We start from the raw sequence: 46,713 nt of genomic DNA, 5'->3' as shown, positions 1-46,713 counted from the left end.
ATCGGGGCGACCCTCCGCCTTGCGATCGCACGCACCAGACGCCGCCAGGCCTGCCCTTCGGGCAGACGACGCTACTTTCGAAACACGCCCTAGTGGGACGTGCCCGCGGTCGCCGGGGGCAGTTCCACGGCCACGCCCGGGTCGCCCGCGTCCGCCGTGTAGTCCCGCGGGCTGGTCTCGTCCACGCCCTCGGGGGCCTTGGCCGCCCGCAGGGCGAAGGTGAGGACCACGGTCACGACGACGTTCAGGACGAACGCCGTCAGGCCGATGTAGCCGATCTCCCCGATGCCGGGGATCTCCTTCGACGAGCCGCCGAAGTGCTTCTGCGTCGGCGAGGCCACGCCGTACGCGGCGACCGTGCCGTAGACCATGCCGACCGCCCAGCCGGCCAGCAGCGCCCAGCGGTGGAACCAGCGGGTGAACAGGCCGCCGACCAGGGCCGGGAAGGTCTGCAGGATCCAGATGCCGCCCAGCAGCTGGAAGTTGATGGCGACCGTCTTGTCCATGGTGAGGACGAAGACCAGCGCGCCCACCTTCACCAGGAGCGACACCAGCTTGGAGACCTTGGTCTCCTGCTCCGGGGTGGCGTCCGGTTTGATGAAGTCCTTGTAGACGTTGCGGGTGAAGAGATTCGCGGCCGCGATCGACATGATCGCCGCCGGGACGAGCGCGCCGATGCCGATCGCCGCGAAGGCCACGCCCGCGAACCAGTCCGGGAACATGTTCTCGAACAGCTGGGGGATCGCCAGCTGTCCGTTGGTGACCTTCACCCCGGCCGCGATCGCCATGAAGCCCAGCAGGGCCAGCAGACCGAGCATCAGGGAGTACAGCGGCAGGATCGTGGTGTTGCGGCGGATCACCTCTCGGCTCTTGGAGGAGAGCGTCGCGGTGATCGAGTGCGGGTACATGAAGAGGGCCAGCGCGGAGCCGAGGGCCAGCGTGGCGTACGTCCACTGCCCGGCCGGGGCCGGGACCAGACCGCCCGCTCCCGCGTCGGCGTACTTCGCGCTCGCCTTGGTGAAGATCTCGTCGAACCCGCCGAGCTTGATGGGGATGTAGATGATCGCCACCGCGATGACGATGTAGATCAGCGTGTCCTTCACGAACGCGATCAGCGCGGGGGCGCGCAGGCCGGACGAGTAGGTGTACGCGGCCAGCACGCCGAACGCGATCAGCAGCGGCAGGTCCTTCACGAACCAGTTGGTGTTCTCGCCGCCGCCCACACCCATGACGTCGAGGACCGCCTGGATACCGACCAGCTGGAGCGCGATGTACGGCATCGTCGCGAGGATCCCGGTGAGCGCCACCGCCAGCGACAGGCCCTTCGAGCCCCAGCGCCCGCGCACGAAGTCCGAGGTCGTCACGTACCCGTGCTTGTGGGAGACCGACCACAGGCGGGGCAGGAACGTGAAGATCAGTGGGTACACCAGGATCGTGTAGGGCACCGCGAAGAAGCCGGCCGCGCCCGCCGCGTAGACCGCCGCGGGTACGGCGACGAAGGTGTACGCCGTGTAGAGGTCGCCGCCGAGCAGGAACCAGGTGATCCAGGTGCCGAACGACCGGCCGCCCAGGCCCCATTCGTCGAGGCTGTGTTCGTTCTCGGCCTTGCGCCAGCGCGCCGCCAGGAAGCCCACGGCCGTCACGGCCAGGAAGAAGAAGATGAAGACGGCGAGGGCCACGCCGTTCACGCCGTCCTTCACTTCGCCGCACCGCCCTTCGCGGTGCCGCGGGCGCGCTGGTCACGCTGCCACAGTTGGTACGCCACCATCGTGAGCGCGGTCGACAGCAGCACCCACAGCATCTGGTACCAGTAGAAGAAGGGGATCCCGATGAACGCCGGATCCACCTTCGCGTACGAACCCACCCACAGCATCGCCACGAAGGGCGCGAGCAGGCACAGGGCGATGACGACGCGCACAGGCGTCACCATCGGCTCCCCGGTCACTTCCGGGGTGTCGGGGGTGTCTGACATCGGCGGCTCCGTCCCCTCACTGATCGCCTTGATCTTTTGTTGTAATGCGCAGGCAATGTAAGTGACGGGTAAGCGCAGCGGAAGACCCTCCGCAGACTCTCTACTCGGGTCCCTCTACTCGGTGGGCCGCTTCAGCCGTGCCACGAACTTGTAGCGGTCGCCCCGGTACACCGACCGCACCCACTCCACCGGCTGGCCGTCCTTGTCCAGCGAGTGCCGGGAGAGCATCAGCATCGGCAGACCGACGTCGGTGCCGAGCAGGCCGGCCTCGCGCGGGGTGGCGAGCGAGGTCTCGATGGTCTCCTCGGCCTCGGCGAGATGGACGTCGTACACCTCGGCGAGGGCGGTGTAGAGGGACGTGTACTTGACCAGCGACCGGCGCAGGGCCGGGAAGCGCTTGGCGCTCAGATGGGTCGTCTCGATCGCCATCGGCTCGGCGTTGGCCATCCGCAGGCGCTCGATGCGCAGTACGCGTCCGCCGGCGGTGATGTCGAGCAGGCCGGCGAGGGTGTCGTCGGCGGTGATGTAGCCGACGTCCAGGAGTTGCGAGGTGGGTTCGAGGCCCTGGGCGCGCATGTCCTCGGTGTACGAGGTGAGCTGGAGCGCCTGGGAGACCTTCGGCTTGGCGACGAACGTGCCCTTGCCCTGGATGCGTTCCAGCCGGCCTTCGACGACGAGTTCCTGGAGGGCCTGGCGGACGGTCGTGCGCGAGGTGTCGAACTCGGCGGCGAGCGTGCGTTCCGGCGGTACCGGCGTGCCCGGCGCCTGAGTCTCCGTCATGTCGAGCAGGTGCTTCTTCAGGCGGTAGTACTTGGGCACGCGCGCGGTACGGACGGTCGCCCCACCCTCGTTCTCCGCACTGCTGACGTCGGTGCTCATGGCCTGCCTTCCCGGCTCGGATGCGGGTCACATCGTGGCACGGAGACGTCGCTCGGTGCCCCGGTGTTCCGTGATCCCCTCTGTATACCGTCGCAACTGTTGCTGGTCTAGTCCAACCTGGCAAGTGGTCTACCGGACCCGCGGCTTCCGGCATTGATGTTTTCGACGGTTTCTTACTTAAAGGTTCCTGCATATATAGGTCACATAACGGCTGGTCAAAGCGGTTTCAACCACTCTTGACAGGCTTATTGGTCTGAGCCAAGCTCTGCGCACTGGTCTACACCATTGGTCCAGGCCCGGCCCCACGTGCACCGCGGGGAGGCAGGGGGGTTTGTGGCATCCCTGAGGAGGGTGGCGTGAAGCGCAAGCTGATAGCCGCGATCGGTATCGCGGGCATCATGGTGTCCATCGCGGCGTGCGGAGACAACAAGGGCAGCGGGGACTCGAAGGGTTCCGAGGCGAAGGAACTGACGGTCTGGCTGACCGTCGACGCCCAGAACAACTGGCCCCAGCTGGTGAAGGCGGCCGACGCCGCACTGGTGAAGAAGCACCCCGGTCTGAAGATCACCCACGAGTACTACGGCTGGCCGGACAAGAACGCCAAGCTCGACGCCGTCCTCGCCACCGACAAGGTGCCGGACGTGGTCGAGATGGGCAACACCGAGATGCTCGGCTACATGGTCAAGGGCGCCTTCGCCCCCTTGGACGCCTCGAAGTTCACCAACTCCTCCGCCTGGCTCGACGGCCTCAAGGCCTCGGTGACCTACGACGGCAAGACCTACGGCGTCCCGTACTACGCCGGCGGCCGCGTGGGCAACTGGCGCAAGGACCTGTTCGCCTCGGTCGGCGTGAAGTCCACCCCCAAGACCTACGCCGAGCTGACCGCGGCCCTCGACAAGGTCCAGAAGAAGGAGGGCGACAAGTTCTCCGCCTGGTACCAGCCCACCCGTGACTGGTACGCGGCCATGTCCTTCGTCTACGACGCCGGCGGCTCGATCGCCGTCGAGTCCGGCGGTCAGTGGAAGGGCAACCTCTCCTCGCCCGAGTCCATCAAGGGCCTGAACGAGTTCAAGACCGTCATCGGCAAGTACATGCACGGCGACAAGACCAAGGACGAGTCCGACCGGTACATCGTCTACGGCCAGGGCAAGTCCGGCATGATCTTCGGCGCGGCCTGGGAGGGCGCGACCGCCGCGGCGAAGGAGAACGACAAGACCGGCAAGCTCGCCGACAACCTCGAGAACTTCGTGATGCCCGGCCCGTCCGGCAAGAACATGCCGGTCTTCCTGGGCGGATCCGACCTCGCCGTCCCGGTGAAGTCGGACGCGCAGGACCTCGCCGCCGAGTGGATCAACGCGTTCACCGGCCCCTCCGGTCAGAAGGGCCTGATGGCCAAGGGCAACCTGCCGAACAACAAGACCGACCTCGCGACCCTCAAGAGCGACCCGGCGACGGCCGTCCCGGCCACCGCGGCCGAGTCCAACTGGTTCGTCCCGATGGCGCCCGGCTGGGGCCAGGTCGAGAAGGCCCAGGTCCTGCAGAACATGCTGCAGAGCATCGGCACCGGCAAGAAGTCGGTCGAGGACGCCGCGAAGGAAGCGGACGCCGCGATCGACAAGGTCATCAACACCAAGTGACCTGAAGGCGGGGCCCCGCCCACCGGCTTTGCCACAGGGCGGGGCCCCGCCTCCCGTACGACCCGAGGGACCGCTGAGGAGCGCGCGGATGAGTGCCGCAGACACGACCACCCCTGCCAAGACGCCGCCCACGCGGCCGGCACCCCCACCGCCGCCCGCCGCACCCGGCGGCCGGCCACGCGCGAGACGTTCGTCCGCCGGAACCCCCTGGCTGCTGCTCGCGCCCTGCCTGCTGATCCTCGGCCTGGTCATGGGCTATCCGCTGGTCCGCCTGGTCACCCTCTCCTTCCAGAAGTTCGGCCAGTCCCAGCTGTGGGGCTTCCAGCCGGCCGAGTCCGTCGGCTTCGACAACTTCTCGGGAGTGCTGGGGGACGGGGAGTTCTGGCAGGTCGTCGTCCGCACCATCGTCTTCGCGGCCGGCTGCGTGATCCTCACCATGGTCCTCGGCATGCTGGTCGCCCTGCTGCTCCAGCGGGTCTCCGGCTGGGTGAAGATCCTCATCAACATCGCGCTCGTGGCCAGCTGGGGCATGCCGGTCGTCGTCGCCACCACCGTCTTCAAGTGGCTGTTCGACTCCGACTACGGCATCCTCAACGCGGTCCTGAGCAAGCTGCCCGGCGTCGAACTGGTCGGCCACAACTGGTTCGCGAGCGGACCGCAGGGCCTGGCCGTCATCATGCTGCTGGTGATCTGGGGCGCGGTCCCCTTCGTGGTCATCACCCTCAGCGCCGGCCTCACCCAGGTCCCGGCCGAACTGGAGGAGGCCGCCCGCCTCGACGGCGCCGGCTCCTGGGGCGTCTTCCGGTACGTCACCCTGCCCATCCTCAAGCCGATCATCGTGATGCTCACGACCCTTTCGGTGATCTGGGACATGGGCGTCTTCCCGCAGGTCTTCGTGATGCGGGGCGGCCACCCGGAGCCCGAGTTCCAGCTGCTGACGACGTACTCCTACGACCGCGCCTTCGTCGTCAACGACTACGGGCAGGGCTCGGCGATCGCCCTGATCACCGTGCTGCTGCTGCTCGGTGTGGTCGCCGTCTACATGCGTCAGATGCTGAAGATCGGAGAGGTCGAATGAGCAGCGTGAGTACGGTTTCCGCTCCGAGGCGGACGAAGCTCGGCTGGAACCTCCTCGGTCTCCTCGTCTTCCTCGTCGTCGGCTTCCCCGTCTACTGGATGCTCAACACGGCGTTCAAGCCGGCGAAGGACGCGATCGACCCGGACCCGAGCCTGCTGCCGACCGGTTTCACCCTCGCCAACTTCAGCCGCGCGCTGGACATCGCCGACTTCTGGGGTCCGGTCGGCCGCAGCCTGATCGTCTCCCTCGCGGTCGTCGTGATCGGCATCGTCGTCGGCATGCTGGCCGCCCTCGCCATCTCCCGGTTCGTCTTCCGCGGCCGCAAGATCGTGATCGTGGGCATCCTCGCGGTCCAGATGGTCCCGCTGGTCGCCATGATCATCCCGGTCTTCCTGCTCCTGAACGACCTGGACCAGTACGACAAGCTCTCCGGCCTGATCATCACCTACCTGACTTTCATCCTCCCGTTCACGGTGTGGACCCTGCGCGGCTTCATCGTCAACATCCCGAGGGAGCTGGAGGAGGCGGCGATGGTCGACGGCTGTTCCCGCACCGGGGCCTTCGTCCGGGTCGTCTTCCCGCTCCTCGCTCCGGGGATGGTCGCCACCTCGGTCTACGGCTTCATCCAGGCCTGGAACGAGTACCTGTACGCCCTGATGCTGATGAGCCAGAAGAACCAGACCGCGACCGTCTGGCTCGGCAACTTCACCACCAAGCACGGCACCGAGTACGCCCCGATGATGGCCGGCGCCACGATGATGGCCGTGCCGATCGTCGCCCTGTTCCTCCTCGTCCAGCGCAAGATGGCCGCGGGTCTGACCGCGGGCGCCGTGAAGGGATGACGCCCCCGATGACGACAATCGCCCCCAGCACGGACACGCTCACGCGTGACGCGCTCACGGTCCTCCAGCCCGGCTTCCCCGGCACCACCGCCCCCGACTGGCTGCTGCGCCGCCTCGGCGAGGGCCTGGCCTCGGTCGGCCTGTTCGGCCGCAACATCACCTCCGCAGCGCAACTCTCCTCCCTCACCGCGCAGTTGCGCGCCGAGCGGGACGACGTCCTGGTCGCGATCGACGAGGAGGGCGGAGACGTCACCCGCCTGGAGGTGCGCACCGGCTCCAGCTTCCCCGGCAACCACGCCCTCGGCGCGGTGGACGACGCGGACCTCACCCGGGACGTGGCGTACGAGCTCGGCCGCCGCCTGCGCGAGTGCGGGGTGAACCTCAACTGGGCACCGTCGGCGGACGTGAACTCCAACCCGGCGAACCCGGTCATCGGCGTCCGCTCCTTCGGCGCCGACCCCGGCCTGGTCGCCCGGCACACCGCCGCCTACGTCACCGGTATGCAGGCGGCGGGCGTGGCGGCCTGCACCAAGCACTTCCCGGGCCACGGCGACACCGCCGTCGACTCCCACCACGCGCTCCCGCGCATCGACGCCCCGGCCGCGGTCCTGGCGGAGCGCGAGCTGATCCCCTTCCGCGCGGCCATCGGCGCCGGCAGCAGGGCGATCATGAGTGCGCACATCCTGGTCCCGGCCCTGGACGCGGCCCATCCGGCGACGCTCTCCCGCCCCATCCTCACGGACCTTCTCCGCCGAGACCTCGGCTACGAGGGCCTGATCGTCACCGACGGCATCGAGATGCAGGCCGTCGCCGCGGTGTACGGCATCGAGCGGGGCAGTGTCCTCGCGATCGCCGCGGGCGCGGACGCCATCTGCGTGGGCGGCGGCCTCAACGATGACGAAACGATTCGCTCACTGCGCGACGCCCTGGTGACGGCCGTCCGCACCGGCGAACTCCCGGAGGAACGCCTCGCGGACGCGGCCCGGCGCGTACGGGAACTGGCCGCCTGGACGGCGACGGATCCCACCGGCACCGGCGAGCGGGTCGACCCGGACATCGGCCTGGCCGCCGCCCGCCGCGCCCTCCGGGTCACCGGCGCGGACACCTTCGCCCCGCTCACCGAGGCCCCCTACGTCGCGGCCTTCACGCCCGTCGCCAACATCGCCGTCGGCCCCGAGACCCCGTGGGGTGTGGCCGCCGAGCTGGCCCGGCTGCTGCCCGGAACGCAGACCGGCAGCTTCGCGGGCGCGGACGCGGGGCGGGCGGCGCTGGCCGCCGCGGGGGACCGGCGGATCGTCGCCGTGGTCCGTGACGAGCACCGGCATCCCTGGATGGCGGCGGCTCTTGACACCTTCCTGGCGGCCCGTCCGGACACGATCGTGGTCGAGATGGGCGTCCCCCAGGCGGTGTCCCGCGGAGCCCTGCACATCGCGACGCACGGCGCGGCCCGCGTCTGCGGCCGCGCGGCGGCGGAGATCATCGCGGGCAAGTAGCCCGCACGACGCGAAAGGCGCCGGTCCCTTCGGGGAGACCGGCGCCTTTGTCGTCGTACGGAGCCGTGGGCAGGGAGCCGTAGGCAGGTGGTCGTACGGAAAGGATCTGGTTTCTAGTGCCGCGGCACTAGATGCCCTGCCACTCCGGCTTGTTGGCGTACGTGTGCCGGAAGTACTCCGCGAGCTTCAGCTTGGACGCGGCGGCCTCGTCCACGACGACCGTGGCGTGCGGGTGGAGCTGGAGCGCGGAGGCGGGGCACACCGCGGCGACGGGCCCCTCGACGGTCGCCGCGACCGCGTCCGCCTTGCCCTCGCCGGTGGCGAGCAGCACCAGATGCCGCGCCTCCAGGATCGTGCCGATGCCCTGAGTGATGACGTGGTGCGGAACCTGCTCGATGTCCCCGTCGAAGAACCGCGCGTTGTCCACCCGGGTCTGCTCGGTCAACGTCTTGATGCGGGTCCGCGAGCGCAGCGACGAGCACGGCTCGTTGAACCCGATGTGTCCGTCGGTGCCGATGCCGAGCAACTGGAGGTCCACTCCGCCGGCCGCGGCGAGTGCCGCGTCGTACGCCTCGGACGCCGCCCGTATGTCCTCTGCCGTGCCGTCGGGTCCGAGGAACGAATCCATGCCGATGCCCAGCGGCTCGAGCACCTCGCGCCGCAGCACCGAGCGATAGGACTCGGGGTGCGCCGCGGGCAGCCCCACGTATTCGTCGAGCTGGGCGATGCGGGCGCGCGAGGTGTCCACCTCACCGGCGCGCACCCTGGCCGCCAGTGCCTGGTAGATGGGCAGGGGAGTGGAGCCGGTGGCCACACCGATCAGGGCGTCGGGCTTGCTTCGCAGGAGCCCCGCCATGGCCTCGGCGATGAGCTCGCCACCCGATTTGGCGTCCGGAACGATGACAACTTCCACGCTGGCCTACCGTTCTGCGCTGTGTGACGTTCTGTGCTGTGTGGTTTAGACCAATCTAACAGAGCTCGGTGAAATTGCCCCCCGCATCTCACTCCGTGGAGGAACCCGCAGCGGCTAGGCTTCGTTATGAACGGTGGGGCATGGACACGCCTTGTGGTCTAGTCCACAATGGATCGTGCGAGAACACCGCGAGAAAACTTCCGTCTTCCCCGCACAGGAAGGCGGACCGAGGGTCCGGAGCTCTCTGCCCTGACTGCCCCGGCTCCTCACCGATCGGCCGACGGGACCGCACACCCCGCGGCCGAGATTGCTCCGGGCTGCGGTGCCGGGAGGGTTGAGGGTCCCTCCCAGGCGCCGCGGCCCGCGGGTGTTTTTCGGACACCTCCCCCTGCCCGGGTACGCTCGCAGCGTGCCCTCCATGAACGAACTCGTACGCCAGCACACCGCACTCGACGACTCCGACCTCGAGTGGCTCCACCTGCTGGTCTCGGAGTGGCAGCTGCTCTCCGACCTCTCCTTCGCCGACCTGGTCCTGTGGGTCCCCACCAGCGACGGCACCCGCTACGTCTCCGTGGCCCAGATGCGCCCCAACACCGGCCCGACCTCCTACCAGGACGACATGGTCGGCCACCTCGTCCCGCGCGGCCGCCGCCCGCTCCTCGACGCCGCCCTCGACGAGGGCCGGATCGTGCGCGAGGGCGACCCGGAGTGGCGCGAAGAGGTCCCCGTCCGCGTGGAGTCCATCCCCGTACGGCGCGAGGGCCGCGTCCTCGGTGTCATCGCCCGCAACACCAACCTCCTCACCGTGCGCACCCCGAGCCGGCTGGAGCTGACCTACCTCCAGAGCGCCTCCGACCTCGCGCAGATGATCGCGGCCGGATCCTTTCCCTTCCCGAACCAGCAGATGGACATGGACGCCGCCCCGCGCGTCGGCGACGGCCTGATCCGCGTCGACGGCGACGGCATCGTCCAGTACGCCTCCCCGAACGCGCTCTCCGCCTACCATCGCCTCGGTCTCGCCTCCGACCTGGTCGGCCACCACCTCGGCCACACCACCGCCGAACTCGCCCCCACCCGGGGTCCGGTGGACGAGGCGCTCGCCAAGGTCGCCAGCGGCTGGGCGCCCCGCGAGTTCGAGATCGAGGCCAAGGACGGGGTCATCCAGTTCCGTACGATCCCGCTCAAGCCCAAGGGCACCCGGATCGGTTCACTCGTCCTGCTCCGGGACGTCACCGAACTGCGCCGCCGCGAGCGCGAGTTGATCACCAAGGACGCCACCATCCGGGAGATCCACCACCGGGTGAAGAACAACCTCCAGACGGTCGCCGCGCTGCTCCGCCTCCAGGCCCGCCGCATCGAGTCCGAGCGCGGCCGGGAGGCCCTGGAGGAGGCGGTCCGCCGGGTCGGCTCGATCGCCATCGTGCATGAGACGCTGTCTCAGAACCTGGACGAGCGCGTGGAGTTCGACGAGATCGCCGACCGCGTCCTCGCGATGGTCGCGGAGATCTCGCCGGGCAAGGTCGCCGGCCGGCGCAGCGGACGCTTCGGCATCCTGGACGCGGAGGTCGCCACCCCGCTCTCCATGGTCCTCACCGAGATCCTCCAGAACGCCCTGGAGCACGGCTTCCGGGAGGGCGACACCGGCACGGTCGAGGTCACGGCGGTGCGCGGTGGTACCACGAAGGAGGCGCGGCTGCTGGTCACCGTCCAGGACGACGGGGTGGGCCTGCCCGAGGGCTTCGACCCGCACACCTCGGGAAACCTCGGCCTGCAGATCGTGCGGACGCTGGTCGAGGGCGAGTTGGGCGGAACCTTCGACATGGTTCCGGCGCCGCAGCGCGGTACGCAGGTGATCCTGGACATCCCGGTGCCGGCGCAGAAGTAGCACCGCAGAAGTGGGAACGCCGAAGTAAGACCCGGGTGAGGCCCTGTCGGCACAGCAAGAAGCCCCGGACCGTTCAGGGGTCCGGGGCTCGAATGCTCGTTGCCAGCGATTAGCTGCGCATCGGGGGTACTGCGCGCTGCGGCTCGGGGGCGGGAGATGCGTACTCGCTGTACGCGCCGCCAAGCTCAGGCTGTTTGCGGGGCGGGTGTTGTCAGGCGGAGGCCTGACGGGCCCGGTTGCGGGCGGCGCGGCGCTTCATGGCACGGCGCTCGTCCTCGCTGAGACCACCCCAGACGCCGGAGTCCTGGCCGGACTCGAGCGCCCACTGCAGACACTGATCCATGACGGGGCAGCGACGGCAGACGGCCTTGGCTTCCTCGATCTGCAGCAGCGCAGGACCGGTGTTGCCGATGGGGAAGAAGAGCTCGGGGTCTTCCTCGCGGCAAACGGCGTTGTGACGCCAGTCCATGGCTGCTACCTCTCCTTGGTATTACATGCAGATTGCTTGTGAATGTGAACGCTTTCACGAATCCCTCAACAAGTGAAGGGCCAAGTCGCCAGACTCGCCGGCGTGGTCCTGTGGATTGAAGAGGGGTTCTGGTGATCAGTGGAGGCCGGTCTTGCGGGCCGTCCCGATCGCCACGTAGAGACTCGCAAACCTCAGCGACGGATACAACCCCTACCGGAAAGTTTTTTTTGATTCCTCGGTGTCGACTAGGTCACAGCCGTACTTCCATGGGGTGGATCCTGGCCTAAACGTTCGAGTGAAAGGACTTCAGCCCTTTCTGCTCACACAATCACACGCAGTGCACGGCGTACGCCTGTGAACGTCACGCTCGTACGCAGCCCGAGGTGGTCGCCGTCCATCTGGAGGGGCAGGGGGACCTTCGAATGCAAGGTGAACTGGTCCAGGTCATGGAAGGAGTGCACGTGCTTGCCGTGCGGGCCCCGCTCCGGGGACGAAGTGAGCAACTGGGTGCCATACCGGGCAACCGCGGCGGTGGACAGACGGCTGAGACCGAGTACGTCGAGGCCGGTATCGAACGAGGCCTTAGGCGACGCGTACACCGGGCGATTGCCCAGATAGGTCCACGGAGCCGTGTTGCAGACTATGGACAGCACCAAATCGGTCACCGGATCCTGGCCCGGCCGCTCCAGGGTGATCGATCCGTGCCGGCGGTCCGACTCGCCCAGCAACTGGCGCACGGCCTGCCGGAGATAGAGGGCGTGGGTGGACTTCCGGCCCCGCTCCCGGTGCTGTTCGACCCGGCCGACGACCCCCGCGTCGAAACCGAGCCCGGCGTTGAAGGTGAACCAGCGCGACCGCACCGATTCGTCCTCCGTGCCCGGGGTGCCGGCGGCGAGACCCAGGCCGACGGTGCGCTCGCGTCTCTCGCGCAGGGCGTCCAGGAGGGCGCCGGTGGCCTCCACGGGATCGTTGGGCAGACCGAGGGCGCGGGCGAAGACGTTGGTGGACCCGCCGGGAACCACCGCCAGACCGGGCAGCCGCTCCGGCTCGGGGCCGGCGTGCAACAGGCCGTTGACCACCTCGTTGACCGTGCCGTCCCCGCCGAGGGCCACCACCAGGTCCACGTTTCCGCTGTCCGCCGCCTGTCTGCCCAGGTCGCGCGCGTGCCCGCGGTACTCGGTGGTGACGGCCTCCAGCTTCATCTCGCTGGCGAGCGCGTGGATGAGGACGTCGCGCGTCCGTGCACTGGTGGTGGTTGCCGCCGGGTTGACCACAAGGAGTGCACGCATGGGTTGCAGCGTACCTACTGGGTGGTACCCGGGCACAGGCCGAGGTGGGGAACCGGTAAGAGATCGGACGTGAGCCTCGACACGGGCCCCGGGACGTGCGGAGCTACCCTTCAGGGGTGAGCAGTGAGCAGAGCCCCCTCGCCCCGGAAACCACCGCCCCGGACACCGCGGGCCCGCGGCCGCGAAGGCTGACGTACGCCGCCGCGCTCGTCGGCCTGGAGGGGCTGGCGCTGCTCGTCGGCGGGGTGTGGATCCTGCTCCTGGGGATCACCGGCGACCCGGACGACCGTCAGCAGGCCGTCACCGGAGGCGTGACCCTCATGGTGCTCGCGCTGCTGCCGCTGCTGGCCGCGCGCGGGCTGCTGGGGCAGCGCGGCTGGAGCCGGGGGCCCGCCGTCATCACCCAGCTCATGGCACTGCCGGTCGCCTACAACCTGCTCCAGGCCGACAGCATGGCGATCCCGGCGGGCATCGCCCTCGCGGCCGTCGCCGTCGCCGCGCTCGTCCTGCTCGTCAACGGGGAGACGACCCGGGCCCTCGGGATCCGGGGGCCCGGCAACGCGCAGAAGTAGTCCCGGGCGGGCTACTCCTCGACGAGGAGCTTCTCCCGCAGCTGGGCCAGTGTCCTGGCCAGCAGCCGGGACACGTGCATCTGGGAGATCCCGACCTCCTGCGCGATCTGCGACTGGGTCATGTTGCCGAAGAAGCGCAGCAGCAGGATCCGCTTCTCGCGCGGCGGGAGATCCTCCAGGAGCGGCTTGAGCGACTCCCGGTACTCGACGCCCTCCAGCGCCTCGTCCTCCGCACCCAGGGTGTCGGCGACCGCCGGCGATTCGTCGTCGGTGTCGGGGACGTCCAGGGACAGCGTGGAGTACGCGTTGGCCGACTCCAGGCCCTCCAGGACCTCTTCCTCCGAGATGGCCAGCTTCTCGGCCAGCTCGTGGACCGTGGGGGAGCGGCCGTGCTGCTGCGAGAGCTCCGCGGTCGCCGTGGTGAGCGCGAGGCGCAGCTCCTGGAGCCTGCGCGGGACGCGCACCGCCCAGCCCTTGTCCCGGAAGTGCCGCTTGATCTCGCCGACGACCGTCGGGGTCGCGTACGTCGAGAACTCGACGCCGCGGTCCGGGTCGAAGCGGTCGACCGACTTGATCAGGCCGATGGTGGCGACCTGTGTGAGGTCGTCCAGCGGCTCGCCGCGGTTGCGGAAGCGGCGCGCCAGGTGCTCGACGAGCGGCAGGTGCATCCGGACCAGCTTGTTGCGCAGCTCCGCGTACTCGGGGCTGCCGTCCCTCAGTCCGCGCAGCTCGACGAACATCGCCCGCGCCCCGCTACGGTCGCTGTGGTCCCGCACCTCGTGCTGATTCCGGGGTGCTGGCTGGGCCCGGAGTTCTTGCTGGTCACGGGGTTCGTGCTGCGTGCCGGGCACGCTGTGTTCGTCGTCTCGCTCGTGCTCGCTCATCGTCCCGCCCGTCGCCCTCTGTCGAGCCCTGTCCTCAGCCCGGCCGGGGGAGCCCCCGATCCGCCCCTCCCGGGGCGAGTCCTGCACGGCATCCAGGTCCCGCCGCCCGGTGTCATCCTCCGGATGCGGCCGGGCCTGCTCGGGAATGCCGTCGATACCGTCCGCCGTCATGCGTCGGGAACCGCCCGGAGAGACAGAGTTCTTCTCGGCCGGCAGCTCCCGTGTGCCGCGCTCTTCGTCCCGCACCGGCCCGTCCCCGTTCCTCACGCCGGCCCGGGTCCCGCGCCGCGCTGTTTGTAGAGGCTGATCGAAACGGTTTTGTCCTCGTCGACGGCGGAGGAGACCTTGCCCGCGAGGGCGGACAGCACGGTCCAGGCGAAGGTGTCCCGTGAAGGGGCGTGGCCGTCGGTGGTCGGCGCCGAGACGGTGACCTCGAGCGAGTCGTCGACGAGTCGGAAGACACAACTGAGCACCGAGCCGGGCACGGCCTGCTGAAGCAGGATCGCGCAGGCCTCGTCCACCGCGATGCGCAGGTCCTCGATCTCGTCCAGGGTGAAGTCCAAACGGGCTGCGAGGCCGGCCGTGGCCGTCCGCAGCACCGACAGGTAGGCACCCGCAGCCGGCAGCCGGACTTCCACGAAGTCCTGGGTCGCGGGCTCGCCTGCGATCTGGGACACCCTCACCTCCAAGGTGGTACAAGCTTTTCGGGGCCGAGGGTCGCCCCCCGGGGTAACGCGTCTGTGGTGCAGCGGTGACGCTATCGCGCTCTCGACTTTTCTGTCCCCGGGACCCCAACCCCTTGCGTCACTCACAGTAAAGCTGTGAACACGCTCCGTGTCTAGGGGTCTGCGGGCCCAAAAGGGAAGAGGGCGCGCCGGGTTGACGTACCCAGGCGTCAGATGGTCGAACCGTACCCGCAGGACGGCCGGACCGTCTCGGTAGTAGAACGTCCGTACCTCCTCAGAAGTTCACACCAGGACATGATCGACAAAGCACCAGCGCCAGTTCTCGCCCGGTTCGAAGGTCCGCATCACGGGATGACCGGTGTCCCGGTGGTGCGCCGCCGCGTGCCGGCTCGGCGAGGAGTCGCAGCAGCCCACGTGGCCACACGTCAGGCACAACCGCAGCTGCACCGGGTGGGTGCCGTCCCGCAGGCACTCCGGACACGTCTCGCCGAGCGGGACGGGTTCCGGATCTGGCAGCGCGTCGGCGTGCGTGCACTGTTTCATGATTGCCACATTACGACGGGTGTGCGGACGACCGCGCGGAAAAACGAGGCGACGAGACATGGACGTGATGCCACTGCTGTTGCTGGTGGCGGGCAGTGCGGCGATCGCGGCGGCGGCCCGGCGCACCCCGGTGCCGGCCCCCCTGCTGCTGGTCGCGGCCGGCCTGGCGGTGTCGTACGTGCCCGGGGTCCCGGACTACACCCTGGAACCGGACGTCGTCCTGCCGCTGCTGCTGCCCCCGCTGCTGTACACCTCGGCCACCGACAGCTCCTACCTGGACCTGCGCGCCCAGCTGCGGCCTGTGGCGCTGCTGTCGGTCGGGTACGTGCTGTTCTCGACGCTCGTCGTCGGCTGGGCGGCCTACCTGCTCGTGCCCGGGCTGCCGCTGACCGCGGCACTCGTGCTGGGCGCGGTGGTGGCGCCGCCGGACGCGGTCGCGGCGACCGCGGTGGCCCGCCGGGTCGGCCTGCCGTCGCGGATCACCACCATCCTCCAGGGCGAGTCCCTGCTGAACGACGCCACCGCGATCACCGCCTACAAGGTGGCCCTCGCGGTCGTCGTCGGCGAGGGCGCGTCCTGGGCGGGCGGCATCGAGGAGTTCCTGGTCGCGGCGGTCGGCGGGGTGGCCACGGGCCTGATCCTCATGGCCCCGCTGCACTGGCTGCGCACCCACCTGAAGGAGCCCCTCCTCCAGAACACGCTCTCCCTGCTGATCCCGTTCGTCGCGTACGCGACGGCCGAACAGTTCCACGCCTCCGGCGTCCTCGCCGTGGTCGTCGTCGCGCTCTACCTCGGCCACCGCGCCTGGGAGGTCGACTTCGCCACCCGTCTCCAGGAGGACGCGGTGTGGAAGATGGTCGCCTTCGTCCTGGAGTCCGCCGTCTTCGCCCTGATCGGCCTCCAGCTGCCGGTGGTCCTCAAGGGCCTCGGCGCGTACGAGGGTGTGGACGCCGCCTGGTACGCGCTCGCCGTCTTCCTCGTGGTCGTCGCGGCCCGCTTCCTCTGGGTGTACCCGGCGACCTTCCTGCCCCGGATCGTCTCGGCACGCATCCGCGCGCGTGAGGAGAACCCGACCTGGCGGGGCCCCTTCGTCGTCGCCTGGGCCGGGATGCGCGGTGTGGTCTCGCTGGCCATCGCCTTCTCCATCCCGCTCACCGTGGAGGGGCACGAGCCGTTCCCGCACCGCAACCTGATCCTCTTCCTGACCTTCACCACGGTCATCGGCACCCTGGTCGTCCAGGGCCTGACCCTGCCCCCGCTGATCCGCCTGCTGAAGTTCCCCGGCCCCGACGCGCAGGCCGCCACCCTCGCCGAGGCCAACGCCCAGGCGCAGGCCTCCCGGGTCGCCGAGGAACGCCTGGACGCCCTCCTCGCCGACGAACGCAACGCCCTGCCCCCACCGCTCGCCGACCGGCTGCGCCAGGTCCTGGAGCGTCGCCGCAACGCCGTCTGGGAACGCCTCGGCCAGGCCAACCCGGTCACCGGCGAGACCGTCGACGACACCTACCGCCGGCTCTCCCGCGAGATGATCGGCGAGGAGCGCGCGATGTTCGTGCGTCTGCGCGACGCCCGCCACATCGACGACGAGATGCTGCGCACACTGCTGCGCCGCCTGGACCTGGAGGAGGCGGCGGCCTACCGGGAGGCGGGCTGAGGCGGATCACGGGAAAGGACGTCCGGTGACCACGGCCGCGACCGTCGTCCCGCGCGGGAAGGCCCCCTCCTCGGCGAGGGCGACAAGTCCGTAGAGCAACTTGGCGACATAGAGACGCTCGACCGGCAGCCCGTGTCGGCGCTCGAAGTCCTCCGCGAACGCGTCGAGTTCGGGCGGGACCCGGGCGTACCCGCCGAAGTGGAAGCGTTCGTCGAGCCGCCACTCGCCCCGCCGGCCTCCGAACGCCTCCTCCTGCAGGGCCCGTATCTCCTCGCCCAGGAAGCCCCCCTTGAGGACCGGTATGCCCAGTGCCCGCTGCCCGGGGCCGAGCCCGGCGGCCAGGCCCGCGAGGGTGCCGCCGGTACCGCAGGCCAGGGCGGCCACGTCGACACCGCCGTGCCCGCGCAGCTCCTCGCCGAGCGACCGGCAGCCGCGGACGGCGAGCGTGTTGCTGCCGCCCTCGGGGACGACGTACGCGTTCTCGGCGGCCGCGCTCCGCAGGACGGCCGCGAGGGTGTCCGGGTCGGCCTTGCGGCGGTAGGTCGCGCGGTCGACGAAGTGCAGGCGCATGCCGTCGGCCGCGCACCGGGCCAGCGACGGGTTCAGGGGCCGGCCGGCCAGCTCGTCGCCGCGCACCACGCCCACCGTCGGCAGGTCCAGCAGCCGTCCGGCGGCCGCCGTGGCGCGCAGATGGTTGGAGTAGGCGCCGCCGAAGGTGAGGACCGTCCGGCCGCCCGCCGCCTCCAGGTTGGGCACCAGCTTGCGCCACTTGTTGCCCGTCAGCCGTGGATGGATCAGGTCGTCCCGCTTCAGCAGCAGCCGTATTCCGTGCCGCTCGAACCGGTCGTCGGCCGCTTCCCGGAGGGGGGAGGGCAGGCGGGGGCGCAGGTCGTTCATCGGATCATTGTCGAACGCCGGTCGCGGGAACGCCCCTCTGCCCAGCCCGCGATGATCCATTCCCGCTCTTTCGGGTAATAGCACGAGCACACACCGTGATGGAAGGCTTGCTCGCGTACCAGTGCACCGGCGCATGTCGGCGCCCGTGCATATTTCGGGAGGGCATCACTCATGTCGGTAGGCGAAGAGGTCCGCACGCAGTCGGGCAAGCCGCAGCAGAGTCTCGGCACCGCGGCCGCGCGGAACCTGGCCACCACGACCAAGTCCGCGCCCCAGATGCAGGAGATCAGCTCCCGCTGGCTGCTGCGAACCCTGCCCTGGGTGGACGTACAGGGCGGTACCTACCGGGTCAACAGGCGGCTGACGTACGCGGTCGGGGACGGTCGCATCACGTTCGTCAAGACCGGCGACAGCGTCGAGGTGATCCCGGCCGAGCTGGGCGAACTGCCCGCGCTGCGCTCCTACGAGGACGAGGAGGTGCTCGCCGAACTCGCCCGGCGCTGCCGGCAGCGCGAGTTCGCCGCGGGCGAGGTCATCGCCTCCTTCGGCAACCAGACCGACGAGGTCTATCTGCTGGCCCACGGCCGGGTCGAGAAGGTCGGCACCGGCCCCTACGGCGACGACCAGGTGCTCGGGGTCCTCGCCGACGGCGCCTACTTCGGCGACCAGGCGCTGCTCGACGCCGACGCCATCTGGGAGTACACCGCCCGCTCGGCCACGGCGGCGACCGTGCTGGTCCTGGCCCGCCAGGACCTCGAGCAGATCGCCGAGCGCTCCGACACCCTGCGCGAGCACCTCCAGCGGCTGCGCGCCGTCCCCGAGCAGCGCACCAACAAGTACGGCGAGAAGGCCGTCGACCTGGCCGCGGGCCACGCCGGCGAGCCGGACATCCCGCACACCTTCGTGGACTACGACGCGCGCCCGCGCGAGTACGAACTGAGCATCGCCCAGACCGTCCTGCGCATCCACTCGCGCGTGGCCGACCTCTACAACCAGCCCATGAACCAGACCGAGCAGCAGCTGCGGCTGACGGTCGAGGCGATCAAGGAGCGCCAGGAGCACGAGCTGGTCAACAACCGGGAGTTCGGGCTGCTCCACAACTGCGAGTACGACCAGCGGCTCCAGCCGCACGACGGCGTGCCCGGCCCCGACGACCTGGACGAGCTGCTCAGCAGGCGGCGCGGCACCAAGATGCTCCTCGCCCACCCGCGCGCGATCTCCGCGATCGGCCGCGAGCTGAACAAGCGCGGGCTGGTCCCCGAGAGCATCGAAGTCGGCGGCAACCGGATCCCCACCTGGCGCGGGGTGCCGATCTACCCGTGCAACAAGATCCCGGTCACCGAGGCCCGCACCAGCTCGATCATCGCGATGCGTCTCGGCGAGCAGGACCAGGGCGTCATCGGCCTGCGCCAGTCCGGCATCCCGGACGAGATCGAGCCGAGCCTGTCCGTGCGGTTCATGGGCATCAACGAACAGGCCGTCATCAACTACCTCGTGACCGCCTACTACTCGGCGGCGGTCCTGGTGCCGGACGCGCTGGGCGTGCTGGAGAACGTCGAGATCGGCCGCTGGCGGTGACCTCCGCCACCAGGCCGCAGGGGACGCGCGAAAGGCGGAGGCCGATTCCTGGCCGTACGGGGAGCGGGGCCGGGGCGCCCGACGGGCAGGAGGCGACGGTGATCCTGGAGCGCACCAGGGCCTGCGTCGACCCCGAACTGCGGGCCGCGGTCGACTCGTTGCCCGCCTCGATGCGCCGGATCGCGCGGTACCACTTCGGCTGGGAGCACGCGGACGGCACCCCGGCCGCGGGCAACGCGGGAAAGGCGATCCGTCCCGCGCTCGTCCTCGCCGCGGCCGCCGCGCTCGGCGGCCCGGCGGCGCGCGGGGCGGCCGTCCGGGCGGCCGCGGCGGTCGAACTGATCCACAACTTCACGCTGTTGCACGACGACGTGATGGACCGGGACACCACCCGCCGGCACCGCCCCACCGCCTGGACCGTGTTCGGCGACGCCGACGCGATCCTCGCCGGGGACGCCCTCCAGGCGCTGGCCCTCGGCATACTCGCCGCCGACCCGCACCCGGCGTCCGCGGCGGCCGCCGCCCGGGTCGCGGCCTGTGTGATCGAACTCTGTGAGGGACAGCAGGCCGACACCGCCCTGGAGAAACGCGGCCCCGCCGAGGTCACCCTCGACGAGGTGCTCGTGATGGCGGAGGCGAAGACCGGCGCCCTCATCGGGTGCGCGTGCGCGGTCGGCGGGCTGTACGCGGGCGCGGAGCGGGGACGGGTCGACGCGCTGGACGCGTTCGGCCGCGAGTCCGGGCTCGCCTTCCAGCTCATCGACGACGTCATCGGCATATGGGGCGATCCACGGCACACCGGCAAGCCGGCCGGCGCGGATCTCGCCGCCCGCAAGAAGTCGCTGCCGGTGGTCGCCGCCCTCTCCTCCGGCACCCCCGCCGCTGGGGAACTCGCCGAGCTGTACGGGAGGCCGTTCGCACCGGACGATCTGGACCGCACCGCGCTGGCCGTCGAGCGGGCCGGCGGCCGCGCCTGGGCCCAGGACCAGGCGGCCGACCGGATGTCCCGCGCGATGGACGAACTGGCCCGGGCGATCCCGGACCCCGAGTCGGCGGGCGGCCTGCTGTCCCTGGCGGAGTTCGTGACCCGGCGCAGCAACTGAGCGCCGCACCGGGAGGAACCGGCGGGCGGGTCCCGCGCATCCCCACGGTGCGCGGGGCCGGACCTTGTACACGTCCTCCGTACCGGGGGGAGCGCTCACGGCCCGGCCGCCCTACTCTGATGCCATGGACAGAGAACAGCGTGTCTGTCCCGTCTGTGGGCAGCCCGTACAGTCCGTCGTCCGGCGTCACAAGACCCTGGGCGCCTGGGTGCCGCGCTGGGGCCCGGGCCCCTGCCACAACCCCGACTGCGAGGCCCATGTCGAGGAGAGCACCCCCGTGCGGTCCAAGCCCAAGGAGAGCGCCCCCGCGCGGGCCGGGGAGGAGCCGGGCGCCCGATCGGAGCCCAGTGGCACCGGCTAGCGTGATCCCATGACCGAAGCCCTCCAGCACGTCCTGCACATCACCGAAGGCCCGCTCTGGGCGGCGGCCCGCGAAGAGGGCGCCTACGCGTGGTCCACCCGCGGCCGCACCCTCGAGCAGGAGGGCTTCATCCACTGCTCCACCCGCGCCCAGCTCCCCAGGATCGCCGCCTTCCTCTACGGCTCCTACGACGGGCCCGACGACCTGGTCGTCCTCGTCGTCGACCCCGCCCGCCTCGACGTACCGCTGAAGTACGAGGCCGTGGAGCCCGGTGGCGAGGAGTTCCCGCACGTGTACGGGCCGATCCCGGTGGACGCCGTGGTGGGGGTGGAGCCCTGGCGGCCGTGACCGCCGTCGGTCAGGACGCCGCCGGCAGTCCGCCGGTCTCCGGGTCGCGTGCGGTCAGGCAGTACAGGCCGCCCGCCGGGTCGCGCATGACCGTCCAGTGCGAGGCCTCGGCGACCGGCTCGGCGCCGAGCCGCTCGTGCCGGGCGCGCACGGAGCCGATGCCGGTGCCGCAGGCCAGATCGAGGTGGGCGCGGACCGTGTCTCCCTCGTCCAGCCGCTGGAGCAGGATCCGGACCGGCAGCCCGGGCGGGGGCGCGAGCACGTGGAACTCGGGCCGGGAGCCGGGCCGCGACGCCCAGTCGGGCAGCAGCCCGGTCCAGAACGCGACCTCCGCGTCGTAGGCGGACCGCGGGACGTCCACGCACACCTGGTCCAGACGGCTGCCCCCGGCCACCGGCGGCCGGACGGACTCGCCCTGCCACGGCACCGCGCAGAACAGCTGTCCGGCGGGGGAGCGCAGCACGGCCCACCCGTCGTGCTCGGCCGCCGTCTCCGCACCCAGTTTCAGCGCCGCCCCGACCAGCCCGGGAACGTCCGCCACGGCGAGATCGAGATGCGCGCCGCCCGCGCCGCCCGCGACCCCCTGGACCTTCACACAGGCGTCGGCGTCCTTCGCCAGCAGGGTGACGAACTCCTCCCGCTCACCCCGCGGCTCCGACAGGGACGTGTCCGTGACGGCCGTCCAGAACGCGCAGGCCCGCGCGAAGTGCTCGGCGGGCCGGTCGACGAAGGAGTAGGCCCACCGTACGGCGGGCACGCTCACGCGGCCCGCTCCATGAACCGCAGCATGTTCCCCGCGGGATCCCGGAACGCGCAGTCACGCACGCCGTACGGCTGGTCCATCGGCTCCTGGACCACCTCGACGCCGGCCTCCCGCACCCGCTCGTGCAGGGCGTCGCAGTCGGTGGTGGTGAAGATGACTCCGCGCAGCACACCCTTGGCGAGCAGCCGGGCCACGGCGTCCCGGTCGGCCTGGGAGAAGTCCGGGCTCGCGGCCGGCGGCTCCAGCACGATCTCCACGTCCGGCTGCAGCGGCGACCCGACGGTCAGCCACCGCATGCCCTCGTAGGAGACGTCGTTCCGCACCTCGAGGCCGAGGACCTCGACGTAGAAGTGCAGGGCCTTGTCGTGGTCGTCGACGGCGATGAAGCACTGGCGGAGTTTCAGGTCCATGAGGCCAGCCTAAGGGCTGTCCCGTAGTCCCCGGCGGGCGCGCTTGGGGCGGGTGAGTGTGCGGGCCACGCACGGGGGGATGACGGCGGTCTCCTCGTGCGAGCGGGCCCGGTAGGCGCTCGGGGTCTCACCGACCAGTTCGGTGAAGCGGGAGCTGAACGAACCGAGCGAGGTGCAGCCGACCGCCATGCAGACCTCCGTCACCGAGAGGTCCCCGCGGCGAAGCAGGACCTTGGCGCGCTCCACCCGGCGGGTCATCAGATAGCCGTACGGCGTCTCGCCGTAGGCCTCGCGGAAGCTGCGCTGGAAGTGGCCGGGGGACATCAGCGCGGTCCGGGCGAGCGCGGCGACATCGAGCGGTTCGGCGTACTCACGGTCCATGCGGTCCCGTGCCTGCCGCAGCCGTACCAGGTCGTCCAGATTCACCACGCCAGGATCGCACGATCCTCACCGGCTGGGCGCGTGCTCCTGAATCGTGCTTTACCTTGCGTTCGTCCGGTGTATGGAAGCGCTTGTTCCACTGGGGTCATGGACCACATCACGTTCCTCGTGGCGGTCGTCATCATCACGGCCCTGGCCTTCGACTTCACCAACGGATTCCACGACACGGCCAACGCGATGGCCACCTCCATCGCCACCGGCGCGCTCAAACCGCGAACCGCGGTGCTGGTGAGCGGTGTCCTCAACATCGTCGGGGCGTTCCTGTCCACGGAGGTAGCCAAGACGATCTCCGGCGGCATCGTGGACGACGCCCTGGTCACCCCAGGGATGATCTTCGCGGGACTGATCGGCGCGATCCTGTGGAACCTGCTGACCTGGCTGGTCGGCCTGCCGTCGAGTTCGTCGCACGCGCTGTTCGGCGGACTGATCGGGGCGGTGTGGGTCGGCGCGGGTTCCCACGGTGTGCACGTCGACAAGGTCGTCGAGAAGATCCTGATCCCCGCCGTGGCCTCCCCGCTGGTGGCGGGTGTCGCGGCGCTGATCGCGACCTACCTCGCCTACAAGCTCACCGCCCGCGCCCGCAGGAACTCGGTGACCAGGGGCTTCCGGCTCGGTCAGACAGCCTCCGCGTCCCTGGTCTCCCTCGCGCACGGCACCAACGACGCCCAGAAGACCATGGGCGTCATCACACTGACCCTCATCTCGGCGGGGGCGCTCGGCCATGACGCCGGCCCGCCGGTGTGGGTGATCGCCTCGGCCGGTCTCGCCATCGGCCTCGGCACCTACCTCGGCGGCTGGCGGATCATCCGCACCATGGGCAAGGGCCTCACCGAGATCCAGTCCCCGCAGGGCTTCGCCGCCGAGACCGCCTCCACGACCGTCATCCTGACCTCCGCCCACCTCGGCTTCGCGCTGTCCACCACACAGGTGGCCTCGGGGAGCATCCTCGGCGCGGGTCTCGGCCGGCGCCTTGCGGAGGTCCGCTGGGGCGTGGCGGGCCGCATGGTGGTCGCCTGGCTGATCACCCTGCCAGCCGCCGCGCTGGTCGGCGGCCTCTCCGCGAGCGCGGTCAAGCACGGCGGCAACTTCGGCACCGTCGTCGTCGCGCTGATCGGCGCCGCCGTCGCCGCCGGCATCGTCGTGGCCTCCCGCCGCAACCCAGTGCACGCGAACAACGTCAACGACACCCACGAGGTGACCGTCCGCACCACCGTGCCGACGAGCGTCGGCACGGCCGCCTGAGCCACGGGAGCCGACCCATGAGTCTTGACTGGACCGCACTCGGCCAGGTCACCGCGGTGAGCATCGGCGTCACCGTCGCCGTGGTCGTCGTCTTCGCCCTCGGCGTACTGGGGCTCGCCCGGTTGGAGGGCGCGCGGGAGGACGGCGGTGGCACCTCCGCCCTCGGCGCGGCGCAGGCGGGGCTGTGCTTCGTCGCCTGCGCGGCCGTGGTGGCGTACGGCATCTATCTGATCGTGCCGCAGTTCCACTGACGGCCGGCAGGCGAGAGGAGGAGGACAGGTTGACGACACGACCCCTGCTGTCGGACCTCAAGGTCGACTACAGCGACTACGACGACCCGGTGCTCATCCGCCCGGACGGCACCACGGTCGACACCTGGCGGGAGAACTATCCGTACCCGCACCGCATGGAGCGCAAGGAGTACGACCTGCACAAGCGGCTGCAGCAGATCGAACTGCTGAAGCTGCAGAGCTGGATCAAGGCGACCGGGCGCCGGCTCGTCGTCGTCTTCGAGGGACGGGACGCGGCCGGCAAGGGCGGCACGATCAAGCGGTTCACCGAGCACCTCAACCCGCGCGGCGCACGGGTGGTGGCCCTGGAGAGGCCGACGGAGCGCGAGAGCGGCCAGTGGTACTTCCAGCGCTACGTGCAGCACCTCCCCACGGCCGGAGAGATCGTCCTCTTCGACCGTTCCTGGTACAACCGGGCGGGCGTCGAGCGGGTCATGGGCTTCTGCTCGGACGACGAGTACCGGCGTTTCATGCGGCAGGCCCCGCTGTTCGAGCGGATGCTCGTGGACGACGGCGTCGATCTGCTCAAGTTCTGGTTCTCGGTCTCGCAGGGCGAGCAGCGCACCCGCTTCACGATCCGTCAGGTCGACCCCGTACGGCAGTGGAAGCTCAGCCCGATGGACCTGGCCTCGCTGGACCGCTGGGACGACTACACGGCCGCGAAGGTCGCCATGTTCCGGGAGACGGACACGGCGTACGCGCCCTGGACCGTGGTCAAGAGCAACGACAAGAAGCGGGCCCGGGTGGAGGCCATGCGCAGCGTGCTGGCCCGCTTCGACTACGCGGACAAGGACGAGGAGGTCGTCGGCACCCCCGACCCGCGCATCGTGGGCGCGGCGGCGGGCCTGCTGGAGGCGGGGGAGGACGACGCGGCCGGAGCGGGCTGACCGGATCGCGGCCGGGAAGCGCCCCTTGCCGGGCCGGGGCGCTTCGCGGGACGGGAGCGCCGCCCGCCCGCGCACTGCCCCCCGAACCGAAATCCTCAGTATCCTCAGTCTCCTCAGATGAGCCGGCCGTTACGGGCTGCAGGGTTCACGACTGCCGAGGGGGACTCGTGATCGACCTGATATCCGGCGTCGTTCTCCCCGGTGAGCGTTGACGGGCGGCTTGCCGGGCGGCGCCGGGCTCGAGAAGGAACGGGTCGCCCAGATCGTCGTCAGACCGCCGGACGACGAGCCGAGCGGCGAGAGGCCCGGCAAGCCGTCCCGCGGATCGGGCTATCTCGTCGCGGCGGCGACGGTCCTGACGGCCGCGCACGTCGTCAGCGGCGTGGCCCGGGTGCGGGTGTCGTTTCCTTTCGACCAGCCCGAGGGAAGCGAGTTCACGGCGGCCGTGACCTGGCGGCACGACGGCATCGACGTCGCCGTTCTCACCCTGCTGAGGCCTGACCGCGCGCGGATCGAGGTGGCGCCCACGCCGCTGGGCCGGGTCGGCGAACACGACCGGCCGCTGCCGTGCAGCGCGGTCGGCTTCCCCCTCTACAAGATCCGCGGCGATACGGCCGGCAGGTTCCGCGACGCCGCGCATCTGTCCGGTGCGACCTGCGCGCCGCTGTCCAACAGCCGAGGCGGCACCCTGGAGCTGACCGTTCCCACCCCGCCGGCCGATCTCGGCCCCGAGCTGTCGCCCTGGGAGGGCATGTCCGGCGCCGCCGTGTTCAGCGGCGCCCGGATCGTCGGCGTCGTCGCGAGGCATCACCACTGGGAGGGGCCGGGGCGGCTGGACGCCGGACACGTCGGCCGGTGGGCCGAGCTGCTCACGCGAGGCGAGGAGGACGGCGAGGCCCGGCTCGGCTGTCTGGAGTCACTGCTCCGCCAGGGCCTGCGCCCCGCCGACCTGCCGGACGTGGCGTCGCAGGCCGATGGTTCCCGGCGGCTCCCGCGGGGCGTCCGTGCCCATGACCAGGTGGTCGCCCATGGCGCCCTCGCCGAGAAGTACCTGACGGAGTCGCAGCTGCCCTTCGTGCGGCCTCGGGAGGGACGGCACCCGGCCGACCCGTCCCGGCTGTGGGCCTGGCTGTCGGGGGTCTTCCCGGAGGCCGTGCGCGGCGTCGTGCTCGTCGGCCGGATGGGCACCGGCAAGACCCGTACCTGCTTCGAGGTGGCGGCCCGGGCCCGCCACGCGGGGTGGCACGTGTTTCACGTCACCGCGCGCGCCGGGGTCTCGGCCGAGGGCCTGGTCGACGTGGTGCGCGGGGTGCCCGGCGGGAACGTGCTGTTCGTCTTCGACTATCTCGACACGTACGCCGAGCTGAACCTGAGGCATCTCGCCGACGACCTGGAGGAGGGGGAGGCGCCGGGCACTCGCGTCGCGTGTGTCGCCTCCGTCCGTCCACAGGCGCTCCCTGCCGTCGAGCGGCAGAATCCGGAGTGGCGGCGCGTCTTCTCCCGGCTGGAGAAGGTGTGCCAGGACGCGGACCACCAACAGGCCGTCGCCGAGCGGATCCTGGGCCGTGTCGCCCGCGACGCCGTGGGCCGGTTCGGCGGGGCGGGTGTCGCGGCGTTGTGCGGGCGGCGGCCCGCCCCGGCCGTGGTGCTGATGCGGGGCCAGGAGATCGAGTCGGCGGTGCGCGCGGGCGCGACGCTGCAACAGCTGCGGAAGGGGAGCGGGCGGCACGAGAACGCCCCGCTGACGGTGTGGACGCGTAAGCGCACCGAAGAGGACCTCGCCACCTTTCCCGGCGAGGCCGAGATGATGTGGCTCGCCTCCGCCGTGGCGACGGCGGCCTGCGCACAGGACGAGCGGGCCGTGAAGAAGGCCGTCGGCCACCTCTTGGATCACCATGACGGGCCGCGCCCCGTCACGGGCCCCGAGGGAGTGGTCACCGGCCTGCTGGACCGGGGATGGCTGGTCCGGCTCGACGACGAGACCGGTGAGGACGGCGAGATCGGCGTCATGCACGACGTCGTCGCCGACGAGTGCCTGCGTCAGGCCTGTTTCCGGGACGACTGGTTCCGGGCCGACACGGTCAGGGAGCTGTTCTCCGCCTTCCTCGTCAGCATGCGCACCCTGCGACTGGCGGCCGGCCACGTCCGCCGGTGGGTGACCGATCTCGACGAGGAGCGGCGGGACCGGGTCCGGACGATCTGCGACGAGTGGCTCGGGGCGCACGCCGCGACCATCGGCGGGCGACTGTGCGCCGCCGGGGAACGGGCGGAGGCCGGAGCTACCCTCCTGACCCTGCTGACCGGTCCGCCGTGGCAGTCCGGCGCCGTCGCCGCCTGGGACGGTCTGGTGGCGCCGTGGCTGCGCGCCGCCGAATCCGACGCGCCGGACCTGGTGCGGAACCTGTTGGCCGCCGCGATCCGCAACACCGCCGACGCCGTTCCCGAGCCGCTTGCCGCCGCGGCCGTGGCGTGGCTGCGGCGCAGCCACGACGCGCCCGACGTCCACGCCGTCGCCGAGGCCCTGGCCCGGGCGACCGGTCTGCCGGAACCGTGGCGCGCCGAAGCCGTGGCCGAGGCGGTCGACTGGCTCGCCGCCCACGGCGTCGCGTCCAGCCGGCGCCCCGTCTTCGCGGCCCTGCTCGACCGGAGCGACCTCGCCCAGGACACGCGGGAGCGCGTTCTCGACCTGGGCGTGACCGGCATCCGTCGGCGCCTCCCCGCGGCGGGCACGGCCCACGTGCTGCGGACGCTCCTCAACCGGCCCGACCTGGTGGGCGACCAGCTCCACCGTGCTGTCCGGCTGGCCCACCAGTGGCTCGACGCCCACCCGGAGGACCCGGTGGCGTCGTACGTCCTGCGGTCCCTGCTCACCCGGACCGACCTGGACGCGCCGTGGCGCAGGCGCACGCTCGAACGGGCACTGACCTGGACCGCCTCCCAGGGGACGGACCCGGCCGCCGGCTACGTCCTGCGCAAGGTGCTCGCCCACCCCGACCTCGGGACCGATGCCGCCGCTCGGGCGGCGGACCTCACCCTGCGCTGGCTCGAGGGCAACATCACCAGGAGCGACGCGTCCTTCGTGCTTCCTCCGCTGCTGTTGCTGCGCGGCCCGGACCATGGCCCTGAACCCGCCTGGACCACCAGTGCGGTGCGCTACGCCCTCACGTGGCTGGACGTGGACGACCACTGCACGTCCGAGGAGGCCGTCTACGTGCTCCGGCCCCTGCTCGAACAGCCCTCCCTGCCGCCGGAGTCGGCCGAGTGCGTCAGCGAACAGACCCTCGCCTGGCTCGGCGTCCACGGGGACAGCGAGAACGCCCGCTCCGTGCTGCCCGGGCTGCTCAGCCTGCCCAGCGAGGCGCCGCACCTGCACGGGTACCTCGCCTGCGCCTTCGCCCTCGACTGGCTGGAGGACCACCACACCACCCTGGAAGCCACCTACGTCCTGCGCCCCCTGCTGGAGCATCCCGTGCTCTGGGAGCGGGCCGAGGAGGCCGCCGGGTACGCCCTGGCCTGGCTCGGCCGCCACGCCCCGGCCGGTACCCCGTCCCACCCCGGGACCGACACGGTCGCCGACGCCGTGTCGTTCGTGCTCAAGCCACTGCTCACCAAAAGAGGCCTCCCCGCGGAGCAGACCAGGACGGCCGTCGACATCGCCCTGGCCTGGCTCGAACCCCGCCGGACCGACGAGCGGGCGCGGTTCGTCCTCGGTGCCGTCCTCCCGCACGCGGGGGAGCCCGGGGACGACCGGGCCGTGGCCTTCGCCCTGGAGTGGCTGGCCTGCGGCCACGGCACCGCCGTCGAGGCCGCGCATGTTCTCGGCCCGCTGGTCGTCCGTGAGGACCTGGATCCGGAACGCGCGGGCCGCGCCGTCGGTCACGCCGTCGAGTGGCTGGAGTCCCACCGTGAAACCACGGAAGCCAAGTGGGTCGTGTGGCCCCTGCTCTTCCGGCCCGGACTCGACAACGACCAGCGCCGGCTGGCCGCGGAGGCCGCCCTGCGCCTGGTCGCGGTCCGCCCCGAGGAGCTCAAACCCCGTCGCCTGCGGCAGCTCTCCCAGCTGGGCCCGCTGCCCGCCGACTGCGATGTAGCCATCGCGGACCACGTCCTCGAGGGGATGGCGGACGGCAGCGCCGGGCCGGCCCTGCTGCCGTCCGTCCTGCGGAGGCAGGGCATCCGCCCCGACCAGGTCGAACGGCTGGTGGACCACACACTGGAGTGGATCGGCGCCAACCCCACCTCGAGCGGGCGGAACACCGCCCTGCGCGCCTTGCTGGGCCGGACCGGTCTCGACGCCGGCCGGGCCCGACAGGCCGGCACGCTGGCGCGGACGTGGCTGGCGGTCCGGGGCGGCTCCGTCTTCGCCGGCCGGATCCTGGAACCGCTGCTCGCGAACCGCGCCTTCGACGCGGGGGACGACGCCCCCGGCACCACGGCGATCTCCCTCGCGCTCGACTGGCTCACCGTCCACGCCGCGCACACCTACGCCGGCCATGTCCTGCTGGCCGCGCTGAACCGGCCCGGTCTGACTCCTGGGCAGGCGGAGGCGTACGCGGCGTACGCGCACAGCTGGATCGCCGCGGCCGATCCCGACGACGACCGCGTCCCCCGGCTCAGGCGGCTGCTGCCGCCGCGGGCCTGACGCACGGGACCCCGGGGCCGGGCGAAGAAGACCGCACCCGGACCGTCATGGACGCCGTGCTCGGCGGCCAGCGGGCCGGGTGCGGTCAGGGAGACCCTGCACGTAAGGAAGTTGCAGGTCAGATGGCGTGATCAAAGATCAGGCCTTCTTGGTCTCCCAGAAAATCTTGTCGATCTCGGCGATCAGCTCGAGGGCCTTCTCGCCGGTCTTGGGGTCGGTCGAACCCTTGGCGGCCGACAGGGCCTTCAGGGTGTCGTTGACCAGCGTGTGCAGCTGGGGGTACTTCTCGAAGTGCGGGGGCTTGAAGTAGTCGCTCCACAGCACGGAGACGTGGTGCTTCGCGAGCTCGGCACGCTGTTCCTTGATGACGGTGGCGCGCGCCTGGAAGTGCGGGTCGTCGTTGGCGGCCATCTTTTCCTGCACGGCCTTCACCGACTCCGCCTCGATGCGGGCCTGGGCCGGGTCGTACACACCGCAGGGCAGGTCGCAGTGCGCGCTGACCTTGACCTTGGGGGCAAACAGGCGGGAAAGCATGGAGCGTTCCTTCCTCGTGATCGTCTTCTCAGGTGGGACATTACTCCCTGCAAGACGGGTTTTCGCGAGTGCCCCCTAGGGCTTAGGACAAAAGTCCGGGGTGAGACTGAGACTGGTGGAGGAACTGACCGGGGAGGTGCCGGCGATGCCGGAGCTGTCACAGGAGACCGAGCGGGGGAGGGTGGCGGTGCCCTTCGGACTGGCCGAGGTGACCGGGCCGTCCATGGTGCCCACGCTGTACCACGGGGACCAGCTGGTGGTGCAGTACGGGGCGAAGGTGCGGGCCGGTGACGTGGTCGTGCTGCGGCATCCCTTCCAGCAGGACCTTCTCGTCGTGAAGCGCGCGGCGGAGCGGCGGGACGGCGGCTGGTGGGTGCTCGGGGACAACGCGTTCGCGGGCGGGGACAGCACGGATTACGGGACGGTGCCCGACGAGCTGATTCTCGGCAAGGTGCGGCTGCGGTGGCGGCCGCTCAAGGCGGATCAGCGTTCGCCGCTCGCGGTGGTGCGCTGGGCGCTGTCGGCGGCCAGGCCGGTGCTGGCGGTGCGGTCGGCCTCGAGGCGTTTGCGGGCCCGGTAGGCGGCCACGTTGGCGCGGGTCGCGCAGCGGTCGGAGCAGTAGCGCCGGGAGCGGTTGGTGGAGGTGTCGAGGTAGGCGTTGCGGCACGGTGCGGCCTCGCACAGGCCCAGGCGGTCGACGCCGTACTCCGTGAGGTGGAAGGCCAGGCCCATCGCCGCGATCGCCGCGTAGCCGGCGGTCGCGTTCGACGGATGGTCCGCGAGGTGCATGTGCCACAGCGGACGGCCGTCCTCGTCCCGGAAGTTGTGCCCGGAGATCTGCGGGCTGACCGGGAACTCCAGGAGCAGCGAGTTCAACAGGTTCACCGCCAGCGTCTCGTCGCCGCCGTCCGCGGCCTCGAAGACGGCGCGCAGCCGCGCCCGGACCGAGCGGAAGCGGGTGACGTCGGCCTCGGCGGCGCGGCGGGCCGCCTCCTGGTTGTTGCCGAACAGGTCCCGGACGGCCTCCACCGAGGTGAGCGCGTCCTTGCCCCTCAGCGGCTCCTCGGTGTTGACGAGACGCACGGCGTAATCCGAGTAATAGGCCAGTTCCACTTGTAGTCCTTACGGAGGGGCTCTATGGTCTTGGTGCGGTCGAGTAACGACTGATCGTGCTCTCAGGGTATTACGTGGCGACTGACGAGGGGGCTTTCATGGCCATCGACACCGGTACCGACTGGCAGGCCTGGCAGGACAGCTGGGACCGACAGCAGGAGTGGTACATGCCCGACCGGGAGGACCGCTTCCGGATCATGCTGGACATGGTCGAGGCCTTCGTCGGGCCCGAGCCACGGATCCTCGACCTCGCGTGCGGTACGGGCACCATCACCGCCCGGCTGCTGGCCCGCTTCCCGAAGGCCGTCAGCACCGGGATCGACCTCGACCCCGCCCTCCTGACCATCGCTCGCGGCACCTTCGAGGGCGACGACCGGGTGACCTTCGTCGAGGCCGACCTGAAGGACCCGTACTGGCCCGCGCGCCTGCCGTACGAGTCGTACGACGCGGTCCTCACCGCCACCGCCCTCCACTGGCTGCGCACCGGCCCCCTCACCGAGCTCTACGGCCGCATCGCCGGACTCGTCCGGCACGGGGGCGTGTTCATGAACGCAGACCACATGATCGACGACACCACGCCCCGGATCAACGCGGTCGAGGAGACCCACCGGCGCGCCGCCATGGGGCCGGCGCAGCGCGCGGGCGCCCTCGACTGGGCCGAGTGGTGGCAGCTCGCCTCCCAGGACCCGGTCCTCGCCGGGCCGACGGCCCGCCGATTCGAGATCTACGGCGCCCATGCCGACGGCGAGATGCCCTCCGCGGCGTGGCACGCGCGTGTGCTGCGCGAGCAGGGCTTCACGGAGGCACGGCCGGTGTGGTCGTCACCGGCGGACACACTGTTGCTGGCACTGAAGTAGTCCGGCGTGACGAAGGGGCGGCACGGGAGATCCGTACCGCCCCTCACACTCGCCGTACCGGCGTCACAGCACCTTGGACAGGAACGCCTGGGTCCGCTGGTGCTGCGGGTTGGTCAGGACCTCGCGCGGGTTGCCGGACTCGACGACCACGCCTTCGTCCATGAAGACCAGGCTGTCACCGACCTCGCGGGCGAAGCCCATCTCGTGGGTGACGACGATCATCGTCATCCCGGACTCGGCCAGGTCGCGCATGACGTCGAGGACGTCGCCGACCAGCTCCGGGTCCAGGGCCGAGGTGGGCTCGTCGAACAGCATCAGCTTCGGGTCCATGGCCAGCGCCCGGGCGATCGCCACGCGCTGCTGCTGGCCGCCGGAGAGCTGCGAGGGGTAGGTCCCGGCCTTGTCGGCCAGGCCCACGCGCTCCAGAAGCTGCCTCGCACGCTCCTTGGCCTGGGTCTTGCTCGCGCCCTTGACCTGGACCGGGGCCTCGATGACGTTCTCCAGCGCCGTCATGTGCGGGAACAGGTTGAACCGCTGGAACACCATGCCGATGTCCCGGCGCTTCAGCGCGACCTCGCTGTCCTTGAGCTCGTACAGCTTGTCGCCCTTCTGGCGGTAGCCCACCAGGTCGCCGTCGACGTACAGCCGGCCGGCGTTGATCTTCTCGAGGTGGTTGATGCACCTCAGGAAGGTCGACTTGCCCGAACCGGAGGGGCCGATGAGGCAGAACACCTCGCCGGACCGCACCTCCAGATCGATGCCCTTGAGCACCTCCACCAGCCCGAACGACTTGTGGACGCCCTCGGCCCTGACCATCGGTGCCGCGGAGTCCACGGCAGACGTGGTCGTCTTCGTGATCTTCTCGGTCATGCCATGCCTCCCTTGCCCCGGCCGAGCGACAACACGTTGGCCCTGATCTTCTGGAAGGGCGTCGGCGGCAACTGACGCAAGGAACCGCGGGCGTAGTACCGCTCGAGGTAGTACTGGCCGACGCTGAAGATCGAGGTCAGCACCAGATACCAGGCCGCCGCGAGGAACAGCATCTCGGCCGGGGCGCCGGAGGTCTGGCCGATGTCCTGGGCGACCCGGAGCAGCTCCGAGTACTGGACCACGGACACCAGCGAGGTCGTCTTCAGCATGTTGATGACCTCGTTGCCCGTGGGCGGCACGATCACGCGCATCGCCTGCGGGACGACGATCCGGCGCAGCGTCTTGCCGTGGCTCATGCCCAGCGCGTGGGACGCCTCGGTCTGGCCCTCGTCGACCGAGAGCAGACCGGCCCGGCAGATCTCCGCCATGTACGCGGCCTCGTTGAGACCGAGGCCGAGCAGCGCGGTCAGGAACGGGGTCATGAAGTCCGACCACTCGTTCTTGTAGATCGGCCCGAGGTTGATGTACTCGAAGACCAGACCCAGGTTGAACCAGACGATCAGCTGGACCAGGACCGGGGTGCCGCGGAAGAACCAGATGTAGAACCAGGCGACGGACGACGTGACCGGGTTCTTCGACAGGCGCATCACCGCCAGCAGAATGCCGCCGACCACGCCGATCAGCATGCACAGCACCGTGAGCAGGAGCGTCTTGCCCACGCCGCTGAGGATGCGGTCGTTGAAGAAGTAGTCCGGGATCGCCCCCCAGTTGATCCTGCCCTGGGAGAACGCGTAGACGATGCCGGCCAGCACCGCGATGGCGAGCACGGCGGACACGTACCGTCCGTAGTGCCGGACCGGGATGGCCTTGATGGCCTGCGAACCGGCCGGCGGGGTGTCCGCCGGTCCGTCCGTCTTGTCGATGTCAACAGTCACGGGTGTTGCCTTTCAGTGGCCGCAGACCGCGCGGTCACTTGCCGCCGTTGATGGTGACTTCCTTGACGGCGCCGTCGGAGACGCCCCACTTCGTGATGATCTTCTCGTACTCGCCGTTCGCGACGATCGCGTCCAGCGCCGCCTTCAGGGCGTCCCGCAGCTGGGTGTCGTTCTTGGCGACCGCGATGCCGTACGGGGCGGCCTCGACCTGCTCGCCGACGAGCTGGAAGTCGTTGCCGCCGCCGGAGGTCTTCACGGCGTACGCGGCGACGGGGAAGTCGGAGGAACCGGCGTCGGCGCCGCCCGCGCGCAGGCGGGTCTGCGCCTGCTGGTCGTTGTCGAAGGACTGGATGGAGATCGTCTTGCCGCCGGTGCACTTCTTGGCCTCGGCCTTGGCGAGGTCCTCGGAGACGGTGCCGCGCTGCACCACGATCTTCTTGCCGCACAGGTCGGACCAGGACTTGATGCCCTGGTCGTCGCCCTTCTTGGTGTAGATCGAGACACCTGCGGTGAAGTAGTCCACGAAGTCGACGCCTTCGCCGACCTTCTTGCCGGTGTCGGAGTCGATGCCCTCCTGGCGGTCCTTGGTGTCGGTCATCGCGGACATGGCGATGTCGTACCGGTTGGAGCGCAGGCCGGTGATGAGGGTGTCGAAGGTGCCGTTCTGGAAGTCGAACGTCACGCCGAGCTGCTTGCCCATCGCGGCCGCGAGGTCCGGGTCGATGCCCACGGTCTTGCCCGCGGAGTCCTTGAACTCGACCGGTGCGTAAGCGATGTCGGAGCCGACCTTGATGACGCCCGCGTCACGGATCGCCTTCGGCAGCTTGTCGGCCAGCGGGGCCGAGCTCGCGGAGGCGGAGCCACTGCTCTCCGAGCTGCTGTTGTCGGTCTGGTCGCCGCAGGCGGAGAGCAGCAAGGCGCCGGCGACCGCGAGGGATCCGACCGCTGCCAGGCGGGTGCGCGCGGCGGTGGTACGTCGGGTGGTGCTTGCGGTCATGGTGGGTTCCTCCGGCGGATGGATGGAGATGCCGATGGGGCGGCACAGCCGATGGGTCGACAGTGCCGTTGGGTCGACGAGAACACACACCTTTGGGTGTCGCGACCTCGTGTGATTACGGCATCTTGCCATTCGGACTAGGCCAATCAGGGGGCCAGCCATGTCAAAATCGGATAACGGGCGACCCCCGAACCGCATCACTCCAGTCCATCACGACCGGATGGACCGCACCATCTGCGGGAATCCTGCCCTCCTGCCGGAAGATCTTCGGTTCGTCTGACTGTGTGATCGTTCGTCATGCGCTGCGTCCGTTCAGTTGAGTCCGTGTCAAGCGTTTTCGGCGGGCTTGGCGATTCCTCGCGCATGAGGCATGTCACGCGCCCCGGCCCCTGTGACCATGAGCGCGGGCGTGTGTGGAAGATCCACAGGTCGCGCGCTGTGACCTTGCACGGAATGGACTCGTCGGCCGTGGTCTCCGTCGGGTAAGAAGGTTCTCTACACCCCTCATCCGGGGCTCAGGGCGCGTGTGCGGCGCGCCCGACGCGCAGGCCCGTACGCATCACCTCAGGGCTCTGACGTGATGCCTGCCCGCTCCTCACCCGGAGTGGCCACCCTCAACCAAGAAGACTTAAGGGGTACAACACAGTGGCAGCGGAGATCGTCAATCCTCGCAGCGAGAACGCGGACCGATCGGGCTCGGAGGGCGGTGCCGAACCCCTCGATTCCTTCGACCCGGCGTTCGCACTCCACCGGGGCGGGAAGATGGCCGTGCAGGCCACCGTCCCGATCCGTGACAAGGACGACCTGTCCCTCGCCTACACGCCCGGCGTCGCACGCGTGTGCACCGCGATCGCGGAGCAGCCGGAGCTGGTGAACGACTACACGTGGAAGTCGTCCGTCGTCGCCGTCGTCACCGACGGCACGGCCGTCCTCGGCCTCGGCGACATCGGGCCGGAGGCCTCCCTGCCGGTGATGGAGGGCAAGGCCATCCTCTTCAAGCAGTTCGGCGGCGTGGACGCGGTTCCGATCGCGCTCGCCTGCACGGACGTGGACGAGATCATCGAGACCGTGGTGCGCCTCGCCCCCTCGTTCGGCGGAGTGAACCTCGAGGACATCTCGGCGCCGCGGTGCTTCGAGATCGAGCGCCGGCTCCAGGAGGCCCTGGACATCCCGGTCTTCCACGACGACCAGCACGGTACGGCGGTCGTGACGCTGGCCGCGCTGCGCAACGCGGCCCGGCTGAGCGGGCGGAGCATCGCCGACCTGCGGGCCGTCGTCTCCGGTGCCGGAGCTGCCGGGGTCGCCATCGCCAAGATGCTGGTCGAGGCCGGCATCGGGGACGTCGCGGTCGCCGACCGCAAGGGTGTCGTCTCCGCCGACCGGGAGGACCTCACCGACGTCAAGCGGGAACTCGCCGGTTTCACCAACAAGGCCGGGCTGAGCGGGTCCCTCGAGGACGCGCTGGCCGGCGCCGACGTGTTCATCGGCGTCTCCGGCGGCACGGTCGCGGAGAAGGCCGTCGCCTCCATGGCCGAGGGCGCGTTCGTGTTCGCGATGGCCAACCCGAACCCCGAGGTGCACCCCGAGGTCGCCCACAAGTACGCGGCGGTCGTCGCGACCGGGCGGTCGGACTTCCCGAACCAGATCAACAACGTGCTGGCGTTCCCGGGCATCTTCGCGGGCGCGCTGCAGGTGCGGGCGTCCCGGATCACCGAGGGCATGAAGATCGCGGCGGCCGAGGCGCTGGCCGGGGTCGTCGGTGACGACCTCTCCGCGGACTACGTGATCCCGTCGCCGTTCGACGAGCGGGTCGCTCCCGCGGTGACGGCCGCGGTGGCCGCGGCGGCTCGTGCCGAGGGCGTCGCCCGGCGCTGACGTGCCTCTAATGGCCCCGTCCGTTCGGGCGGGGCCAATTTTTTGCCCTCTTGTCCGCCCGTTCGGGTGAGCCGGGAGGTCAAGAGGGCATGTCTCACAGTCGCCCCCGGTTTCGCCAACCCGTCCCCACCCCTATCGTCGGGGGCATGTTCGCCGTCTACGCCGCCCGAATCGACCGCGACCAGCCGCTTTCCGGACTGGAGTTGGGGGAGCGACCGGCTCCCGAGGCTCGTCCGGGCTGGAGCACCGTCACTGTGCGGGCCGCCTCCCTCAACCACCATGACCTCTGGTCCCTGCGCGGCGTCGGCCTCGCCGAGGACAAGCTGCCGATGATCCTCGGCTGCGACGCCGCCGGTGTCGACGAGGACGGCAACGAGGTCGTCCTGCACTCGGTCATCGGCCAGACCGGGCACGGGGTCGGACCCAAGGAGCCCCGGTCCATCCTCACGGAGCACTACCAGGGCACCTTCGCCGAACAGGTCGCGGTGCCGACCTGGAACATCCTGCCCAAGCCCAGGGAGCTCTCCTTCGAGGAGGCCGCCTGTCTGCCCACCGCCTGGCTGACGGCGTACCGCATGCTCTTCACCAACGCGGGCGTCCGGCCGGGTGACTCCGTCCTCGTGCAGGGAGCCGGGGGCGGTGTCGCCACCGCCGCGATCGTCCTCGGCAAGGCCGCCGGGTTGCGGGTCTTCGCCACCAGCCGGGACGAGGCCAAGCGGAAGCGGGCGCTGGAACTCGGCGCCGTCGAGGCGGTGGAGCCCGGCGCGAGGCTGTCGCAGCGCGTGGACGCCGTCCTCGAGACCGTCGGCGCCGCCACCTGGTCGCACTCGGTGAAGTCGCTGCGGCCCGGCGGCACGCTCGTCATCTCCGGTGCGACGAGCGGCGACCGGCCCTCGCACGCCGAGCTCACCCGGATCTTCTTCCTGGAGCTGAAGGTGGTCGGCTCCACGATGGGGACCAAGGACGAGCTGGAGGACCTGCTCTCCTTCTGCGCCGCCGCCGGGGTCCGCCCCGTCATCGACGAGGCGCTGCCGCTGGACCGGGCCCGTGAGGGCTTCGAACGGCTCGCGTCCGGCGAGCAGTTCGGCAAGATCGTGCTGACCAGCGGCTGAGTCGTCGCCTCCGCTTCCTGCCGACTTCTTTGCGTCAACCTCGGTTGACATCGCCTCTCGTGTCAACCTATGTTGACAGCATGACCGAAGCAACGGATCTCGCCGAGCGGGCCGGCGACCGCGATCCACGGGTCGGGCTGCGGGCCGTCGCCGCACTGCGCAGGCTGCTGGAGCAGCTGGAGGCGGTGCAGGTGCGCAGCGCGCGCAACCAGGGCTGGTCGTGGCAGGAGATCGCCGCGGAGCTCGGAGTCAGCAGGCAGGCCGTGCACAAGAAGTACGGGAGGCAGTGATGTTCGAGCGGTTCACCAAGGACGCCCGGGACGTGGTGCGCGGGGCTGTCGAGCAGGGACAGGAGGCCGGCTCCGTCGGGGCCGAGCACATCCTGCTAGCCCTGCTGGAACGTGAGGCGAGCCGCGCCTCCTTCGCGCTGGCCGCCCTCGGGCTCGCCGGGCGCAGGGACTCCGTGCGGGAGGCACTGGAGGAGACGCGTCGGCGGGCGGGACTGTCGCGCGCCGACGCCGACGCCCTCGCCGGACTGGGTATCGACGTCTCGGAGATCGTCTCCAGGGTCGAGGAGGTGCACGGTGCCGGTGCGCTGTCCGCCGGGAAGGCCGTGACCACGGGACGCCCCGCCTTCCGGCGGGACGCCAAGCAGGTCCTGGAGAAGTCCCTGCGCATGGCGCTGGCCCACCGTGACCGGCGGATCGGCGACGAACACATCCTGCTCGCCCTCACCGTCCTCCCCGGCCCGGCCGCGGAGGTCCTCGCCGACCACGGGGTCACCCACGCGTCGGTGACCCGGGTGCTGTACGGCGGGCAGGAAGGGCACGCCCAGGCCGGATGATCAGACCTTCGGGCTGCGCAGTATCGCCCCGATGTGCGCCGCCGCCGTCGACAGATGGCGGCGGGCGTCGCGCAGTTGGGTGCCGGTGACGCCGTGGTCGCGGGCCGCGTCCCGGATGTCGTCGCGGAAGCGGTCGAGCAGTCGGTCGAGATCGCGGGACGGGTCGCCGCTGGAGTCCTCATGGGCCCAGGCCGGTTCGTACCCGGCGGGGAAGTCCTCCGGGGTGGCGGAGTACTCCGGGCCGGTCGTCGCCGTGGAGGCCGCTGCCGGTCGCTCTCCGGAGCCGCCGGTGCGGCCGAAGCCCAGGTCCTTGCCGAACTCCTTCCCGAAGTCCTTGCCGAACTCGCCGAACTCCCGGGCCAGCTCGGTCAGCCCCTCGCGGACGCCGGTCGGCCAGTCGCCCCGTGCGAAGTGGTCCTGGACCTGTTCCTGGACCCGGCGCGCGATGCGCTGCATCTCCTCCTGCGCCTGGGCCCTGGCGTGGTCCTGTGCCTCCTTGGCCTGGCGACGGGCCCGCTGGGCCTCGTCACGGGCCCGGCGGCTCTCGTCCTTGGCGCGGCGGGCCTGTTCCTTCCACTCCTGCTTGACGCGGCGCATCTCCTCCTTGGCGGCGCGCCAGGACTCCTTGTCGCCGTAGTCTCCGTAGTCGCCGCTGTCGCTCGGATCGCCGTCGCCGTGCTCGCCGTGCTTGCCGTGGGCGGGGCCGGGGCGGCCGTTCTGGCGGGCCTGGGTGGCCGCCGCCCGCATCTCGCGGCGCAGATCGCCCGCCGCGCCGCGCACATCGGCCCGGATCTCCGCGGCCAGCTCGGCGACCGACTCGCGGATCTCCAGTTCCAGGTCGGCCAGTTCACCGCTGCGGTCGGCCAGTTCGGCCCGGCCCGCGTCGGTGATGGCGTACACCTTGCGGCCGCCCTCGGTGGTGTGGGTGACCAGGCCCTCGGCCTCCAGCTTGGCGAGCCGCGGGTACACCGTGCCCGCCGACGGCGCGTACAGCCCCTGGAAGCGTTCCTCGAGGAGACGGATCACCTCGTAGCCGTGGCGCGGGGCCTCGTCCAGAAGCTTCAGCAGGTAGAGCCGGAGACGGCCGTGGGCGAAGACGGGAGGCATGTCAGAGCACCTTCTTTTCGGTCGTGCTGTCGGCCGGGACGCCGGGGGAGGACTCGGTGGCCGGGCCGTCGTCGGTCTGGGGGCGGCGCAGAAGGGCGATCGAGCCGGAGACCGTCGTCGCCTTCAGCCGGCCGCTGCCCGTGCCGAGACGGCCGGTGATGCGCTTCGCGCCCCACTGCCCGCTGACCCGGAGATCCTCGAAGGCGTTGGAGACCGAGCCGCTGGCGGTGTTCGCCTCCACCTCCGCGTCGGCTGGATGGGGCAGCCGGATGGCGATCTCACCCGAGACGTTGGTCAGGCTGATGTCGGTCGGACGGCTCGTCGGGTGCAGGTCGACGATCATCGACCCGCTCACCGACTCGGCCTTCACCGAGGACCCGGCCTCGACCACGGTCAGGTCCCCCGAGACGGAGTGGAACCGCAGGTCGCCGCTGAGGGCCTGGGCCTCGACGTTCCCCGAGACGGTCTCGGTGCGGACCGGGCCCGCGAGCCCCACCAGGGTCGTGTCCCCGGTGACGCCCTTGACCTCGGCGCGCCCGTCGATCCCCGAGACCACCGCGCCGGCGCTGACCACGCCGACCTCGACCCGGGTGCTAGTCGGCACGGCGAGGGTGACGACCGCGCTGCGCCGCCAGCCCTTGCGGTCGAGCCACTTGAGGAAGCCCTTCCAGGGCAGGTCCTCGTACGCCACCGTCAGCCTGCCGTCACGGTGGCTCACCACCAGGGGCGGTCCCTCGATCCGGGAGACCTCCAGGCGGGCGGGGCCCTCGTCCGTGCCCACGACGTTGACCGTGCCGTCGACGACGCGGACGTGCAGCTCGCTCACCGGCTCGTCGAACGTGAGCTTCCTCGGTTCGGCGACGGACCACTCGGACATGGTGCGGACCCCCTTCAGGCCGGCCGGACGCGCCATATCGCGTCTCACGTAATTCACGATATATCGCGGCCGTGGAAAGTCAAGGAGTTCCCGGAGCCGTACATGCGAAAGGGGCGCCCGTGGGCGCCCCGTCGACGTGCCGCGTGCGGCCTACTCGTCGTCCTCGTCGTCCAGCCGTGCCAGCCAGGTCGCCAGCCGCTCCACCGGAACCTCGAAGTCCGGGTTCAGATCGACGAACGTGCGCAGCTGCTCGGCGAGCCACTCGAAGGTGATCTCCTCCGCGCCGCGCCGCTTCTCCAGCTCTTCGATGCCACGGTCCGTGAAGTACATGGGTCAAGGATAAGTGCGCACAGACGGCCGGGCCGCACCCCCGGGAGAGGGGGTGCGGCCCGGCCGCGTACACCTTGCGCGAGAGCGGTTACGCCTCGAACACCTCGCGCACCAGCTGCTCCTGCTCGGCCTGGTGGCGCTTGGCGGAGCCGACGGCCGGGGACGAGCCGTGCGGCCGCGAGATGCGGCGCAGGCGCTCGCCGTGCGGGATGTCGGCACCGACCGCCAGGTCCAGGTGGTCGATCAGGTTCAGGGCGATGAACGGCCAGGCGCCCTGGTTGGCCGGCTCCTCCTGCACCCAGAGGTACTTCTCGGCGCCCGGGTACTTGTTGACCTCGGCCTGGATCTCCGCGCCCGGCAGCGGGTACAGCCGCTCGAGGCGGATGATCGCCGTGTCCGTGACGCCGCGCTTCTGCCGCTCGGCCTCCAGGTCGTAGTAGACCTTGCCGGAGCAGAAGACGACCTTCTTGACCGCGCTCGCCTCGACGGTGGTGTCGCCGATGACCGGGCGGAACTCGCCGCTCGTGAACTCCTCCGCCTTCGACGCGGCGGCCTTCAGACGCAGCATCGACTTCGGGGTGAAGACGACCAGCGGCTTGTGGTGCGGGTTGTGCACCTGCCACCGCAGGAGGTGGAAGTAGTTCGACGGGAGGGTCGGCATGGCGACCGTCATGTTGTTCTGGGCGCATAGCTGCAGGAAGCGCTCGACACGGGCCGAGGAGTGGTCCGGGCCCTGGCCCTCGTAGCCGTGCGGCAGGAGCAGCGTCACGCCGCTTGTCTGACCCCACTTCTGCTCGGCCGCCGAGATGTACTCGTCGACCACCGTCTGCGCGCCGTTGACGAAGTCGCCGAACTGCGCCTCCCACATCACGAGCGCGTCGGGACGGGCCAGCGAGTAGCCGTACTCGAAGCCCATGACCGCGTACTCGGACAGGAGGGAGTTGTAGACGTTGTAGCGCGCCTGGTCCTCGGCGAGGTACTGGAGCGGGGTGTGCTCCTCGCCCGTCTCGCGGTCGATGAGGACCGCGTGGCGCTGGCCGAAGGTGCCCCGCTGCGAGTCCTGGCCGGACAGGCGGACCGGGACGCCCTCCAGGAGGAGGGAGCCGACCGCGAGGGTCTCGCCCATGCCCCAGTCGATCGTGCCGTCCTCGACCATCGCCGCCCGGCGCTGCAGCTGGGGCAGCAGACGCGGGTGGACGTGGAAGTAGTCCGGGATGTTGACCTGGGACTCGGCGATGCGCTTGACGACCTCCGAGGAGACCGCGGTCGGGACGGCGACCGGGAAGCCGTCCTGCGGCTCCTGGGAATCGCCGCCGACGGGCTGCGCGGTGGCCTCGCGGACCTCCGTGAAGACCTTCTCCAGCTGGCCCTGGTAGTCCTGCAGCGCCTGCTCGGCCTCTTCCAGGGTGATGTCGCCGCGACCGATCAGGGACTCGGTGTAGAGCTTGCGCACCGAGCGCTTCTTGTCGATCAGGTCGTACATCAGCGGCTGGGTGAAGGCCGGGTTGTCCGACTCGTTGTGACCGCGGCGGCGGTAGCAGATGAGGTCGATCACCACGTCCTTGTTGAACGCCTGGCGGAACTCGAACGCCAGCCGCGCGACACGGACGACGGCCTCCGGGTCGTCGCCGTTCACGTGGAAGATCGGGGCCTCGATCATCCTCGCCACGTCCGTCGCGTACATCGACGAGCGGGAGGACTCGGGGGCCGCGGTGAAGCCGACCTGGTTGTTGATGACGATGTGGACCGTGCCGCCGGTGCGGTAGCCGCGCAGCTGCGACATGTTCAGGGTCTCGGCCACCACGCCCTGGCCCGCGAAGGCCGCGTCGCCGTGCAGGGCCACCGGCAGGACGGTGAAGTCCGTGCCGCCCTTGTTGATGATGTCCTGCTTGGCGCGGGCGATGCCCTCGATGACCGGGTCGACCGTCTCCAGGTGGGACGGGTTCGCGGCCAGCGAGACCTTGATCTGCTCGCCGTCCAGGCCGGTGAAGGTGCCCTGGGCGCCCAGGTGGTACTTCACGTCGCCGGAGCCGTGCATCGACTTCGGGTCGAGGTTGCCCTCGAACTCGCGGAAGATCTGCGCGTACGACTTGCCGACGATGTTCGCGAGGACGTTGAGCCGGCCGCGGTGGGCCATGCCGATGACGACCTCGTCGAGCCGCGACTCCGCGGCGCTGTCGATGACCGCGTCGAGCAGCGGGATGACGGACTCGCCGCCCTCCAGGGAGAAGCGCTTCTGGCCGACGTACTTCGTCTGCAGGAAGGTCTCGAAGGCCTCAGCCGCGTTCAGCCGGCGCAGGATGCGCAGCTGCTCCTCGCGCTCCGGCTTGGTGTGCGGGCGCTCGATGCGGTCCTGGATCCACTTGCGCTGCTTCGGGTCCTGGATGTGCATGAACTCGATGCCGGTGGTGCGGCAGTACGAGTCGCGCAGCACGCCGAGGATGTCGCGCAGCTTCATCAGGGACTTGCCGGCGAAGCCACCGACCGCGAACTCGCGCTCCAGGTCCCACAGGGTGAGGCCGTGCTCGGTGATGTCGAGGTCGGGGTGCTTGCGCTGGCGGTACTCCAGCGGGTCGGTGTCGGCCATGACATGGCCGCGGACCCGGTAGGAGTGGATCAGCTCGAAGACCCGGGCGGCCTTCGTGACGTCGTCGTCGTGCGAGGCGTCGATGTCCTTGAGCCAGCGGACCGGCTCGTAGGGGATGCGCAGGGCCTCGAAGATCTCGTCGTAGAAGCCGCCCTCGCCGAGGAGGAAGTTGGCGACGATCCGCAGGAACTCGCCGGAGGCGGCGCCCTGGATCACCCGGTGGTCGTAGGTCGACGTGAGCGTCATGACCTTCGAGATGCCGAGCTTGTTCAGGGTGTCCTGGCTGGTGCCCTGGAACTCCGCCGGGTAGTCCATGGAGCCGACGCCCATGATCACCGACTGGCCGGGCATGAGGCGCGGCACGGAGTGGACGGTGCCGAGGCCGCCGGGGTTGGTCAGGGAGACCGTGACACCGGTGAAGTCGTCCATCGTCAGCTTGCCGTCACGGGCGCGGCGGACGATGTCCTCGTAGGCCTGCCAGAACTCGAAGAAGTTCAGCGTCTCGGCCTTCTTGATGCCGGCCACGACGAGCTGGCGGTCGCCGTTGGGCTTCACCAGGTCGATGGCCAGGCCGAAGTTGACGTGCGGCGGCTTGACGAGGGTGGGCTTCCCGTCCTTCTCCGCGTAGTGCCAGTTCATCGACGGCATGGCCTTGATGGCCTGCACCATCGCGAAGCCGATCAGGTGCGTGAAGGAGATCTTCCCGCCCCGGGCGCGCTTGAGGTGGTTGTTGATGACGATGCGGTTGTCGAACAGCAGCTTCACCGGGACCGCGCGCACGGACGTGGCCGTGGGCAGTTCCAGGGAGGCGTTCATGTTCTTGGCGACCGCGGCGGACGGGCCGCGCAGCGTCACGTACTCCGGGCCCTCGGGGCTCGCGGCGGCGGGCGCGGCCTTCGCGGCGGCGGCCGGCTTCGCGGGGGCCGGAGCGGCCTTCGCTGGAGCCGGAGCGGGCGCGGCGGCCGCGGGCTTCGGGGCGGCGGCCGGGGCCGGCACGGAGGCCGGGGCGGCGGGCGCGGCCGGCCTTGCGGGCGGCTGGGTCGTGGTGGTGGTCGCTACGGCCCCCGCGGCCGCAGTACCCGCCGTAGCCGAGGGAGTGGCCGCCCCCGGCTTGTAGTCGGCGAAGAAGTCCCACCAGGCGCGGTCTACCGAATTCGGGTCCTGGAGGTACTGCTGATAAATCTCGTCGACGAGCCACTCGTTCGGCCCGAACGCAGCCGCGGGGTTCTTGCCCGCTTGGTCTGCGTCGGTCGAGATGTTCGAGTTACTGGGGGACTGTGGCGACACGGCGGCAACCGCCCTCTTCCGCTTCACAAGGTGATGGACAGCGGGAATAAAGGCTACGCCCCCGACAGGGGGAAGGTCAGGTCGGGCAGGTCCATCGTCGCGTAAGTCACATCAGAAAATGCGTTTCGGGGGCGGAAATGGCGGGAAACAAGCGTGGTTGCGCTCTGAAAGGGATGTGTTGGCGCAGGTCGCGCACGTCGAGCGCGCGGACCTGTGCGAACCGGTGCCGACCTGCACCGGGGCACTGCCTGATCACACGTGTCCGGCAGCGCGGACTTCCTGCGGATCTTGCGGCTCCGGTTCGCACTTTACGTCAACTTGAGGAGGAAGACCCTCCTGGAAGAGTGACAAGAATCCGGCAGCCCCGTTGGGATTCGGCCACACCGATCCGGCCGCCGTGCAGATCGACCGCCCAGCGGGCGATAGCCAGCCCCAGTCCCGTACCGCCGTCGCTGCCCGGTCCGTGCGGCCGGCGGACGGCTCCGCGGTTGAACCGCTCGAAGACGCGGTGCCACTCCGAACGCGGTATGCCGGGGCCCTCGTCCAGGACCTCCAGTTCCAGCGACTCCGGCAGCGGACCGCGCCGCGCCTTCACCGTCACCCGCCCGTGCGGCGGACTGTGCTTGACCGCGTTGTCGATCAGGTTCGCGACGACCTGGTGGATGCGCTCCGGGTCCGCGTGCGCGGTCAGTTCCGGCGGGGTGACGTCCAGGTGCAGATGGACGTCCGTACGTGTGTGCGCGCCGCCCGAGCCCGTGTTGGCGCGCGCGGAGGCGACCATGTTGGCCTCCTTCAACACCCCCGACAGATACGGCCACACCTCGAAACGCCGCTTCCGCAGCGGTACGACCCCGTTGTCGAGGCGGGACAGGTCGAGCAGGGTCTCCACCAGCCGCCCGAGCCGCTCCGTCTGCTTGAGCGCCGTGCGCATCGTCTCGGTGTCGGGCTCGGCGATGCCGTCGACCACGTTCTCCAGGACGGCGCGCAGGCCCGCGATGGGCGTGCGCAGCTCGTGCGAGACGTTCGCCACGAGTTCCTTGCGCTGGCGGTCCTGCGCCTCCAGCTCGTCGGCCATGACGTTGATGGTCTCGGCCAGGTCGCCCAGCTCGTCGCGCCGGTTCTCGCGCACCCGGCGGGTGTAGTCGCCGTGCGAGATGGACCGGGCCACGGCGTTCATCTCGTCCAGCGGGGCGGTGAGCGAATGCGCCACGAACTGCGTGATCAGCAGGGTCGCGATCATCGAGAAGACCGTGATGAAGCGCAGTTCCGTCTTGGTGTGCACCGCGATCATCGACAGGCCGGTGGTGATCAGCACCGAGATCACGACCAGCGCGCCCAGCTTGGTCTTGATCGAGAACGGCCGCACTCCGCCCCAGGGCTCCCCGGGGCCGGGAGCGGGGCTTCTCGGTCCGTCCGGCCCGGAGCTCATGGCGTCGGTGTCTCCAGTGCGTAGCCCACGCCGTGCACCGTGCGGATCCGCTCGGCGCCGATCTTCCGGCGCAGTGCCTTGATGTGGCTGTCGACCGTGCGGGTGCCGGAGGCGTCCGCCCAGTCCCAGACCTCGGCGAGGAGCTGCTCACGGGAGAGCACCGCGCGCGGGGTGTTCGCCAGGCAGACCAGCAGGTCGAAC

45 protein-coding genes (1 of these 45 only partly in view) are annotated in these 46,713 nt (G+C 70.4%); 21 read left to right on the top strand and 24 right to left on the bottom strand.

Annotated elements, in window-relative coordinates:
* Positions 1-89 precede the first annotated feature (89 nt).
* From mctP to ABT057_RS19635, 3 genes are all read right to left on the bottom strand, one after another.
* Positions 90-1,700 carry a monocarboxylate uptake permease MctP gene (gene mctP, locus ABT057_RS19645; protein WP_352344328.1) on the bottom strand — a complete coding sequence of 537 codons (1,611 nt, stop codon included), beginning with the start codon at positions 1,698-1,700 and terminating at the stop codon, positions 90-92.
* Positions 1,697-1,930, bottom strand: coding sequence for a DUF3311 domain-containing protein (locus tag ABT057_RS19640; protein WP_502973943.1), 234 nt, complete (start codon positions 1,928-1,930; stop codon positions 1,697-1,699). Before ABT057_RS19640 ends, mctP begins: the two co-directional genes overlap by 4 nt.
* 156 nt (positions 1,931-2,086) lie before the next feature.
* Positions 2,087-2,851, bottom strand: coding sequence for a GntR family transcriptional regulator (locus tag ABT057_RS19635; protein WP_352344326.1), 765 nt, complete (start codon positions 2,849-2,851; stop codon positions 2,087-2,089).
* Positions 2,852-3,207: 356 nt separating this feature from the next.
* Here ABT057_RS19635 and ABT057_RS19630 point away from each other — a divergent pair, with 356 nt between their 5' ends.
* From ABT057_RS19630 to ABT057_RS19615, 4 genes are all read left to right on the top strand, one after another.
* Positions 3,208-4,488 (top strand): extracellular solute-binding protein, encoded by a 1,281-nt coding sequence (locus ABT057_RS19630; RefSeq protein ID WP_352344325.1) that lies wholly within the window; start codon positions 3,208-3,210, stop codon positions 4,486-4,488.
* An 88-nt stretch (positions 4,489-4,576) separates the two neighbouring features.
* Entirely contained in the window at positions 4,577-5,566 is a 990-nt protein-coding gene (locus ABT057_RS19625; RefSeq protein ID WP_352344324.1) for a carbohydrate ABC transporter permease, read from the top strand.
* Entirely contained in the window at positions 5,563-6,408 is an 846-nt protein-coding gene (locus tag ABT057_RS19620; protein ID WP_352344323.1) for a carbohydrate ABC transporter permease, read from the top strand. Before ABT057_RS19625 ends, ABT057_RS19620 begins: the two co-directional genes overlap by 4 nt.
* Before the next feature lie 8 nt (positions 6,409-6,416).
* Entirely contained in the window at positions 6,417-7,901 is a 1,485-nt protein-coding gene (locus tag ABT057_RS19615; protein WP_352344322.1) for a glycoside hydrolase family 3 protein, read from the top strand.
* 127 nt (positions 7,902-8,028) lie between these two features.
* Here the strand turns inward: ABT057_RS19615 and nagB are convergent, their stop codons facing one another.
* The gene (gene nagB / locus ABT057_RS19610) at positions 8,029-8,814 is read right to left on the bottom strand and encodes a glucosamine-6-phosphate deaminase (protein ID WP_352344321.1); all 786 of its coding nucleotides are present in this window, start codon (positions 8,812-8,814) and stop codon (positions 8,029-8,031) included.
* A gap of 418 nt (positions 8,815-9,232) precedes the next feature.
* On the opposite strand from nagB, the gene ABT057_RS19605 reads away from it, so the two are divergent.
* Positions 9,233-10,699, top strand: a complete 1,467-nt coding sequence (locus ABT057_RS19605) for a sensor histidine kinase (RefSeq protein WP_352344340.1) — start codon at positions 9,233-9,235, stop codon at positions 10,697-10,699.
* A gap of 211 nt (positions 10,700-10,910) precedes the next feature.
* Here ABT057_RS19605 and ABT057_RS19600 read toward each other — a convergent pair whose 3' ends face one another.
* Positions 10,911-11,168: a WhiB family transcriptional regulator gene (locus ABT057_RS19600; protein WP_006142322.1), complete on the bottom strand. Its 258-nt coding sequence runs from the start codon at positions 11,166-11,168 to the stop codon at positions 10,911-10,913.
* A 320-nt stretch (positions 11,169-11,488) separates the two neighbouring features.
* On the bottom strand, positions 11,489-12,457 hold the full coding sequence (locus ABT057_RS19595) for a diacylglycerol/lipid kinase family protein (RefSeq protein WP_352344320.1): 969 nt from the start codon (positions 12,455-12,457) through the stop codon (positions 11,489-11,491).
* Between the two features lie 116 nt (positions 12,458-12,573).
* Here ABT057_RS19595 and ABT057_RS19590 point away from each other — a divergent pair, with 116 nt between their 5' ends.
* Positions 12,574-13,029: a hypothetical protein gene (locus ABT057_RS19590; protein WP_352344319.1), complete on the top strand. Its 456-nt coding sequence runs from the start codon at positions 12,574-12,576 to the stop codon at positions 13,027-13,029.
* A gap of 11 nt (positions 13,030-13,040) precedes the next feature.
* Here the strand turns inward: ABT057_RS19590 and ABT057_RS19585 are convergent, their stop codons facing one another.
* The 3 genes from ABT057_RS19585 to ABT057_RS19575 form a co-directional block, all read right to left on the bottom strand.
* Entirely contained in the window at positions 13,041-14,180 is a 1,140-nt protein-coding gene (locus ABT057_RS19585) for a SigB/SigF/SigG family RNA polymerase sigma factor (RefSeq protein ID WP_352344318.1), read from the bottom strand.
* The gene (locus tag ABT057_RS19580) at positions 14,177-14,590 is read right to left on the bottom strand and encodes an ATP-binding protein (RefSeq protein WP_004925829.1); all 414 of its coding nucleotides are present in this window, start codon (positions 14,588-14,590) and stop codon (positions 14,177-14,179) included. Before ABT057_RS19580 ends, ABT057_RS19585 begins: the two co-directional genes overlap by 4 nt.
* Before the next feature lie 291 nt (positions 14,591-14,881).
* Entirely contained in the window at positions 14,882-15,142 is a 261-nt protein-coding gene (locus tag ABT057_RS19575; protein ID WP_352344317.1) for a UBP-type zinc finger domain-containing protein, read from the bottom strand.
* A gap of 58 nt (positions 15,143-15,200) precedes the next feature.
* Between ABT057_RS19575 and ABT057_RS19570 the strand changes: the two genes are divergently transcribed.
* Positions 15,201-16,796, top strand: coding sequence for a Na+/H+ antiporter (locus tag ABT057_RS19570; RefSeq protein WP_352344316.1), 1,596 nt, complete (start codon positions 15,201-15,203; stop codon positions 16,794-16,796).
* 6 nt (positions 16,797-16,802) lie between these two features.
* Here the strand turns inward: ABT057_RS19570 and ABT057_RS19565 are convergent, their stop codons facing one another.
* Positions 16,803-17,693: a 1-aminocyclopropane-1-carboxylate deaminase/D-cysteine desulfhydrase gene (locus ABT057_RS19565; RefSeq protein ID WP_352344315.1), complete on the bottom strand. Its 891-nt coding sequence runs from the start codon at positions 17,691-17,693 to the stop codon at positions 16,803-16,805.
* A gap of 171 nt (positions 17,694-17,864) precedes the next feature.
* On the opposite strand from ABT057_RS19565, the gene ABT057_RS19560 reads away from it, so the two are divergent.
* The 4 genes from ABT057_RS19560 (at position 17,865) to ABT057_RS19545 (ending at position 21,083) form a co-directional block, all read left to right on the top strand.
* Positions 17,865-19,271, top strand: a complete 1,407-nt coding sequence (locus ABT057_RS19560; protein WP_352344314.1) for a family 2B encapsulin nanocompartment shell protein — start codon at positions 17,865-17,867, stop codon at positions 19,269-19,271.
* Positions 19,272-19,315: 44 nt separating this feature from the next.
* The gene (locus ABT057_RS19555; RefSeq protein WP_352344339.1) at positions 19,316-20,374 is read left to right on the top strand and encodes a family 2 encapsulin nanocompartment cargo protein polyprenyl transferase; all 1,059 of its coding nucleotides are present in this window, start codon (positions 19,316-19,318) and stop codon (positions 20,372-20,374) included.
* Positions 20,375-20,498: 124 nt separating this feature from the next.
* Positions 20,499-20,735, top strand: a complete 237-nt coding sequence (locus ABT057_RS19550; protein ID WP_352344313.1) for a hypothetical protein — start codon at positions 20,499-20,501, stop codon at positions 20,733-20,735.
* 9 nt (positions 20,736-20,744) lie between these two features.
* Positions 20,745-21,083, top strand: coding sequence for a DUF952 domain-containing protein (locus ABT057_RS19545; RefSeq protein WP_352344312.1), 339 nt, complete (start codon positions 20,745-20,747; stop codon positions 21,081-21,083).
* Positions 21,084-21,093: 10 nt separating this feature from the next.
* Here the strand turns inward: ABT057_RS19545 and ABT057_RS19540 are convergent, their stop codons facing one another.
* From ABT057_RS19540 to ABT057_RS19530, 3 genes are read right to left on the bottom strand one after another with little or no spacing between them, the layout of a single operon-like run.
* Complete coding sequence (locus ABT057_RS19540; RefSeq protein WP_352344311.1) at positions 21,094-21,846, bottom strand: VOC family protein; 753 nt, start codon at positions 21,844-21,846, stop codon at positions 21,094-21,096.
* A complete protein-coding gene (locus ABT057_RS19535) occupies positions 21,843-22,256 on the bottom strand; it encodes a VOC family protein (protein WP_352344310.1) in 414 nt (137 codons plus the stop codon). The genes ABT057_RS19540 and ABT057_RS19535 overlap by 4 nt, the downstream gene beginning before the upstream one ends.
* Positions 22,257-22,265: 9 nt before the next feature.
* Entirely contained in the window at positions 22,266-22,682 is a 417-nt protein-coding gene (locus tag ABT057_RS19530; protein ID WP_352344338.1) for a helix-turn-helix transcriptional regulator, read from the bottom strand.
* Between the two features lie 102 nt (positions 22,683-22,784).
* Between ABT057_RS19530 and ABT057_RS19525 the strand changes: the two genes are divergently transcribed.
* The 4 genes from ABT057_RS19525 (at position 22,785) to ABT057_RS19510 (ending at position 29,758) form a co-directional block, all read left to right on the top strand.
* Positions 22,785-23,939 carry an inorganic phosphate transporter gene (locus ABT057_RS19525; RefSeq protein ID WP_352344309.1) on the top strand — a complete coding sequence of 385 codons (1,155 nt, stop codon included), beginning with the start codon at positions 22,785-22,787 and terminating at the stop codon, positions 23,937-23,939.
* A 17-nt stretch (positions 23,940-23,956) separates the two neighbouring features.
* Complete coding sequence (locus ABT057_RS19520; protein WP_352344308.1) at positions 23,957-24,190, top strand: hypothetical protein; 234 nt, start codon at positions 23,957-23,959, stop codon at positions 24,188-24,190.
* 29 nt (positions 24,191-24,219) lie between these two features.
* Positions 24,220-25,116 (top strand): polyphosphate kinase 2, encoded by an 897-nt coding sequence (gene ppk2, locus ABT057_RS19515; protein WP_352344307.1) that lies wholly within the window; start codon positions 24,220-24,222, stop codon positions 25,114-25,116.
* A gap of 208 nt (positions 25,117-25,324) precedes the next feature.
* The gene (locus ABT057_RS19510; RefSeq protein ID WP_352344306.1) at positions 25,325-29,758 is read left to right on the top strand and encodes a trypsin-like peptidase domain-containing protein; all 4,434 of its coding nucleotides are present in this window, start codon (positions 25,325-25,327) and stop codon (positions 29,756-29,758) included.
* A 138-nt stretch (positions 29,759-29,896) separates the two neighbouring features.
* On the opposite strand, the gene sodN is transcribed toward ABT057_RS19510, so the two are convergent.
* Positions 29,897-30,292 (bottom strand): superoxide dismutase, Ni, encoded by a 396-nt coding sequence (gene sodN, locus ABT057_RS19505; protein WP_352344305.1) that lies wholly within the window; start codon positions 30,290-30,292, stop codon positions 29,897-29,899.
* A 145-nt stretch (positions 30,293-30,437) separates the two neighbouring features.
* Here sodN and sodX point away from each other — a divergent pair, with 145 nt between their 5' ends.
* Positions 30,438-30,872, top strand: coding sequence for a nickel-type superoxide dismutase maturation protease (gene sodX / locus ABT057_RS19500; RefSeq protein ID WP_352344337.1), 435 nt, complete (start codon positions 30,438-30,440; stop codon positions 30,870-30,872).
* Here the strand turns inward: sodX and ABT057_RS19495 are convergent.
* Complete coding sequence (locus ABT057_RS19495) at positions 30,776-31,405, bottom strand: CGNR zinc finger domain-containing protein (RefSeq protein WP_352344304.1); 630 nt, start codon at positions 31,403-31,405, stop codon at positions 30,776-30,778. The genes sodX and ABT057_RS19495 overlap by 97 nt on opposite strands.
* A gap of 98 nt (positions 31,406-31,503) precedes the next feature.
* On the opposite strand from ABT057_RS19495, the gene ABT057_RS19490 reads away from it, so the two are divergent.
* Complete coding sequence (locus ABT057_RS19490) at positions 31,504-32,262, top strand: class I SAM-dependent methyltransferase (protein WP_352344303.1); 759 nt, start codon at positions 31,504-31,506, stop codon at positions 32,260-32,262.
* A 63-nt stretch (positions 32,263-32,325) separates the two neighbouring features.
* On the opposite strand, the gene ABT057_RS19485 is transcribed toward ABT057_RS19490, so the two are convergent.
* The 3 genes from ABT057_RS19485 to ABT057_RS19475 are packed head-to-tail and all read right to left on the bottom strand — an operon-like array spanning position 32,326 to position 35,064.
* Positions 32,326-33,132 carry an amino acid ABC transporter ATP-binding protein gene (locus ABT057_RS19485; protein WP_352344302.1) on the bottom strand — a complete coding sequence of 269 codons (807 nt, stop codon included), beginning with the start codon at positions 33,130-33,132 and terminating at the stop codon, positions 32,326-32,328.
* The gene (locus ABT057_RS19480) at positions 33,129-34,067 is read right to left on the bottom strand and encodes an amino acid ABC transporter permease (protein WP_352344301.1); all 939 of its coding nucleotides are present in this window, start codon (positions 34,065-34,067) and stop codon (positions 33,129-33,131) included. The genes ABT057_RS19485 and ABT057_RS19480 overlap by 4 nt, the downstream gene beginning before the upstream one ends.
* 34 nt (positions 34,068-34,101) lie before the next feature.
* Complete coding sequence (locus ABT057_RS19475; protein ID WP_352344300.1) at positions 34,102-35,064, bottom strand: ABC transporter substrate-binding protein; 963 nt, start codon at positions 35,062-35,064, stop codon at positions 34,102-34,104.
* 645 nt (positions 35,065-35,709) lie between these two features.
* On the opposite strand from ABT057_RS19475, the gene ABT057_RS19470 reads away from it, so the two are divergent.
* The 4 genes from ABT057_RS19470 to ABT057_RS19455 all read left to right on the top strand — a co-directional run bounded on the left by ABT057_RS19470 (position 35,710) and on the right by ABT057_RS19455 (position 38,895).
* Entirely contained in the window at positions 35,710-36,939 is a 1,230-nt protein-coding gene (locus tag ABT057_RS19470; RefSeq protein ID WP_352344299.1) for an NAD(P)-dependent malic enzyme, read from the top strand.
* A 146-nt stretch (positions 36,940-37,085) separates the two neighbouring features.
* Positions 37,086-38,051, top strand: a complete 966-nt coding sequence (locus tag ABT057_RS19465; protein WP_352344298.1) for a zinc-binding dehydrogenase — start codon at positions 37,086-37,088, stop codon at positions 38,049-38,051.
* Between the two features lie 80 nt (positions 38,052-38,131).
* On the top strand, positions 38,132-38,341 hold the full coding sequence (locus tag ABT057_RS19460) for a helix-turn-helix domain-containing protein (protein ID WP_018571396.1): 210 nt from the start codon (positions 38,132-38,134) through the stop codon (positions 38,339-38,341).
* Positions 38,341-38,895: a Clp protease N-terminal domain-containing protein gene (locus tag ABT057_RS19455; protein WP_352344297.1), complete on the top strand. Its 555-nt coding sequence runs from the start codon at positions 38,341-38,343 to the stop codon at positions 38,893-38,895. The genes ABT057_RS19460 and ABT057_RS19455 overlap by 1 nt, the downstream gene beginning before the upstream one ends.
* Here the strand turns inward: ABT057_RS19455 and ABT057_RS19450 are convergent, their stop codons facing one another.
* The 6 genes from ABT057_RS19450 to ABT057_RS19425 all read right to left on the bottom strand — a co-directional run.
* A complete protein-coding gene (locus ABT057_RS19450; RefSeq protein WP_352344296.1) occupies positions 38,896-40,002 on the bottom strand; it encodes a PadR family transcriptional regulator in 1,107 nt (368 codons plus the stop codon).
* Position 40,003: 1 nt separating this feature from the next.
* Positions 40,004-40,879, bottom strand: a complete 876-nt coding sequence (locus ABT057_RS19445) for a DUF4097 family beta strand repeat-containing protein (protein ID WP_352344336.1) — start codon at positions 40,877-40,879, stop codon at positions 40,004-40,006.
* A 150-nt stretch (positions 40,880-41,029) separates the two neighbouring features.
* Positions 41,030-41,209 carry a DUF6104 family protein gene (locus tag ABT057_RS19440; RefSeq protein ID WP_352344295.1) on the bottom strand — a complete coding sequence of 60 codons (180 nt, stop codon included), beginning with the start codon at positions 41,207-41,209 and terminating at the stop codon, positions 41,030-41,032.
* A gap of 88 nt (positions 41,210-41,297) precedes the next feature.
* Positions 41,298-45,083: a multifunctional oxoglutarate decarboxylase/oxoglutarate dehydrogenase thiamine pyrophosphate-binding subunit/dihydrolipoyllysine-residue succinyltransferase subunit gene (locus ABT057_RS19435; RefSeq protein WP_352344294.1), complete on the bottom strand. Its 3,786-nt coding sequence runs from the start codon at positions 45,081-45,083 to the stop codon at positions 41,298-41,300.
* A gap of 313 nt (positions 45,084-45,396) precedes the next feature.
* Positions 45,397-46,512 carry a sensor histidine kinase gene (locus ABT057_RS19430; protein WP_352344293.1) on the bottom strand — a complete coding sequence of 372 codons (1,116 nt, stop codon included), beginning with the start codon at positions 46,510-46,512 and terminating at the stop codon, positions 45,397-45,399.
* Positions 46,509-46,713, bottom strand: partial view of a response regulator transcription factor gene (locus ABT057_RS19425; protein ID WP_133912456.1) — the final stretch only. It continues 536 nt past the right edge of the window; the window shows 205 of its 741 coding nt (coding positions 537-741); its start codon lies off the right edge, out of view — the gene reads right to left on this strand; its stop codon occupies positions 46,509-46,511. Before ABT057_RS19425 ends, ABT057_RS19430 begins: the two co-directional genes overlap by 4 nt.

The sequence above is a fragment of the Streptomyces sp. NPDC002588 genome (assembly GCF_040295925.1).
Classification (GTDB): domain Bacteria; phylum Actinomycetota; class Actinomycetes; order Streptomycetales; family Streptomycetaceae; genus Streptomyces.
This window is presented reverse-complemented; position numbering and strand designations above follow the sequence as displayed.

Excerpts from the sequence above, each read along its gene's own strand:
- ABT057_RS19445 (WP_352344336.1), bottom strand. The coding sequence starts at position 40,879 with ATGTCCGAGTGGTCCGTCGCCGAACCGAGGAAGCTCACGTTCGACGAG.
- sodX (WP_352344337.1), top strand. The coding sequence starts at position 30,438 with ATGCCGGAGCTGTCACAGGAGACCGAGCGGGGGAGGGTGGCGGTGCCC.
- ABT057_RS19605 (WP_352344340.1), top strand. The coding sequence starts at position 9,233 with ATGAACGAACTCGTACGCCAGCACACCGCACTCGACGACTCCGACCTC.
- ABT057_RS19535 (WP_352344310.1), bottom strand. The coding sequence starts at position 22,256 with ATGGACCTGAAACTCCGCCAGTGCTTCATCGCCGTCGACGACCACGAC.
- ABT057_RS19545 (WP_352344312.1), top strand. The coding sequence starts at position 20,745 with ATGACCGAAGCCCTCCAGCACGTCCTGCACATCACCGAAGGCCCGCTC.
- ABT057_RS19640 (WP_502973943.1), bottom strand. The coding sequence starts at position 1,930 with ATGGTGACGCCTGTGCGCGTCGTCATCGCCCTGTGCCTGCTCGCGCCC.
- ABT057_RS19450 (WP_352344296.1), bottom strand. The coding sequence starts at position 40,002 with ATGCCTCCCGTCTTCGCCCACGGCCGTCTCCGGCTCTACCTGCTGAAG.
- ABT057_RS19635 (WP_352344326.1), bottom strand. The coding sequence starts at position 2,851 with ATGAGCACCGACGTCAGCAGTGCGGAGAACGAGGGTGGGGCGACCGTC.
- ABT057_RS19620 (WP_352344323.1), top strand. The coding sequence starts at position 5,563 with ATGAGCAGCGTGAGTACGGTTTCCGCTCCGAGGCGGACGAAGCTCGGC.
- ABT057_RS19550 (WP_352344313.1), top strand. The coding sequence starts at position 20,499 with ATGGACAGAGAACAGCGTGTCTGTCCCGTCTGTGGGCAGCCCGTACAG.
- ABT057_RS19625 (WP_352344324.1), top strand. The coding sequence starts at position 4,577 with ATGAGTGCCGCAGACACGACCACCCCTGCCAAGACGCCGCCCACGCGG.
- ABT057_RS19520 (WP_352344308.1), top strand. The coding sequence starts at position 23,957 with ATGAGTCTTGACTGGACCGCACTCGGCCAGGTCACCGCGGTGAGCATC.
- ABT057_RS19570 (WP_352344316.1), top strand. The coding sequence starts at position 15,201 with ATGGACGTGATGCCACTGCTGTTGCTGGTGGCGGGCAGTGCGGCGATC.
- ABT057_RS19525 (WP_352344309.1), top strand. The coding sequence starts at position 22,785 with ATGGACCACATCACGTTCCTCGTGGCGGTCGTCATCATCACGGCCCTG.
- ABT057_RS19475 (WP_352344300.1), bottom strand. The coding sequence starts at position 35,064 with ATGACCGCAAGCACCACCCGACGTACCACCGCCGCGCGCACCCGCCTG.
- ABT057_RS19560 (WP_352344314.1), top strand. The coding sequence starts at position 17,865 with ATGTCGGTAGGCGAAGAGGTCCGCACGCAGTCGGGCAAGCCGCAGCAG.
- ABT057_RS19440 (WP_352344295.1), bottom strand. The coding sequence starts at position 41,209 with ATGTACTTCACGGACCGTGGCATCGAAGAGCTGGAGAAGCGGCGCGGC.
- ABT057_RS19485 (WP_352344302.1), bottom strand. The coding sequence starts at position 33,132 with ATGACCGAGAAGATCACGAAGACGACCACGTCTGCCGTGGACTCCGCG.
- ABT057_RS19615 (WP_352344322.1), top strand. The coding sequence starts at position 6,417 with ATGACGACAATCGCCCCCAGCACGGACACGCTCACGCGTGACGCGCTC.
- sodN (WP_352344305.1), bottom strand. The coding sequence starts at position 30,292 with ATGCTTTCCCGCCTGTTTGCCCCCAAGGTCAAGGTCAGCGCGCACTGC.
- ABT057_RS19465 (WP_352344298.1), top strand. The coding sequence starts at position 37,086 with ATGTTCGCCGTCTACGCCGCCCGAATCGACCGCGACCAGCCGCTTTCC.
- ABT057_RS19565 (WP_352344315.1), bottom strand. The coding sequence starts at position 17,693 with ATGAACGACCTGCGCCCCCGCCTGCCCTCCCCCCTCCGGGAAGCGGCC.
- ABT057_RS19490 (WP_352344303.1), top strand. The coding sequence starts at position 31,504 with ATGGCCATCGACACCGGTACCGACTGGCAGGCCTGGCAGGACAGCTGG.
- ABT057_RS19460 (WP_018571396.1), top strand. The coding sequence starts at position 38,132 with ATGACCGAAGCAACGGATCTCGCCGAGCGGGCCGGCGACCGCGATCCA.
- ABT057_RS19575 (WP_352344317.1), bottom strand. The coding sequence starts at position 15,142 with ATGAAACAGTGCACGCACGCCGACGCGCTGCCAGATCCGGAACCCGTC.
- ABT057_RS19430 (WP_352344293.1), bottom strand. The coding sequence starts at position 46,512 with ATGAGCTCCGGGCCGGACGGACCGAGAAGCCCCGCTCCCGGCCCCGGG.
- ABT057_RS19455 (WP_352344297.1), top strand. The coding sequence starts at position 38,341 with ATGTTCGAGCGGTTCACCAAGGACGCCCGGGACGTGGTGCGCGGGGCT.
- ABT057_RS19595 (WP_352344320.1), bottom strand. The coding sequence starts at position 12,457 with ATGCGTGCACTCCTTGTGGTCAACCCGGCGGCAACCACCACCAGTGCA.
- ABT057_RS19600 (WP_006142322.1), bottom strand. The coding sequence starts at position 11,168 with ATGGACTGGCGTCACAACGCCGTTTGCCGCGAGGAAGACCCCGAGCTC.